The 53615-nt window shown below is 66.3% G+C and carries 60 protein-coding genes and 1 pseudogene (2 of these 61 cut by a window edge); 25 read left to right on the top strand and 36 right to left on the bottom strand.

Translation table 11 applies throughout. The features are described 5' to 3' along the window. Positions 1-201, bottom strand: the 5' end (the start) of a protein-coding gene (locus EUB48_RS21210) for a hypothetical protein (protein WP_142821022.1). 225 nt of this gene lie to the left of the window's left edge; the window shows 201 of its 426 coding nt (coding positions 1-201); it begins with the start codon at positions 199-201; the stop codon falls past the left edge of the window. A 315-nt stretch (positions 202-516) separates the two neighbouring features. Here EUB48_RS21210 and EUB48_RS21205 point away from each other — a divergent pair, with 315 nt between their 5' ends. From EUB48_RS21205 to EUB48_RS21180, 6 genes are all read left to right on the top strand, one after another. Continuing rightward, positions 517-1095, top strand: a complete 579-nt coding sequence (locus tag EUB48_RS21205; protein ID WP_142821021.1) for an NnrU family protein — start codon at positions 517-519, stop codon at positions 1093-1095. A 105-nt stretch (positions 1096-1200) separates the two neighbouring features. Further along, positions 1201-1674, top strand: coding sequence for a Spy/CpxP family protein refolding chaperone (locus tag EUB48_RS21200; RefSeq protein WP_142821020.1), 474 nt, complete (start codon positions 1201-1203; stop codon positions 1672-1674). 36 nt (positions 1675-1710) lie between these two features. After that, positions 1711-2394 (top strand): response regulator transcription factor, encoded by a 684-nt coding sequence (locus tag EUB48_RS21195; RefSeq protein WP_142821019.1) that lies wholly within the window; start codon positions 1711-1713, stop codon positions 2392-2394. 3 nt (positions 2395-2397) lie between these two features. Further along, on the top strand, positions 2398-3702 hold the full coding sequence (locus EUB48_RS21190; RefSeq protein ID WP_142821018.1) for a sensor histidine kinase: 1305 nt from the start codon (positions 2398-2400) through the stop codon (positions 3700-3702). A gap of 313 nt (positions 3703-4015) precedes the next feature. Then, positions 4016-4465, top strand: coding sequence for a hypothetical protein (locus EUB48_RS21185; RefSeq protein ID WP_142821017.1), 450 nt, complete (start codon positions 4016-4018; stop codon positions 4463-4465). A gap of 71 nt (positions 4466-4536) precedes the next feature. Continuing rightward, positions 4537-4836 (top strand): nucleotidyltransferase family protein, encoded by a 300-nt coding sequence (locus EUB48_RS21180; RefSeq protein ID WP_142821016.1) that lies wholly within the window; start codon positions 4537-4539, stop codon positions 4834-4836. 419 nt (positions 4837-5255) lie between these two features. Here the strand turns inward: EUB48_RS21180 and EUB48_RS21175 are convergent, their stop codons facing one another. Continuing rightward, complete coding sequence (locus EUB48_RS21175; RefSeq protein WP_142821015.1) at positions 5256-6287, bottom strand: IS110 family RNA-guided transposase; 1032 nt, start codon at positions 6285-6287, stop codon at positions 5256-5258. Between the two features lie 147 nt (positions 6288-6434). Here EUB48_RS21175 and EUB48_RS21465 point away from each other — a divergent pair, with 147 nt between their 5' ends. Further along, positions 6435-6761, top strand: coding sequence for a HepT-like ribonuclease domain-containing protein (locus tag EUB48_RS21465; RefSeq protein WP_168226792.1), 327 nt, complete (start codon positions 6435-6437; stop codon positions 6759-6761). Between the two features lie 89 nt (positions 6762-6850). Here EUB48_RS21465 and minE read toward each other — a convergent pair whose 3' ends face one another. The 5 genes from minE to EUB48_RS21145 form a co-directional block, all read right to left on the bottom strand. Continuing rightward, complete coding sequence (gene minE, locus EUB48_RS21165; protein WP_174571089.1) at positions 6851-7114, bottom strand: cell division topological specificity factor MinE; 264 nt, start codon at positions 7112-7114, stop codon at positions 6851-6853. A 3-nt stretch (positions 7115-7117) separates the two neighbouring features. Further along, a complete protein-coding gene (minD, locus tag EUB48_RS21160; RefSeq protein ID WP_142821013.1) occupies positions 7118-7933 on the bottom strand; it encodes a septum site-determining protein MinD in 816 nt (271 codons plus the stop codon). Positions 7934-8001: 68 nt separating this feature from the next. After that, positions 8002-8763, bottom strand: a complete 762-nt coding sequence (minC, locus tag EUB48_RS21155; RefSeq protein ID WP_142821012.1) for a septum site-determining protein MinC — start codon at positions 8761-8763, stop codon at positions 8002-8004. Between the two features lie 136 nt (positions 8764-8899). Beyond that, the gene (locus EUB48_RS21150) at positions 8900-9115 is read right to left on the bottom strand and encodes a DUF2788 domain-containing protein (RefSeq protein WP_142821011.1); all 216 of its coding nucleotides are present in this window, start codon (positions 9113-9115) and stop codon (positions 8900-8902) included. Further along, complete coding sequence (locus tag EUB48_RS21145) at positions 9112-9954, bottom strand: DUF2189 domain-containing protein (protein WP_142821010.1); 843 nt, start codon at positions 9952-9954, stop codon at positions 9112-9114. The genes EUB48_RS21150 and EUB48_RS21145 overlap by 4 nt, the downstream gene beginning before the upstream one ends. A 112-nt stretch (positions 9955-10066) precedes the next feature. Here EUB48_RS21145 and EUB48_RS21140 point away from each other — a divergent pair, with 112 nt between their 5' ends. Together EUB48_RS21140 and EUB48_RS21535 are read left to right on the top strand one after the other, a co-directional pair. Further along, on the top strand, positions 10067-10432 hold the full coding sequence (locus EUB48_RS21140; protein ID WP_142821009.1) for a glutaredoxin domain-containing protein: 366 nt from the start codon (positions 10067-10069) through the stop codon (positions 10430-10432). Between the two features lie 51 nt (positions 10433-10483). Beyond that, positions 10484-12964, top strand: a complete 2481-nt coding sequence (locus EUB48_RS21535; RefSeq protein ID WP_210411671.1) for a patatin-like phospholipase family protein — start codon at positions 10484-10486, stop codon at positions 12962-12964. Positions 12965-12971: 7 nt separating this feature from the next. Here the strand turns inward: EUB48_RS21535 and EUB48_RS21130 are convergent, their stop codons facing one another. Beyond that, positions 12972-13496, bottom strand: a complete 525-nt coding sequence (locus EUB48_RS21130; RefSeq protein WP_142821008.1) for a Spy/CpxP family protein refolding chaperone — start codon at positions 13494-13496, stop codon at positions 12972-12974. A gap of 195 nt (positions 13497-13691) precedes the next feature. Between EUB48_RS21130 and EUB48_RS21125 the strand changes: the two genes are divergently transcribed. Further along, entirely contained in the window at positions 13692-14588 is an 897-nt protein-coding gene (locus EUB48_RS21125; protein ID WP_142821427.1) for a recombination-associated protein RdgC, read from the top strand. 92 nt (positions 14589-14680) lie between these two features. On the opposite strand, the gene EUB48_RS21120 is transcribed toward EUB48_RS21125, so the two are convergent. Genes EUB48_RS21120 through EUB48_RS21110 form a run of 3 tightly spaced genes read right to left on the bottom strand, consistent with a single transcriptional unit; the run spans position 14681 to position 15584 of the window. Further along, positions 14681-14878, bottom strand: a complete 198-nt coding sequence (locus tag EUB48_RS21120) for a YgaP family membrane protein (RefSeq protein WP_142821007.1) — start codon at positions 14876-14878, stop codon at positions 14681-14683. A 57-nt stretch (positions 14879-14935) separates the two neighbouring features. Next, positions 14936-15403, bottom strand: a complete 468-nt coding sequence (gene cueR / locus EUB48_RS21115; protein WP_142821006.1) for a Cu(I)-responsive transcriptional regulator — start codon at positions 15401-15403, stop codon at positions 14936-14938. Next, positions 15387-15584, bottom strand: a complete 198-nt coding sequence (locus EUB48_RS21110; RefSeq protein ID WP_142821005.1) for a heavy-metal-associated domain-containing protein — start codon at positions 15582-15584, stop codon at positions 15387-15389. The genes cueR and EUB48_RS21110 overlap by 17 nt, the downstream gene beginning before the upstream one ends. A gap of 152 nt (positions 15585-15736) precedes the next feature. Between EUB48_RS21110 and EUB48_RS21105 the strand changes: the two genes are divergently transcribed. Further along, positions 15737-18043, top strand: a complete 2307-nt coding sequence (locus tag EUB48_RS21105) for a heavy metal translocating P-type ATPase (protein ID WP_210411670.1) — start codon at positions 15737-15739, stop codon at positions 18041-18043. A gap of 67 nt (positions 18044-18110) precedes the next feature. Then, positions 18111-18701 (top strand): hemerythrin domain-containing protein, encoded by a 591-nt coding sequence (locus tag EUB48_RS21100; protein ID WP_142821004.1) that lies wholly within the window; start codon positions 18111-18113, stop codon positions 18699-18701. On the opposite strand, the gene EUB48_RS21095 is transcribed toward EUB48_RS21100, so the two are convergent. From EUB48_RS21095 to EUB48_RS21080, 4 genes are all read right to left on the bottom strand, one after another. After that, positions 18690-19805, bottom strand: coding sequence for an alkene reductase (locus EUB48_RS21095; RefSeq protein ID WP_142821003.1), 1116 nt, complete (start codon positions 19803-19805; stop codon positions 18690-18692). The genes EUB48_RS21100 and EUB48_RS21095 overlap by 12 nt on opposite strands. 113 nt (positions 19806-19918) lie before the next feature. Beyond that, on the bottom strand, positions 19919-20527 hold the full coding sequence (gstA, locus tag EUB48_RS21090) for a glutathione transferase GstA (protein WP_142821002.1): 609 nt from the start codon (positions 20525-20527) through the stop codon (positions 19919-19921). An 87-nt stretch (positions 20528-20614) separates the two neighbouring features. After that, positions 20615-21385, bottom strand: a complete 771-nt coding sequence (locus EUB48_RS21085) for a class II aldolase/adducin family protein (RefSeq protein WP_077562085.1) — start codon at positions 21383-21385, stop codon at positions 20615-20617. A gap of 163 nt (positions 21386-21548) precedes the next feature. Further along, positions 21549-22130, bottom strand: coding sequence for an NADPH-dependent FMN reductase (locus EUB48_RS21080; protein WP_142821001.1), 582 nt, complete (start codon positions 22128-22130; stop codon positions 21549-21551). A 101-nt stretch (positions 22131-22231) separates the two neighbouring features. Between EUB48_RS21080 and mnmG the strand changes: the two genes are divergently transcribed. From mnmG to EUB48_RS21050, 6 genes and pseudogenes are all read left to right on the top strand, one after another. Next, positions 22232-24223, top strand: a complete 1992-nt coding sequence (gene mnmG / locus EUB48_RS21075; RefSeq protein WP_142821000.1) for a tRNA uridine-5-carboxymethylaminomethyl(34) synthesis enzyme MnmG — start codon at positions 22232-22234, stop codon at positions 24221-24223. Positions 24224-24255: 32 nt separating this feature from the next. Further along, complete coding sequence (gene rsmG / locus EUB48_RS21070; protein WP_142820999.1) at positions 24256-24942, top strand: 16S rRNA (guanine(527)-N(7))-methyltransferase RsmG; 687 nt, start codon at positions 24256-24258, stop codon at positions 24940-24942. 69 nt (positions 24943-25011) lie between these two features. Next, positions 25012-25128 (top strand): annotated as a pseudogene (locus EUB48_RS21065) (lysine transporter LysE); the annotation flags it as partial. Between the two features lie 65 nt (positions 25129-25193). Continuing rightward, on the top strand, positions 25194-25964 hold the full coding sequence (locus EUB48_RS21060; RefSeq protein ID WP_142820998.1) for a ParA family protein: 771 nt from the start codon (positions 25194-25196) through the stop codon (positions 25962-25964). Positions 25965-26027: 63 nt separating this feature from the next. After that, a complete protein-coding gene (locus EUB48_RS21055; protein WP_142820997.1) occupies positions 26028-26567 on the top strand; it encodes an RBBP9/YdeN family alpha/beta hydrolase in 540 nt (179 codons plus the stop codon). A gap of 2 nt (positions 26568-26569) precedes the next feature. Next, on the top strand, positions 26570-27514 hold the full coding sequence (locus tag EUB48_RS21050) for a ParB/RepB/Spo0J family partition protein (protein ID WP_142820996.1): 945 nt from the start codon (positions 26570-26572) through the stop codon (positions 27512-27514). A 44-nt stretch (positions 27515-27558) separates the two neighbouring features. Here EUB48_RS21050 and EUB48_RS21045 read toward each other — a convergent pair whose 3' ends face one another. The 4 genes from EUB48_RS21045 to EUB48_RS21030 all read right to left on the bottom strand — a co-directional run bounded on the left by EUB48_RS21045 (position 27559) and on the right by EUB48_RS21030 (position 30613). Beyond that, on the bottom strand, positions 27559-28056 hold the full coding sequence (locus EUB48_RS21045) for a glycine zipper family protein (RefSeq protein WP_142820995.1): 498 nt from the start codon (positions 28054-28056) through the stop codon (positions 27559-27561). Positions 28057-28136: 80 nt separating this feature from the next. Further along, on the bottom strand, positions 28137-28673 hold the full coding sequence (locus EUB48_RS21790; protein WP_244618281.1) for a hypothetical protein: 537 nt from the start codon (positions 28671-28673) through the stop codon (positions 28137-28139). Positions 28674-28825: 152 nt separating this feature from the next. Beyond that, entirely contained in the window at positions 28826-30250 is a 1425-nt protein-coding gene (locus EUB48_RS21035) for an FAD-binding oxidoreductase (RefSeq protein ID WP_142820994.1), read from the bottom strand. Between the two features lie 144 nt (positions 30251-30394). Then, positions 30395-30613, bottom strand: a complete 219-nt coding sequence (locus EUB48_RS21030; RefSeq protein WP_142820993.1) for a hypothetical protein — start codon at positions 30611-30613, stop codon at positions 30395-30397. 200 nt (positions 30614-30813) lie between these two features. Between EUB48_RS21030 and EUB48_RS21025 the strand changes: the two genes are divergently transcribed. Continuing rightward, entirely contained in the window at positions 30814-31392 is a 579-nt protein-coding gene (locus EUB48_RS21025; protein ID WP_142820992.1) for a cob(I)yrinic acid a,c-diamide adenosyltransferase, read from the top strand. Positions 31393-31641: 249 nt separating this feature from the next. On the opposite strand, the gene EUB48_RS21020 is transcribed toward EUB48_RS21025, so the two are convergent. The 3 genes from EUB48_RS21020 to EUB48_RS21010 form a co-directional block, all read right to left on the bottom strand. After that, on the bottom strand, positions 31642-32064 hold the full coding sequence (locus EUB48_RS21020) for a hotdog fold thioesterase (RefSeq protein ID WP_142820991.1): 423 nt from the start codon (positions 32062-32064) through the stop codon (positions 31642-31644). A 10-nt stretch (positions 32065-32074) separates the two neighbouring features. After that, positions 32075-33361, bottom strand: coding sequence for a solute carrier family 23 protein (locus EUB48_RS21015; RefSeq protein ID WP_142820990.1), 1287 nt, complete (start codon positions 33359-33361; stop codon positions 32075-32077). Between the two features lie 102 nt (positions 33362-33463). After that, positions 33464-33955 (bottom strand): DUF3237 domain-containing protein, encoded by a 492-nt coding sequence (locus tag EUB48_RS21010; RefSeq protein WP_338052409.1) that lies wholly within the window; start codon positions 33953-33955, stop codon positions 33464-33466. Between the two features lie 42 nt (positions 33956-33997). Here EUB48_RS21010 and EUB48_RS21005 point away from each other — a divergent pair, with 42 nt between their 5' ends. Continuing rightward, positions 33998-36016, top strand: a complete 2019-nt coding sequence (locus EUB48_RS21005) for an acetoacetate--CoA ligase (protein WP_142820988.1) — start codon at positions 33998-34000, stop codon at positions 36014-36016. A gap of 21 nt (positions 36017-36037) precedes the next feature. Here EUB48_RS21005 and EUB48_RS21000 read toward each other — a convergent pair whose 3' ends face one another. The 10 genes from EUB48_RS21000 to EUB48_RS20955 all read right to left on the bottom strand — a co-directional run bounded on the left by EUB48_RS21000 (position 36038) and on the right by EUB48_RS20955 (position 43410). Further along, positions 36038-36829, bottom strand: a complete 792-nt coding sequence (locus tag EUB48_RS21000) for an ABC transporter permease (RefSeq protein WP_244618280.1) — start codon at positions 36827-36829, stop codon at positions 36038-36040. Between the two features lie 43 nt (positions 36830-36872). Continuing rightward, positions 36873-38090, bottom strand: coding sequence for an ABC transporter substrate-binding protein (locus tag EUB48_RS20995; RefSeq protein WP_142820987.1), 1218 nt, complete (start codon positions 38088-38090; stop codon positions 36873-36875). A gap of 11 nt (positions 38091-38101) precedes the next feature. Then, positions 38102-38926, bottom strand: coding sequence for an ABC transporter ATP-binding protein (locus tag EUB48_RS20990; protein ID WP_142820986.1), 825 nt, complete (start codon positions 38924-38926; stop codon positions 38102-38104). A 2-nt stretch (positions 38927-38928) separates the two neighbouring features. Then, complete coding sequence (locus EUB48_RS20985; RefSeq protein ID WP_142821423.1) at positions 38929-39102, bottom strand: rubredoxin; 174 nt, start codon at positions 39100-39102, stop codon at positions 38929-38931. Beyond that, positions 39102-40220: an acyl-CoA dehydrogenase family protein gene (locus tag EUB48_RS20980; protein ID WP_142820985.1), complete on the bottom strand. Its 1119-nt coding sequence runs from the start codon at positions 40218-40220 to the stop codon at positions 39102-39104. Before EUB48_RS20980 ends, EUB48_RS20985 begins: the two co-directional genes overlap by 1 nt. A gap of 107 nt (positions 40221-40327) precedes the next feature. After that, complete coding sequence (locus EUB48_RS20975; protein ID WP_142820984.1) at positions 40328-40870, bottom strand: carboxymuconolactone decarboxylase family protein; 543 nt, start codon at positions 40868-40870, stop codon at positions 40328-40330. Between the two features lie 81 nt (positions 40871-40951). Next, the gene (locus tag EUB48_RS20970; RefSeq protein ID WP_142820983.1) at positions 40952-41851 is read right to left on the bottom strand and encodes a DMT family transporter; all 900 of its coding nucleotides are present in this window, start codon (positions 41849-41851) and stop codon (positions 40952-40954) included. A 14-nt stretch (positions 41852-41865) separates the two neighbouring features. Further along, positions 41866-42360 (bottom strand): BON domain-containing protein, encoded by a 495-nt coding sequence (locus EUB48_RS20965; protein ID WP_142820982.1) that lies wholly within the window; start codon positions 42358-42360, stop codon positions 41866-41868. Continuing rightward, positions 42357-42794, bottom strand: a complete 438-nt coding sequence (locus EUB48_RS20960) for a MarR family winged helix-turn-helix transcriptional regulator (RefSeq protein ID WP_244618279.1) — start codon at positions 42792-42794, stop codon at positions 42357-42359. Before EUB48_RS20960 ends, EUB48_RS20965 begins: the two co-directional genes overlap by 4 nt. Positions 42795-42903: 109 nt before the next feature. Further along, positions 42904-43410: a flavin reductase family protein gene (locus EUB48_RS20955; protein ID WP_142820981.1), complete on the bottom strand. Its 507-nt coding sequence runs from the start codon at positions 43408-43410 to the stop codon at positions 42904-42906. 40 nt (positions 43411-43450) lie between these two features. On the opposite strand from EUB48_RS20955, the gene EUB48_RS20950 reads away from it, so the two are divergent. Genes EUB48_RS20950 through EUB48_RS20940 form a run of 3 tightly spaced genes read left to right on the top strand, consistent with a single transcriptional unit; the run spans position 43451 to position 46673 of the window. Continuing rightward, a complete protein-coding gene (locus EUB48_RS20950) occupies positions 43451-44524 on the top strand; it encodes a 2,5-dihydroxypyridine 5,6-dioxygenase NicX family protein (RefSeq protein ID WP_142820980.1) in 1074 nt (357 codons plus the stop codon). Further along, positions 44521-45390, top strand: coding sequence for an alpha/beta fold hydrolase (locus EUB48_RS20945; RefSeq protein ID WP_142820979.1), 870 nt, complete (start codon positions 44521-44523; stop codon positions 45388-45390). Before EUB48_RS20950 ends, EUB48_RS20945 begins: the two co-directional genes overlap by 4 nt. A 26-nt stretch (positions 45391-45416) precedes the next feature. After that, entirely contained in the window at positions 45417-46673 is a 1257-nt protein-coding gene (locus EUB48_RS20940; protein WP_142820978.1) for an acyl-CoA dehydrogenase family protein, read from the top strand. 17 nt (positions 46674-46690) lie between these two features. Here EUB48_RS20940 and EUB48_RS20935 read toward each other — a convergent pair whose 3' ends face one another. The 3 genes from EUB48_RS20935 to EUB48_RS20925 all read right to left on the bottom strand — a co-directional run bounded on the left by EUB48_RS20935 (position 46691) and on the right by EUB48_RS20925 (position 49773). Beyond that, entirely contained in the window at positions 46691-47644 is a 954-nt protein-coding gene (locus EUB48_RS20935) for a VTT domain-containing protein (protein ID WP_142820977.1), read from the bottom strand. Between the two features lie 69 nt (positions 47645-47713). Further along, positions 47714-49309 carry a DHA2 family efflux MFS transporter permease subunit gene (locus EUB48_RS20930; protein WP_142820976.1) on the bottom strand — a complete coding sequence of 532 codons (1596 nt, stop codon included), beginning with the start codon at positions 49307-49309 and terminating at the stop codon, positions 47714-47716. Beyond that, positions 49306-49773: a MarR family winged helix-turn-helix transcriptional regulator gene (locus tag EUB48_RS20925; RefSeq protein ID WP_142820975.1), complete on the bottom strand. Its 468-nt coding sequence runs from the start codon at positions 49771-49773 to the stop codon at positions 49306-49308. Before EUB48_RS20925 ends, EUB48_RS20930 begins: the two co-directional genes overlap by 4 nt. Before the next feature lie 66 nt (positions 49774-49839). Here EUB48_RS20925 and EUB48_RS20920 point away from each other — a divergent pair, with 66 nt between their 5' ends. Then, positions 49840-51300, top strand: a complete 1461-nt coding sequence (locus EUB48_RS20920; RefSeq protein WP_142820974.1) for a flavin-containing monooxygenase — start codon at positions 49840-49842, stop codon at positions 51298-51300. A gap of 12 nt (positions 51301-51312) precedes the next feature. Here the strand turns inward: EUB48_RS20920 and EUB48_RS20915 are convergent, their stop codons facing one another. Then, complete coding sequence (locus EUB48_RS20915; RefSeq protein ID WP_142820973.1) at positions 51313-51735, bottom strand: VOC family protein; 423 nt, start codon at positions 51733-51735, stop codon at positions 51313-51315. 125 nt (positions 51736-51860) lie between these two features. On the opposite strand from EUB48_RS20915, the gene EUB48_RS20910 reads away from it, so the two are divergent. Next, positions 51861-53615, top strand: the 5' portion of a protein-coding gene (locus EUB48_RS20910) for a xanthine dehydrogenase family protein molybdopterin-binding subunit (RefSeq protein WP_420821422.1). The gene runs 615 nt beyond the window's last position; only the first 1755 of its 2370 coding nucleotides appear in the window; the start codon lies at positions 51861-51863; its stop codon lies beyond the right edge, outside the window.

The raw sequence follows: 53615 nt of genomic DNA, 5'->3' as shown, positions 1-53615 counted from the left end.
GATCTTGGACGCATAGGTGGTGTGGCACCACTTCAGAGGTCCAATGGCCGGGCCATCAAAACCCCAGTCGCTCATATGTTCGCGCGGGTCATGTCGGCCGTGAAACAGCCCGAGGTACAGGCCGGGCTTTTTGGGTTTACTGCCGTATTGCGGCAGCTCTGAGTGAGGGTCTTTGGTCTGTATGTCGGTGGCGGTTCGCATCAGTAACTCCTGCTAAAAAGAAGAGTCGAGCGTAGGCGTCCGGCGACGTTTTGGAACCCAGGGCATTGCCTGGGTGACACGCGAAGCGCGCTTGGGCATGATGGGACGCTGGGCGGTCTCTTCAACGAATTTCATTATCAAATCAGCCTCCAGACCTTATGTGATATGCACTATGCGCTATTGAATTTGTAGTCTCGTATCGTCTCTGCGCGCACGCAAGCCGCACCACACGGGTGGCTCTGAGTGTGGCTTGGTACTTCAACACGGCGACTTCTGGCGCTCATAATCCCCCAACAATCATCTGGAGAGAACATCATGGGCATGCTGATCCTGGGTCTGGTGATTTTTCTGGGCGTGCATTCCACGCGCATCGTCGCCGACGGCTGGCGCACGGCCATGATCGCGCGGCTCGGCGAGAAGCCGTGGAAGGGCCTGTACGCGCTGCTGTCGATCGCCGGGTTTGTGCTGATCGTGTGGGGCTTCAACCAGGCGCGGCAGTTGCCCGGGCTGCTGTGGGAGGGGTCCATGGGCATGCGCCATGTGACGTCGCTCCTGATGCTGATTTCCTTCGTGCTGCTGGTGGCCGCCTATGTGCCGCGCAACGGCATCAAGGCGCGGCTGCACCACCCGATGGTGCTGGGGGTCGAGGTCTGGGCCTTGGCGCACCTGCTGTCCAACGGCAGCCCGGCCGATGTGCTGCTGTTCGGCGCCTTTCTGGTGTGGGCGGCGCTGAGCTTTCGGGCCGCGCGCGCGCGCGATCGTGCGGCGCAGACGGTTTACCCGGCCGGCACGACCTCGGGCACGGTCATCACCGTGGTGGTGGGGGTGCTGGCGTGGGCCGTGTTTGCGTTCTGGGCGCACGGCCTGCTGATTGGCGTGCGCCCGCTCGGCTGAGCGAGCGAAATAAAACGAAACACGCCGATACCGCCGCGAAAGGACTTTACGGGCTGCCGAAAGCACCATGGGGCTTCCTCTTTTTCACACACAAGGAAGTCTCCAATGAAACCGTGGATCAAACGTTCTCTTTTCGGTTTTGCCGGCGCCGCGATCGTGGCCGGCAGCCTGGGCGCCTGTGCCGCGCACCGCAGTGGCTGGGGTGGTGACCCGGCCGGGTTCCGCGCCCGCATGGTCGAGCGCGTGGGCGGCAAGCTGGACCTCGATGCCGCGCAAAAACAGAAGCTCAACGTGCTGGCCGAAAAGCTGCAGGCGCAACGCACCGCCATACGCGATGCAGGCGACGCAGGCGGTGCCGGCGGCACGCGCGCACAGTTCCAGTCGCTGTTCGCCGGCGCCAGGCTCGACCAGGCCGGCGCCAGCAAGATGATCGAAGAGAAGATGGCCGCCGTGCGCAGCGGCAGCCCTGAAGTCATCGCCGCGGCCGCCGACTTCTTCGACAACCTGAATCCGGCGCAGCAGCAGAAGGTGCGTGATTTCATGAACAAGGGCGGTCGTCGTTGGGGTCGTCATGGGTGATGCTGCGGCGGCGATGGCGTCCCACATAATCCGCCCATGCCCCGCATCCTCCTGATCGACGACGACGAGCATCTGGCGGCGCCGCTGGCCAGCTACTTCGCGCGTTTCGATTGCACGCTCGACAGCGCGACCCGGCCGAGCGAGGGCCTTGCCAGGTTGCGCGCCGCGCACTACGACGCCGCGATCCTCGACGTGATGCTGCCCGAGATGGATGGCTTTGCGCTGTGCCGCGAGATCCGCAAGGAGAGCGACATCCCGATCGTGATGCTGACCGCGCGCGGCGACGTGATGGACCGCGTGGTCGGGCTCGAGCTCGGCGCCGACGACTACCTGCCCAAACCGTTCGAGCCGCGCGAGCTGGTGGCGCGCGTGCAGACCATCCTGCGCCGCCAGCGCGTGGCGCCGCCGGTGGCCGCGAGCCCGCAGCGCCGCGTGTTCGACGGGCTCGCGATCGACCTCGACAGGCGCGAGGTGCTGCGGCAGGGCGAGCCGGTCGAGCTCACCGGCACCGAGTTCGAACTGCTGGCGCTGCTCGCGTCCGAACCCGGCAAGGTGTTCAGCCGCGACGACATCCTGAACCGCCTGCGCGGCCACGAGGCCGAGCTCTACACGCGCGCCGTCGACATCGTGGTGAGCCGGCTGCGCAAGAAGCTGGAGCCGCTCGACTGCATCAAGACGCTGCGCAATGCCGGCTATGCGCTCGCCGTCGGCAATGCCTGAGCCGTGAGTCACGAGGCACGTCACCGGGAGCGTCGCCGCTGGCGGCATCGCTGGCGCCATTCGCTGCGCGCGCGGCTCATCACGGTGTTCCTGCTGCTCGCGCTGGCGATGGGCCTGGTGGTCATCGGCGGCATGCGCGCAACCTTTGCGAGCGGCTGGCGCGAGGCCGGCCTGCCGCTCATCACCGACTACGTCGACCGCCTCGCCGCCGAGATCGGCACGCCGCCCGACATCGCGCGCGCGCGGGCGCTGACGCAGCGGCTGCCGATCGCGATCCGCATCCAGGGGCCGCGTGTCAACTGGGACTCGGACCCGGAGCGCACCGCGCGCCGCAGGGGCGACATGCGTGAAGGGCGCGCGCCGGAGGTGCTGAGCCGCCTGCTTGCCGACGGCCACCGCGTGAGCTTTTCGCTCGACACGCCCAGCTGGCAGAACGCGCCGCATGGCATCGGCTGGATCACGCTCGCGCTGCTGCTGGCGTTGATCGTCGGCGCCTACAGCTACGTGCGCCGGCTGTTGCGCCCGCTCGACGACATCCGCGCGGGGGCCGAGCGTTTTGGTGGCGGCCAGTTCGACCGGCCGATCCCGCTGCGCCGCAAGGACGAGCTGGGCGACCTGGCGCAGCGCATCAACACCATGGCGCACGACATCGAAGGCATGCTCGATGCCAAGCGCGCGCTGCTGCTGGCGCTGAGCCACGAGTTGCGCTCGCCGCTCACGCGCGCGCGCCTGAACGCCGAGCTGCTGCCCGACACGCCCGACAGCGCCCCGGAACGCAGCGCGCTGCTGCGCGACCTGAACGAGATGCGCGACCTCATCAGCGACCTGTTGGAGAGCGAGCGCCTTGCCAGTGCGCACGCTTCGCTGCAGCGCGAGCCGGTCGATCTGGCGGCCCTGGTTCGCGAGGTGGTGTCCGAGCAGGCCGCGGGCGCTGCGGTGCAGCTCGACCTGCCTGACGCGCTGCCGCCGCGGTCGCTCGACCGCACCCGCGTGCGCCTGCTGGTGCGCAACCTGCTCGACAACGCGCTGCGCTACAGCCTTGGTGCGCCACAGCCGCCGCGCATTTCGCTGCGCACGGAAGGCCGGGGCGTGCTGATCGAAGTGCGCGATTTCGGCCCCGGCGTCGACGCCGCGCAGCTCGAACACCTCACCGAACCGTTCTACCGCACCGACAGCGCCCGCCAGCGCGCCACCGGCGGTGTGGGTCTCGGCATGTACCTGTGCCGGCTGGTCGCCGAAGCGCACGGCGGCACGCTCGAGGTGCGCAACGCGCAGCCCGGGCTGGTCGTCACAGCGCTATTGCTTTGATAGCTGATTGCATAAGTGGGACGGGCGCTACAGCCCGATTTGCCTTAAAAATCGGTTCACCCATGCGCGTGCTGCAACGAATGCTTCCTTGTTCCTGCCCCACTCATGACCATGAAGCCTTTGCGTGCCCTGAAAAGAAGGCCGCCCCGCATGGGCGGCTTCGCCTTTGTAGCCCGACGCGCCACCGCCCCGTAGGACAATCGCGCCGATTGGCCTCTCACTCATATGCCGTTACAAAACCGGCCTCGCTGTACCCCATGTAACAGCATTCGCGGGCAGGATGAAGCTTCTGTTTGATCACAAGGAGTTTCTGATGTCCAAATATTCATTGCGTTCTGTTCCCGCCTTGATCGTTGTCACCACCGCCATGGCGTGGGGGATGCCGGCGCAAGCCCTCGGGCTGCTGGGCGGCGTCAACACGAATGCGGGGGTTGGCACCAGTTTGGGGACGGGCGCCGGCGTGGGCATCGGTGTCAACGCCGACATTGATGCCACGGCCCGTGAGCGCGCGCAAACGCAGACGAGTGGCCGCGCCGCCATGGGCGGGGCTGCCGGCACCGAAGGCGCCGCGGGCGCCTCAATGGGCGCCGGTGCAAGCACCTCGGCGAACGGCGGAGTCCCGATGGACGGCATGCAGAGCACCGGCAAGAAGGCCGCTCGAGCCGGCAAGAAGAACCTCAAGCACACCGGCAACGGCGTGGGCAGTGCCGGTGCGAATGGCCGGGCGGGCGTGCAGGGCGAGGCAGGTGGAAGTGTTCAGTAAAACCGGTCGCTATCGAGCGACTTGCAGCGGCAGAGTAGCAGGGCCCTTGCGTTCCCCGCATAATTGCCCTCATGAAGATCGCAGCCATCCAGCAGTCGCGCATTGCAGACATCTGCAGGCGCTATCACGTGCAGCGCATGCGCTTGTTTGGCTCGGCGGCAGTCGGCGCAGAGCGGCCCGACAGCGACGTGGATTTGCTGGTGGAGTTCATCCCCGGCGAGGCGCCCAGCGGCTTTGCGCTGGTCGACATGCAGGACGAGTTGTCTGCCGCGTTTGACGGGCGCAAGGTGGATCTGGCTTTCCCGTCGGTGCTGAAAAATCCGTACCGCCGCCGGGCGATTGAGCCGCAGCTGCGGCCGCTATTTCAGTGATGACGGACCGCACGCCCGCGCATTTGACGGACATGCTGCAGTTTGTGCAGGAACTGCGATCACTGGTGGCAGGCCTCACAGTCACCGAGTTCTTATATGGATGCCTTATATGGATGCCTCCCGGAGAGCAAGAAGAATTCGTGTCATGTTGCGGAGAAGTCGGCTGCGTCCTTATATTCGGCCTTGATTGCATGGTTCGTCTGGTTTCCCAGGCTCGCCCGCTGGCCCCGATGCATATCCGCTGACAAGCGCCTCATCTCAGGGACGGACTTTTTATGTCCGGCAATCGGTTCAGGTTTAGCTCGTCCCGGTCTGACCTGTTTCACATCACTTCACTTGTTGCTGCCTCACTGCCCTTGCGAAGACTGGACCATATCCTTTCGGTTAGGGTTGGTTGTTCACTGACTTTCTCGGGCCCCTCACGCCGCGTGCGGCCTGACGCTTTGAAAGCCTCTTTGGTAATCCTGCTGCCTGGCCGTCACTGCCCATATCGTTCGGGCCGTCTTGGCCGCTTGGGCCACGACCACAACATTGGCAGGCCTTCGGCTTTTGAGCCCTTCGAGCCAAGGCCCGGGCTCCTTGGTATGCGCCAGCACGCTTCTGGCGCCGTGAATGAGCAATGTCCGCAGGTACGTGTCGCCACGTTTGGTGATGGATCCCAGACGCACCTTGCCGCCGGAACCGGTCTGCGAGGGAACCATTCCAAGCCAAGCGCAGAATTCGCGCCCTGACTTGAATGCGCTCGCCTCGCCCATGGTGGCGATAGCCGCGGTTGCCGTGAGCAATCCGACGCCTGGGATCTGGGCAATGCGCTGCATTTTTGGATCCGCCTTGAGCTGAAGCGCCAGGCGCTTTTCGATGGCCTGCATGTCTTGGCTCAATGCCTTGATGCGGGCGACTTGCTCGCGCAGGCTGTCAGCCACCATTTGGGGCAAATCGTCACTCAGGTCAACCAGTGCCTGCTCGACCTCGCTGAACAAGGCCCTGTTTCCCCTGGCGAAGGTGGCACCGAATTCATACAGCAACCCGCGCAGGGCGTTGGTTTGCATGACGCGCATCTTCATCATGAGTTCTCGCTGGCGATGCAGCGCGAGCGTGGCTTGCTGGGCCGCCGTCTTGATGCCCACTAATTTCACACCAGGCTGCTGCACGGCCAGCCAGATAGCTCGTGCATCCGTCGCATCGGTTTTGTTGCCACTCACGAAGGGGCGTACCGCCTTGGCGTGCAGCAAGCGCACGCTGTGACCCAGCCCGGTCAATTCGCGCGCCCAGTGATGCGCACCGCCGCAGGCTTCAATGGCGATCAGACAGGGCTGACGATTGGCAAAGTGCTCCATGACCTTGGCTCGCTTGATCTGCACGTTGACGATCTCGCCCGTGTCCATGTCCACCGTGTGCAGCTGAAAGACCTGCTTGGCGATATCCAGACCGACGACCAACTGGCCGTTCATGGTACCGATGATTTGTCCCGCATTCATGCCTGTATTACGATTCACAGCGGATCCTCTGTGGTGTTTGTGAAGACCTTGGTCTATCACGCTTTGGGCACTTTGATGCCGTATCCATCAGAGGATCCACCCCGTTTCCTGGGGCGACTCTTGCTGATCGACCGCTGCTCCATCTCCGGGCTTCGATTTTTTCCCCTTCGGGAGGGAGGCATCCATAGCATCTCGGGGAACAGGATCCTGTGCCTTGCCGTGGAGAAACTGTTCATCAACCTTGGCGAGGCGGCATATCGCGTGGGCGATGAACGCGCGAAGTCAATGCCAGAGATCCCCTGGCGCCGTATGACGGGTTTGAGGAACATCCTGGCTCACGGTTACGAGCAAGTGGCTCCTGAGGTCCTGTTCAAGACCGTTACCGCCGATTTGCCGGCGCTGGAAACAGCGCTCAGTCAACGGGTAGACGCCATCGGCCCCGCCTGAATGGCCGCCGCGCAGCGGCTGAAGGTTTGAACAAAACCAACCGCGAGCCCTTTCCTCGTCTACACAAGCAGCTACTGCTTCTGTAGCGCCTACTTCGCGTCCGGCAGCTCGATCTTGACCTCTAACACTTCCAGGTTGTCCTGGCGTTCCAGGTTGACCTTGATGTCGTCGGGATTGATCTTGATGTATTTGCTGATCACCGCCACCAGATCGCGCTGCAGTGCCGGCAGGTAGTCGGGCTCGGGGTGGCGGCCGCTGCGCTCGTGCGCCAGGATGATCTGCAGCCGCTCCTTGGCAACGCTGGCGGTCTTTTTCTTCTCGCCGAGCAGAAAGGACAAAAACGAGATGGCCATGCCTTATTTCCCTCCGAACAGGCGCTTGAGGAAGCCGCCCTTTTGGGGATCGACAAAGCGCATGGGCTTGTCGGCGCCCAGAAAGCGGTCGATCACGTCCTTGTAGGCTTCCGACACATCGCTGCCCTGCAGGTGCACGGCCGGCAGGCCCTGGTTGGAGGCCTGCAGCACCGCCTCGGATTCGGGGATCACGCCGATCAGCTTGATGCGCAGGATGTCCTGGATGTCCTGCAGCGACAGCATCTGGCCCTGGTCCACGCGGCTCGGGTTGTAGCGCGTGATGAGCAGGTGTTCCTTGATCGGATCCTTGCCGTCGATCGCGCGCTTGGTCTTGCTCGACAGCATGCCCAGGATGCGGTCGGAGTCGCGCACCGAGGAGACCTCGGGATTCGTCACCACCAGCGCCTCGTCGGCGAAGTGCATGGCCATCAGCGCACCGGTCTCGATGCCGGCGGGCGAGTCGCACACGATGTACTCGAAGCCCATGCCGGCCAGGTCGTGCAGCACTTTTTCCACGCCGTCCTTGGTCAGCGCTTCCTTGTCGCGCGTTTGCGAGGCGGCCAGCACGAACAGGTTGTCGCACTGCTTGTCCTTGATCAGCGCCTGGTGCAGGTTGGCCTCGCCGTGGATCACGTTGACGAGGTCGTACACCACACGGCGCTCGCAGCCCATGATGAGGTCCAGGTTGCGCAGGCCGACGTCGAAGTCGATCACGGCGGTCTTGTGCCCGCGCAGGGCCAGTCCGCTGGCGAAGCTGGCGCTGGTGGTGGTCTTGCCGACCCCGCCCTTGCCGGAAGTCACGACGATGATTTTTGCCATGGGTGAAATTCCTTTGAATACCTTGAATGAATGATGGGGTTGATTTGCTGCGGGTGGATGACAGCGGTTCAGGCCTTGATAGGCTCCATCACCAGCTTGCCGTCGCCCGGCTCGCCCATCAGCCGCACCTGCGTGGGCTTGGACCACACGTCGGGCGGCAGCGCGACCTCACTGGTGCGGTAGATGCCGGCGATGGAGATCAGCTCGGGCTCCATGCACAGCGCGAAGATGCGCGCGTCGGCATTGCCGCGCGCGCCCGCGATGGCCTTGCCGCGCAGGGGCGCATACACGTGGATGTGGCCGTCGGCAATGACTTCGGCGCCGGCGTTGACCATGCACAGCAGCACCAGGTCGCGCCCGCGCGCATAGACCTGCTGGCCCGAGCGCAGCGGCTTGTCGATGACCAGGGCCGAAGCGGGGGCAGCCACCTCGACGGGCGCCGGCGGCGCAGCGGCCTCATGGCGTACCGGACTGGGCGTTGCCATCGTGGCATCCGGCGCGGCGGCCAGCCCGGCCAGCTGCGCGGCCTGCATTTGCGCGGCGCTGCCGCCTTTGGCGGCAATCGGCATCACGCGGTATTGGCGCAAGAGTGCCAGCAGCGCGGGGAAGTCCACGGTCGCGTCGTCGGCATCGGCGGTGGACTGCAGCGGCGACAGGTCGACGACCAGCGGGTCGTGGTCGAAAAAATTCGGGAGTTCGCCGTAGTGCCGCGCCATTTCATCGGACAGGGCGGCGAGGTTGGTGGACTTGAGCAGCAGCGCGACCAGGGGCAGGTTGGCGCTTTTGATCTCGAACGTGGCAGGGGCGCGTCCTGCGAGGGCAACGGTCATGGACAGGAGGGAGCTTTTCGGTGCGGGATGAGGCGAGGAGTCGCATCTTAACAGCCGCAGGTGGCGCCTTTGTGTGCTTGTGAAACACGGCGCTTACATCCTTACAAACGGATGCAGCGCCGGCGCGCCAGCCAGACTATTTGATGTCCAGCACCCACTGGATCAGGTATTTCGCCGCGAAACCGACCATGCCAAAGGCCAGGCCCAGAAAGATCACGAAGGTGCCGAACTTGCCGGCCTTGGACTCCCATGCCAGATGCCCGATGATAAACAGCATGTAGAGAATGAAGGCGCCCACGCCGAAGGTGAGGCCGAAGCCGGCGATCTGCGCTTCCGTGAGGCCAAAGATCATGGGCCGTCCTTCGCGGTGGGCGCCGGCGCTGCGCCGCTGCTGCGCTCGGGCAGGGCCGAGGCGTCGACCAGATCGCGGTACGCGTGCCAGCTCGCGTGGCCGAGCACCGGCAGCAGTGGTACCAGCGCCAGCAGCGCCGTGCCAAAGCCGAGCAGGCAGCACAGCATGATCAGGGCGGCCCACAGCGCCATCGGCAGCGGGTTGGCCAGCACCGCCTGCCAGCTCGTGAGCACGGCCTGCAGCAGGGACGCGCGGCGGTCCAGCAGCAGCGGCAGGGCCACGGCGCTCGAGGCGAACACCGGCGCAGCCAGTGCGCCGCCCAGCGCCAGCCAGAGTTCGAACAGGCGGCTGTCCTGCGCCAGCACCACATGGCGCACGAAGTCCAGCGGCGTGCGGATGGGCAGCGGGGCCAGCAGCGTGATGAGCGCTGCCGAGGTCAGTACCCAGCCGGTGCCGGCCAGCGCCAGCAGCAGGCCGAAGCGCACCAGCCGCCAGTCCTTGCCGCCCGCCTGCGCATCGCTGCGGCGCCAGCTCAGCCAGGTCTGCAGCACCAGCCGCGCATCGGCCGGCTCGCCGCGCTCGAGCGCGCGACTGAGCGCGTACAGGCTGGTGGCCAGCACGGGCGCCACCACCAGAAAGCCCGAAAATGCGCCGGCCAGCAGCCAGAACCGGTCGCGCGCCAGGGCCAGCAGCACGCCGCCGAACAGCGCCAGCGCCAGCCCGTGGGCCGCGCTGACCCAGCCGCAGCGCCACAGGTCGCGCCCGCCCCGCACCAGCCACTGCAGCGGCTGGCCGATCGGGATACTGCGCAGCGGGGGAAGGGAAGTGCCGGATGCCATGGCCTGCGAGCATACGGGCGCGGGTCGCGGGCCGCCTTGATGCCGGTCAAGAGCGCAGGCCGCGACCGTGGCGCGCCCATAATCGGTGGCTTGTTGTCCTCCGGAGTTCCCGATGCCGCGTCCGATTCTTGACGAAGCCCAGATCCACCCCGCGATTCGCGAAAAAATCGCCACGCACCAGCAGGCCATCGTGCGCGAGGTGCAGGCGGCCGTGGCCCAGCATGCGGTTGTGGTGGTGGGCATGGGCATGAACCCGTTCCCGAAAAAAGCGCGCCGCGCACTGGACGCCGCCGGCGTGCCCTACCACTACCTGGAATACGGCAACTACTTCAGCCACTGGCGCCAGCGCAATGCGCTCAAGCTGTGGACCGGCTGGCCGACCTTGCCAATGGTGTTCGTGCGCGGCACACTGATCGGCGGGGCGGGCGATCTGGAGCGGCTGATGGTCAGCGGCGAGCTGAAACTCATGCTGGCTTGACGCCAGCGGCCGGCGGGCCGCGCCCCTTTACAACAAAGGGAGGAGCGCCCCATGAGCCGTCACCCGACACCGTTCGCCACCAACGCCGACTGGCGCCAGCTGGAGGCCACGCGCCTGCAATGGCGGCGCAGCGTGCTCGGGCAGGAGCCGGCGGCGATCAGCACCGGGCTGGCGCTGTCGGGCGGCGGCATCCGCAGTGCCACGCTGTCGCTGGGGATGCTGCAGGCGCTGGCCCGCGCCGGCATGCTGGAGCGTTTTGACTACCTGTCCACGGTTTCGGGCGGCGGCTATGCGGGCAGTTTTTTGGGCAGCCTGTTCACCCCGGCCAGCGTGCGCGATGCGGCGGGCCATCCGCCCACGCCCGACGAGCAGGCGCAGGCGCGCGAGCAGGCGCTGACCCAACTGTGTGCGACCGAGCAGCGGGCCGATGATGCGGGCGACCCTGCCCAGGCCGGCAACGCCCGTCCGCTCGAGTGGCTGCGCTACAGCGGCCGCTACCTCGCGCCGAACGGTGGCGGCGACTATTTTTATGCGCTGGTGCTGTGGCTGCGCAACCTGCTCGCGGTGCATTACGTGGTGGGCATTTCGCTGCTGTTGCCGCTGGCGCTGCTGGGCGTGCTGAATCATGCGGCGCAGCCCTGGGCGCACGCGTATGCGCCGTGGGCCGACCCGCTCTGGACGCTGGCCGCGCCGTGGCGCGCCGGTGGGCTGTACCTGGGCCTGTCGCTGGCGCTGCTGCTGCTGGCGGTGCTGCCGCTGGGCGTGGCGTACTGGTGTACCGACCTGCCCTCGAGCCGCAGCTCGCCGGCGCTTGCGCGCTGGCTTGCGGGCGTGCTGACCGTGCCTTCCGTGCTCGGGTTCATGGTCGGCCCCTTGATTGCCGTGACGGGCTGGGGCCAGTCGTGGCTTGGCTGGACGATGACGGCCGGCGCCATTGCGTGGCTGGCCTGGGTCTGGTTTGCCGTCGCCTGGAGCCGCGGCTTTTTCCCGCCCAACAAAAGCCGCGCCGCGGCGCTGATGCTGGTGACCCGCACGCGCCTGACGCAGTGGCTGGCGCGGGCCACCCAAATCGCGCTGGGCCTGCTGGGGGTGGCGGCGGTGCTGATGGCGAGCGCTTGGCTGGCGCAGTGGATGCGGCAGGGCCATGCCGCGCCCGGTATCACCGTGGCCGGTTTTGTCGCCGCCGTGCTGAGTCTGGGCAAGCTGATTCCCGCTGCCGGGCTGCACCCCAACCCCGCGGAGAAGCGGCTGCTGATGCGGGCGCTGCCCATGCTGCTGGCGCTGCTGCTGGGCAGCGCGGTGGTGCTGTTCTGGGGCGTCTGGGCCGCATGGCTGGTGGGTGTGGACTTGCCGGCCCTGCCCTGGCTCGCGCTGGCCGGTCTCGTGCTGCTGGCGCTGATCACGGGTGTGTCGTTCCAGTTCCTGAACCTGTCCACGCTGCAAAACCTGTACACCGCGCGCATCGTGCGCGCCTACCTGGGCGCGAGCAATCCGGCGCGGGCCAAAGACAGCCGTTGGGACGCGATTACCGAGCCGCATCCGCGCGACGACATGTCGCTGGAGCAGTACTACGGCGCCGAGGCACGGCGGCCCGCGTCGCTGGCGCCGCTGCACCTGATCAATGTCACCATCAACGAGACCGTGGAGGCGCACAGTGCGCTGGTGTACCAGGACCGCAAGGGGCGCCCGCTGGCGATCACGCCCGACGGCTACCTGGTGGATGGCCAGTTCCAGCGGCGCCAGCCGGATAACGACGACCCTTTTGAGCGCCTGTCGCTGGGGCGCTGGGTCGGGATTTCCGGCGCGGCGTTTGCGCCCGGGCTGGGCCGCGGCACCACGCCCGAGCGCGCCCTGCTCACGGGCCTGGCGAATGTGCGGCTCGGCTACTGGTGGCAGACCACCCAGGCCCGCGTGCGCGATCTGGGCGACTGGTTGTTTTCGACCCAGATCCATTTGTACCGCGAGCTGCGCGGCCAGTTCTTCGGCACCGGGGAGCGCTACTGGTACCTGACCGACGGCGGCCATTTCGAAAACACGGCGGTGTATGAATTGCTGCGCCGGCGCACCGGCTTTATCCTCGCGCTGGACAATGGGGCCGACCCCGATTACCAGTTTGCCGACGTGGCGAATCTGATGCGGCTGGCGCGCGTCGATTTTGGTGCGGTGTTCGAGCCGCTGGTGCCGCCCCATGCGCTGGCGGACCTGTTCGGCAACCCGGGTGGTTTTGCGCGCGGTTCGCGCGAGGGAACGCATTTTCTGCTGGGCTACCGGGTCCTGCTGCCCGCGGCCGAGGGTGTGGCGGCGTCGATCAGCACCCTGGTCTTCGTGAAGCCGCGGCTGACCCAGGGCGCCAGCCTGGACCTGGTGCAATACCAGGCGGCCCATACCGACTTTCCGCAGGAACCTACGGCGGACCAGTTCTTTGGCGACGAGCAGTGGGAGAGCTACCGCAAGCTGGGCATGAACCTGGGCGAGACGCTGCTGGCCCGGATCACGCCCGGCCCCGACGCGTGGCAGGGCCTGGGCGCGTAGCTACGGCCTATTCGTGTTCGTGATGGCCGTGCCAGCCCCTGTGGCCTTCGCGCGCCATGCGCAGGGTGGCGCTATCAAACACCTTTTGCTGCTCGGGCGAGAGCGCGGCGTAGAAGGTCTTGGTGGCCTCGGCGCGCTTGTCCATCCGGGCTGCGCGCTCGGCCTGCATGGCGCGCATTTTGTCGATGCGCTCGGGCGTGGTCATCCTGGCAAACTCGGCGCGCATTTTGGTGCGGTCTGCGCCCATGTGACCCATGCCGGCTGGCGGCTGCATGGCGGCGGTGAAGCTGGTCCAGGCGCCTTCCTGTGCCGGCGTCAGTTTCAGCTTGGCCTTGAGTTCGGCCTCGTGCCTGGCCCGACGCTGCGCCATCCTGGCCTGCCATTTGGCCGGGTCGTGGTGGTCCATGTGGGTGGGTGCGGCCTGGCCGGACTGGGGCGCCGGTGCGGGCGGTGGTGGCGTCTGGGCCATGGTGGCGAAGCCGGCGCCGGCGAGCACGCCGGCGAGCAACATGCGTTTGGAGAGTAGTTTCATAAAGCCTTCCTTGTTGAAGAAGCCCGATACCACGACATGTGCATCAGGTTGAAGCGAAGTTTGCGCGGACCGTGTAACTGCACCGTGGCGCGCAGATAAGGCTTTGTAAAGTTGGCGGGTGATGGCCCGTGTGCCCGGCGCAGGCCCGCTTGCCCCGACAATCGGACTTCAATTCAACCGTTGAAAAGGCAAGCAGTGTTCAAGAACGTGATCGTGTATCGGATCGGGCCCGGGTGGTCCGCGCAAGTGGCGCAAATGGAAGCGGCGCTGGAGCCCGCGCGCTTTGTCGCGTGCGGAGCCAGCCAGGAGCAGTCGGCAGGCTGGGTGGAGCCGCGCGGCGAGGCGCACGGCCCGCTGGTGGAGGCGGTCGGTGGCCAGTTGCTGCTGAAGTTCATGACCGAGGCCAAGGTGCTGCCCGGCTCGGTGGTGAACCGCAAGGCGCAGGAGCAGGTGGCGCACATCGAGGCCATCACGGGCCGCAAGCCCGGCAAAAAGGAAACCCGCGAGATCAAGGAAGACGTGCGCCAGGCGCTGCTGCCGATGGCCTTTACCAAGCAGGCGCGCATCAATGTGTGGATCGACCCGGTGGCCTCGCTGCTGCTGGTCGATGCCGCCAGCCAGGGCAAGGCCGACGAGGTGGTGACAGCGCTGGTGAAGTCGTTGGAGGGCCTCTCCCTGACGCTGCTCAACACCAAAACCTCGCCCACGGCGGCGATGTCCGAATGGTTGACCAGCCAGGAGCCGCCGGCCGGCTTCAGCGTGGACCGCGAGTGCGAACTGAAGGCCGCGGACGAGAGCAAGTCGGTGGTGCGCTACGCGCATCACGCGCTCGACATCGACGAGGTGCGCCAGCACATCGAGGCCGGCAAGCTGCCGACCAAGCTGGCGCTGACCTGGGAGGGCCGCGTGTCGCTGCTGCTGACCGAGAGCCTGCAGATCAAGAAGATCGCGTTTCTGGAGGGCGTGTTCGACGGCACCTCGCAGGAGAAGGAAGACGGCTTCGACGCCGACGCGGCGATTGCCACGGGCGAGTTGCGCAAGCTGATGCCGGACTTGCTGCTGGCGCTGGGCGGCGAGGTCGTGCCGGGGTGACGGCGTGGCCGCGCCATCAGAGGGGAAATTGAACGGAAGCCCTTGCCAAATAAAGGCAATACGCTATTAATTAGATAGCAATTGACGGCCGCTCAGGCCTTGCTTTTCGTGGCGCAGGTACTGAAGCCGAAGAGGGCATAAGGCGGACACCAGCCGATGGCGCCCGTGACCAGCGGGACGATGCCCAGCCAGCCCCACCAGCCGATCGTGCCAATGGTGGCCAGCCCGATCAGGACCAGCCCGACGAGGATGCGTAGAGTGCGGTCGATGCCGCCAATGTTGACCTGCATGTGCTGCTCCTGGGGTGAATCGGATGACTGTGATTGAACGCCATGTCGCGGCCTTCGTCATTGACCTGCATCAAGGGCGCTACGGGACGCGAGATCGTCCAGGATTGGACAGTCGGGCCGCTCGTCGCCATGGCAGTGCTGCAGCAGGTTCTGCAGCGTGCGCTGCATGGATTGCATCGCCTCGATGCGCGCGGTCAGCTCGTGCACATGCTGCTGTGCGATGCGCTTGACGCTGGCGCTGGCGCGGCGCCGGTTGCGCCACAGGCTCACCAGTTCTCCGATTTCCGCCATCGAAAAGCCGAGGTCGCGCGAGCGCTTGATGAAGCGCAGCGTGTGCACGTCGGCCGCGCTGTACTGGCGGTAGCCGCTATCGGTGCGCGCGACGCGGCCGAGCAGGCCGAGCGATTCGTAGTGGCGCAGCATCTTGGCCGACACGCCCGAAAAACGTGCGGCTTCGCCAATGTTCAAAGGGTAACTGGCCCCCACGCTTGTCGCGGCGCTGGCGGGTTCAGGCCGCGACGCCATAGCCTTCTTCGGCAATCGCCCGGGTCAGCGCGTCGCGCGGCTGCTGCGACTGCACCTCGACCTTGCCGCTGGGCAGGTCGATCTTGACCTCGGCCTGCGGGTCGAGTTGCCGGATGGCGCGGGTCACGGCCTTTTCGCAGTGGCCGCAGGTCATGCCGGTGACGGTGAAGGTCTGGTTCATGGGGTGTCCTTGGTGTGGAAGGTGAGTCGAGAGCATAGTCTGAACCCTGCCATGGTGGGAAGGTCAAGCGAATCCGTTGACCTTGAGTCGGGCAGGGTTGATCTGCCGCAAGGCTTGATCTTGCCATCGGGGCAAGGATTACGCTATCCACCATGAACACCAACACGACTCTTTCCGCGCCCACGCTGGACATCGGCATCGGCGGCATGACCTGCGCCTCGTGCGTGGCGCGCGTCGAGAAGGCCCTGAAGAAGGTGCCCGGCGTGCAGGATGCGAGCGTGAACCTGGCGACCGAATCGGCACGCATCGTGTACCTGCCGGACGCGCAGATGGAGGCGCGGTTGCGCCGTGCCGTGCGCGACGCGGGCTACGAGCCGCGCACGCCCGCCCAGGGCGAGGCGGCGCTTGCCGCCTCGCCCTGGGCGGGCTTCGGGCCCGTGGCTCTGGGCCTGTTGCTGTGCGCGCCGCTGGTGCTGCCCATGGCAGGGGATCTGTTCGGCCGGCACTGGATGCTGCCCGCGTGGCTGCAGTTTGCGCTGGCCACGCCGGTGCAGTTCATCCTGGGCGCGCGCTTTTACAAGGCCGGCTGGCATGCCGCACGGGCCCTGACCGGCAACATGGATTTGCTGGTCGCGATCGGCACCACGGCGGGCTGGGCGCTGTCGGTCTGGCTCTGGCTCAGCGCCGCGCCCGGCACCATGCCGCACCTGTACTTCGAAGCCTCGGCCGTGGTGGTGACGCTGGTGCTGCTCGGCAAGTGGCTGGAGGCGCGTGCCAAGCGCCAGGCCACGGCGGCGATCCGCGCGCTGCAGGCGCTGCGGCCCGAGGTGGCGCACCTGATTGCGCCGGATGGAGGCGCCGCCGCGACGGGCCGCCCCGAGCAGGGCACGACCACGGATGTGCCGGTGGCCGAGGTGCTGGTCGGTGACCGTATCGTGGTCCTGCCGGGCGAGCGCTTCCCGGTGGACGGCACGCTCTTGCAGGGCCGCACGCAAGTGGACGAATCCATGCTGACGGGCGAGCCGCTGCCGGTGGCGAAGGACGCGGACAGCCGGCTCACCGGCGGCTCGATCAACGGCGAGGGCCGCGTGGTGATGCGGGTGGACGCGGTGGGCGGCGAGACCGTGCTGGCGCACATCATTCGCCTGGTGGAAGACGCGCAGGCCGCCAAGGCACCGATCCAGCGCCTGGTGGACCAGGTCTCCAGCGTGTTTGTGCCGGTAGTGCTGGCGCTGGCGCTGGTCACGCTGCTGGGCTGGCTGTGGGCCGGGGCGCCGTTCGAGGCCGCCGTGATCAACGCCGTGGCGGTGCTGGTGATTGCCTGCCCGTGCGCGCTGGGGCTGGCGACGCCGGCCGCCATCATGGCCGGTACCGGCGTGGCGGCGAAGCACGGCATCCTGATCAAGGATGCGCAGGCGCTGGAGCTCGCGCACAAGGTGAACATCGTGGCCTTCGACAAGACCGGCACCTTGACCGTGGGGCGGCCGCGGCTGACGGAGCTGGCGGTGGCCGGGGGCACCATGGAGGCGGCGCTGCTGGCGGCGGCCGCGAGCCTGCAAAGCGGCAGCGAGCATCCGCTGGCGCGCGCTGTGGTCGCGGCCGCGCAGGCGCGCGGCATGGCGGTCGAGGCGCCCGACGACGTGCGCGCCGTGCCGGGACGCGGCAGCGAAGGCGAGGTGCGCGGGCGCAGTTACCGGATCGGCAGCCTGCGCTGGCTGCAGGAGCTCGGGGTCGATTTCGGCGCGCTGGCCGCGCGCGCGGCGGCGCTGCAGGCGCAGGGCGCGACCGTGTCCGCCATGGCGGAAAAGATTTCTGTTCAGGCCCCGGGCGATCGGTACGTGCTGCGCGCCTTGATGGCCTTCGGCGACGAGCCCAAGCCGGGCGCGCGGCAGGCGCTGGCGCTGCTACGCGCGCGCGGTATCCGCACGGTGATGATCTCGGGGGACAACCGCGGCGCGGCGCACGCCATGGGCGCGCGCCTGGGCCTGGCGCCCGGGGACGTGATGGCCGAGGTGCTGCCGGGCGACAAGGCCGCACGGGTGCTGGAACTCAAGCAAGGAGGTCATACCGTGGCCATGGTCGGCGACGGCGTGAACGACGCGCCCGCACTGGCCGCGGCCGACGTCGGCCTGGCGATGGGCAACGGCACCGACGTGGCCATGCACGCGGCCGGCATCACGCTGATGCGCGGCGACGTGGCGCTGGTGGCGGCGGCGTTCGACATCTCGGATCGCACGGTGGCCAAGATCCGGCAGAACCTGTTCTGGGCCTTTGCCTACAACGCGGCCGGCATTCCGCTGGCCGCGTTCGGCTACCTGAACCCGATGCTGGCGGGCGCGGCGATGGCGCTGAGTTCGGTCAGCGTGATCAGCAATGCGCTGCTGCTCAAGCGCTGGACGCCCCGCGCGGTCGATGGAGCAGCCTCACCGCCCGTGACGCCGGCAGCACGGCCGGTTTGACCTGCATCAACACGCGGCATGGCAAGCTGGGGCATGCTTAAATGCAATATTCAGCAGGAGAGTTTCCATGATCCATGAGAGCATTCGCGTGATTCGGGACGAACATGCCGCGCTGGCGGCGATGCTGCGCTCGCTGCAGATGATGGTGGAGCGCGGCCCGGTGGACGAGCCCGCGGCATTTTTCGATGTGCTGCGCGCCATGCTGTTCTACATCGACGAATTTCCCGAGCGACTGCATCACCCCAAGGAAACCCTGCTGCTGTTTCCGAAGGTCGCGCGCGCCGCGCCGGCGATGGCCGAGGCGATCGAGCGACTCGATGCGGAGCACCACCGCGGCGAAGCGGCAGTGCGCGAGTTGCAGCATTTGCTGCTGGCCTGGGAGTTGCTGGGCGAGTCGCGCAGGGCGGCGTTTGAAGAAGCGGCCCGCAAGTATGTGACGTTTTACCTGGAGCACATGCGGCTGGAGGAGTCGTTGATCCTGCCGCAAGCGGAGCACGCGCTGACGGACGCCGAGTGGCAGGAGCTCGATGCCGCCTTTGCCACCAACCGCGACCCGCTCACCGGCAAATACCCGCCCGACCCGGGTTATGACCGCCTGTTCACGCGCATCGTGATGAAGGCGCCGTCGCCGATCGGGCTCGGACCGTCATCCGTTTGAGGCCAGCGCCGGATAGTCGGTGTAGCCCTTGACGCCGCCGCCGTAGAAGGTGCTGCGGTCCGGCTCGTTCAAGGGTGCGCCCTGGCGCAGGCGCTGCACCAGATCGGGGTTGGCGATAAAGGTTTTGCCAAAGGCGACCAGGTCGGCCCCCTCCTTGAGGGAGCGCTCGGCCAGCGTCTTGTCATAGCCGTTGTTCACCATCCAGGCGGCCGTGCCGCCAGCGGCCCGGTAAGCGGCGCGCAGGGCCGCGTAGTCGAAGGGCTGGTCGCCCTGCACGTAGTCGCGCGCGCCGCCGGTCTGGCCCTCGATGAAGTGCAGGTAGGCCAGTTGCAGCGGCGCCAGTTGCCGCACCACGTACTCGAACAGCGGTTGCGGATGCGGGTCGCTCACGTCGTTGGCCGGTGTTACGGGCGACAGGCGCAGGCCCGTGCGCGCGCCGCCGATCTCCTGGGTGATGGCCTGCATGACTTCGAGCAGCAGGCGCGCGCGGTTTTCAATCGGGCCGCCATAGGCGTCCGTGCGCTGGTTCGAGCCCGAACGCAGGAACTGGTCGAGCAGGTAGCCGTTCGCGCCGTGCACCTCGACGCCGTCGAAGCCGGCCTCGATCGCGTTGCGCGCGGCGCGGCGGTAATCCTGCACGATGCCGGGCAACTCCCCGATGTCCAGCGCGCGCGGGGCCGAGGTGTCGACGAACGCGCCGACACCGTCCCGGATCAGGTAGGTCTTGGTTTTGGCGGTGATGGCCGAGGGCGCCACCGGCGCCTGGCCGCCGGGCTGCAGGTCGTTGTGCGAGACCCGGCCCACATGCCAGAGCTGCACCACGATCTTGCCGCCCCTGGCGTGCACCGCGTCGGTGACTTTTTTCCAGCCCGCCACCTGCTCGGCGCTCCAGATACCGGGCACGTCGGCATAGCCCTGGCCCTGGTGGCTGATGGCGGTGGCCTCGGTCACGATCAGGCCGGCCGTGGCGCGCTGGCTGTAGTAGGTGGCCATCAATGGCGTGGGCAGCGCGCCGGGTGCGCGGTTGCGCGTGAGCGGCGCCATCACGATGCGGTTGGCCAGATGCAGGGCGCCGGCCTGCACCGGATCAAATAGGGAAGACATAAATCAGAACTCCGGGAAAAGGTCGACAGGAAGGCACATGGGGGCAAGCCTTGCGTTTGCAACGCTGCCCCACAAGCCCTCCGCGCGGGCGTGCAGTGACCTGGACGTGTGGCTTACTTGAGCAGGCCTTCGGCCTTCATGGCTTGCTGCACACCGGGGCGCGCCGCGACGCGCGCGCGGTAGGCCGTGAGGTTGGCCAGCGGCGACAGGTCGATGTTCATGGGCGCGGCCCAGTTGGTGATGGTGAACAGGTAGCCGTCGGCCACGCTGAACTGGTCGCCCATCAGGTATTGCTTGCCGGCCAGCTCGCCATCCACCCACTTCAGGCGCGACTGCAGGCGCTCGATGACCACGGTCTTGTACTCGGTGGGCGTGGCGGGATTGAACAGCGGCGAGAAGCCCTTGTGCAGCTCGGTGCCGACGAAATTGAGCCACGACTGCAGCTGGTAGCGTGCCAGCGTGCCGTTCGCGGGCGCGAGCTTTTTGGCGGGCGCCTGATCGGCGATGTACTGCACGATGACCGGGCCTTCGCGCAGCAGGGTGCCATCGTCGAGTTGCAGCAGCGGTACGTAGCCGAGCGGGTTGATGGTGTAGTAGTCGGTGCCGTCGGGCAGCTTGTGGGTCTTGGTCGGCGCGGCGATCGCCTCATAGGCCAGGCCCGCCTCTTCCAGCGCGATATGGGGGGACAGCGAGCAGGCGCCGGGGGAGTAGTAAAGCTTCATGCAATTCCTTTGAATAAAAAATGGGTTGATCCGCCGGACCAACCCACGATGCTAGCCGCTGGGGCTTTATCTTGCAGCGGCGAGGTCTCAGGTCTTGTAGCTGGGGTCCAGCCGCTCGGCCTTGCGCAGCAGCGCGGGCCAGACGAAGGCGCCGCCCAGGCCGCCGGTCTGCACACGCATGGCCTCGGCCACACCCTTGATGATCAGCGGGTTGACCTCGGTGAGCGCGCCGCCGGCCTGCGCGGCAATCTGGATCTGGCAGGCGCTCTCGAAGGTGTACATCGACAAAAACGCGTCGGCGATGGTCTTGCCCACGGTCAAGAGGCCATGGTTGCGCAGCATCAGGAAATTGGCCTGCCCGAGGTCGGCCTGCAGGCGCGGGGTTTCCTCGTCACGGAAGGCCACGCCCTCGTAGCCGTGGTAGGCCAGCGAGCCGAGCACAAAGGTGGACTGCTGGCTGATCGGCAGCACGCCGCCCTGCTGCGCACTGACGCCCACGCCCGCGCGGGTATGCGTGTGCAGCACGCAGCCGGCCTCGGGCCGGGCCGCGTGCACGGCGCTGTGGATCACGAAGCCGGCGGGATTCACCGGGAAGGGTGACTCGATGACTTTATTGCACTGCATGTCGACCTTGACCAGGCTGGACGCCGTGATCTCGTCGAACATCAGCCCGTAGGGGTTGATCAGGAAGTGGTGCGCGCCGGCGGGCGTGATGGACTCGGGCAGCTTGGCGCTGATGTGGGTGAACACCAGATCGCTCCAGCCGTACGCCGCCACGAGTCGGTAGCAGGCGGCCAGGTCAACGCGCAGCGCCCATTCTTCGGCGCTGACGACTTCTTTGAGAGAGGGGATGTGCATGAGGGGCCTCCAGGGTGATAGCGCTCAAGCTTACCGCGCGGCGCCTCCGCCGGCCAGTCGCGCAAGGCACAGCGGTGCCTGCGGGAACGTCGAGCACTATTAAAATAATAGCTTAAAGTCATTGCCCAATATGGGCTACAGCCCGATTTGACTTGATAAAGCGTCAGGCGCCCGCAAGCCGCGCGCCGGCCCACAGCACCTGGTCGATCACGGCCTGCACATGCTTGCGATGCGCTTCGTCGATCAGTGCGCCCTCGGCATCGAAGGCCTCGGCGGCATGACTCAGTGCGAAGTTGACGGGCGCAACCCAGCACTGCACGTTGAGCAGCAGCGGCGCCAGGTGGCTTTGCGAACGCAGTCCGCCCAGCGCACCCGGCGAGGCGCTCAGCACGCCGACCACCTTGCCGCGCGAGAACTTGAAGCCGTCCGTCCAGGCCGGGTCGGACTTGACCGGACTGGAAGCCCAGTCGATCGTGTTCTTGAGCAGGGCGGGGTAGCTCGCGTTGTACTCGGGCGAGCAGATGATCCAGGCCGGATGCTCGTACATGATCTGCTTGAGCCGCATCACGTCGGGCGGCGTGCCGCGCGCTTCGAGGTCGGCGTTGTACATCGGGATGTCGAAGTCGGCCAGTTCGAGGTGCGTGACCTCGGCGCCGCTGGCGCGTGCCATGGCTGCGGCCTCGCGGGCGAGTTTGCGGTTGTGCGAGTGCTGGCGGGTGCTGCCTGCGAAGATCAGAAGTTTCATGGCCCGTATTGTGACGCGGCCGGGCGGGCGGCATTGGGCAAATTCCGCCGCGCCGGATAAAATCAAAGGCTGCGCGCTGCGCGCGCACCTCCGGAACCTCCATGCTCTACCCTCAAGAATTCGACGTCATCGTGGTCGGCGGCGGCCACGCCGGGACCGAGGCCGCACTGGCCGCGGCGCGCATGGGCTGCAAGACGCTGCTGCTCACGCACAACATCGAGACGCTGGGGCAGATGAGCTGCAACCCGTCGATCGGCGGCATTGGCAAGGGGCATCTGGTCAAGGAAGTCGACGCCATGGGCGGCGCCATGGCGGCAGCGACCGACGAGGCCGGCATCCAGTTTCGCATCCTCAACAATTCCAAAGGCCCGGCGGTGCGCGCCACGCGGGCCCAGGCCGACCGGATCCTGTACAAGGCGGCGATCCGGCGCCGGCTGGAAAACCAGCCCAACCTGTGGCTGTTCCAGCAAGCCGTGGACGATTTGATGGTGGAGGGCGACCGCGTGGTGGGTGCCGTCACGCAAGTAGGCATTCGCTTCCCGGCCCGGACCGTGGTGCTGACGGCGGGCACGTTCCTGGACGGCAAGATCCATGTCGGACTGAACAACTACGCGGCCGGCCGGGCCGGCGACCCGCCGGCGGTGTCGCTCAGCAGCCGTCTGAAGGAGCTGCAGCTGCCGCAGGGGCGGCTCAAGACCGGCACGCCGCCGCGTCTCGATGGCCGCACCATCGATTTCTCCAAATGCCTTGAGCAGCCCGGCGACGGCATGCCGGGCGCGGCGCGGGTCGGCGGCAGCGCGGCCATGCCGGTGTTCAGCTTCATGGGGCAGGCCTCGCAGCACCCGCGGCAGGTTCCGTGCTGGATCACCAACACCAACGCGCGCACGCACGACATCATCCGCTCGGGGTTCGACCGCAGCCCCATGTTCACCGGGAAGATCGACGGCGTGGGCCCGCGCTACTGCCCGAGCGTGGAAGACAAGATCAACCGCTTTGCCGACAAGCAAAGCCATCAGATCTTCCTGGAGCCCGAGGGCCTCACGACGAATGAGTTTTACCCGAACGGCATCTCGACCAGCCTGCCGTTCGATATCCAGTACGCGCTGGTGCGCTCGATGGCCGGACTGGAAAATGCCCATATCCTGCGACCCGGTTACGCGATCGAATACGACTATTTCGACCCGCGTGCCCTGAAGACCAGCTTCGAGACGCGCGCCATCCAGGGCCTGTTCTTTGCCGGGCAGATCAACGGCACGACCGGCTACGAAGAAGCGGCGGCGCAAGGCCTGTTTGCCGGCATCAATGCTGCGCTGCAGTGCCGCGGCGAAGAGGCGTGGTTGCCGCGCCGCGACCAGGCCTATCTGGGCGTGCTGGTGGACGACCTGATCACGCAAGGCGTGACCGAGCCGTACCGCATGTTCACCAGCCGGGCCGAGTTCCGGTTGCAGCTGCGCGAGGACAATGCCGACGCGCGCCTGACCGAGCCGGCGCGCCACATGGGTCTGGTCGACGATGCGCGCTGGGACGTTTTCAACCGCAAGCGCGATGCTGTTTCACGTGAAACAGAGCGGTTGCGGTCGATTTGGGTGAACCCCAAGAATTTGGCGGCCACCGAGTCCGAGCGCGTGCTGGGCAGGGCCATCGAGCATGAATACAACCTGGCCGATCTGCTGCGCCGCCCGGACGTACATTACGCGGGCCTGATGTCGCTGGACGGCGGTAAATACGCGAGCCCCGAGCTTGCGGACGATGTTTCACGTGAAACCGATTTTGGCAAGACCGTGATCGAGCAGGTCGAAATTGCCGCCAAGTATTCCGGTTACATCGACCGGCAGAAGGACGAGGTGGAGCGCGCCGCGCACTTCGAGAGCCTCAGGTTGCCCGCCGATCTGGATTACATGCAGGTCACGGCCTTGAGCATTGAGGCGCGGCAGAAACTCAACAAGCACCGGCCCGAGACGCTGGGCCTGGCCTCGCGGATTTCGGGCGTGACGCCGGCGACCATCTCGCTGTTGATGGTGCATCTGAAAAAAGGGGGCTGGAAGGGTCTGGCTGACGATGCCGCGAACAATGGCAAAGTCCTCGCGGCGTGAGCGTGTCGAAAAACACCCAAACCACCTCATTCATGCCATCCGTGTCTAACGGATCTTCAACCCGGCAGCGCCCTCCTGCCGACCCGCAAGTGTCTTTGCCCCGCAGTGCGCTGGCGCTCGGCGTCGAACTCGACGCCGCCCAGACCGACCTGCTGCTGCGCTATCTGGATCTGATCCGGAAGTGGAACAAGGTCTACAACCTGACCGCGTTGCGCGATCCCGCCGAGATGCTCACGCACCATCTGCTGGACAGCCTGGCGGTGGCGGCGCCGCTGCGCCGGCAGACCCAGGGGCAGGGCGGGCGGCTGCTCGATGTGGGCGCCGGTGCCGGCCTGCCGGGCGTGGTGATCGCGATCTGCTGCCCCGAGCTGGCGGTGACCTGTGTCGACACCGTGGCCAAAAAGGCGGCGTTCGTCCAGCAGGTCGCGGCCGGACTCAAGCTGCCCAACCTGCGCGGACTGCACGCGCGGGTCGAGTCTTTGACCGAGCCGTATGACGTGATCAGTTCGCGCGCCTTTGCCTCGCTGGCCGACTTCACGACCTGGTCGGCCGGTGCGCTGGCACCGCAAGGCGTCTGGCTCGCCATGAAGGGCAAGCGCCCGGACGATGAAATCGCGGCGCTGCCGGCCGCGGTGGAGGTGTTTCACGTGGAACAACTCAGCGTGCCGGGGCTGGATGCCGAGCGCTGCATCGTCTGGCTGCGCAAAAAGACGGCTTAAAAATAGCGGGAGGGCTGGCGGCGCGTCAAGGCGTCGTAAACTCACCGCCTTGTCTTCGGGAAATTTTTCATGTTCGGCATTGCGGATTACGGCGCGTTTGTCGCCGCCAGTATCTTTTTGACGGCTTCCGGGCCGGGCAACATGGCCTTGATCACTTCCATCCGCAAGGGTGTGTTCCCGGCCGGCTTTGGTGTCAAGCGGGCCCTTTCCAGATAAGCCGCCATCACAATAACAAGAACAGGAAACTTCGAATGGCCAAAATCTTCTGCGTCGCGAATCAAAAAGGCGGCGTTGGCAAGACCACCACCACGGTCAATCTGGCGGCCGGTCTGGCCAAGGTCGGCCAGCGCGTCTTGATGGTCGACCTCGACCCGCAAGGCAATGCCACCATGGGCTCGGGTGTGGACAAGCGCCAGCTCGAACTGACCATTTATGACGTTCTGCTGGAGTCCGCCTCGATCAACGAAGCGCGAGTCAGCAGCGAGAAGTGCGGCTACGACGTGCTCGGCGCGAACCGCGAGCTGGCCGGCGCCGAGGTCGAGATGGTCGACATCGAGCGGCGCGAAAAGCGCCTGAAGACTGCGCTGGCCGAAGTACGGTCGCAGTACGACTTCATTCTGATCGACTGCCCGCCGTCACTGTCCATGCTGACGCTCAACGGCCTGTGCGCGGCCCACGGCGTGGTGGTGCCGATGCAGTGCGAGTACTTTGCGCTCGAAGGCCTGACCGACCTGGTCAACACCATCAAGCAGGTGCATGCCAACCTGAATCCGGATCTGGCTATCATCGGCCTGCTGCGCGTGATGTTCGACCCGCGCATCACGCTGCAGCAGCAGGTCAGCGACCAGCTGAAAAGCCATTTCGGCGACAAGGTGTTCAATACCGTGATCCCGCGCAATGTACGGCTCGCCGAGGCGCCCAGCTACGGCCTGCCCGGCGTGGTGTTCGACCCGGCGGCCAAGGGCAGCCAAGCCTATGTGGAGTTTGCGCGCGAAATGGTGGAGCGCATCAAGACGTTGTGATGATGAACGAAATCGGCCTCCAGCCCTTATCCCTTCTGCATAGATAGCTATTGAGTTCATAGCATGAAACCCTCCAACGTCTTGATCCTGCCGGGCTGGCAGGGCAGCGGCCCCGAGCACTGGCAGAGCCGCTGGGAGCGCGCGCACGGGTACCAAAGGGTGGAGCAGCACGACTGGATGCGCCCGCTGCGCGGCGACTGGATCGCGCGGCTCGAAGACGTCGTGCTCTCGTGCGATGAGCCCGCCGTGCTGGTGGCGCACAGCCTGGGCTGCATCCAGGTCGCGGCTTGGGCGGCGCACTCGAAGAACACGCACCACGTCAAGGGCGCGTTGCTGGTCGCGCCCGGCGACGTCGAACGCGACGACATCGACCCCTTGCTCTGGAGCTGGCCGCCGATCCCGCTGCAAAAACTGCCGTTTCGCAGCGTGCTGCTGGGCAGCCGCAACGACCCCTGGTGCGATTTCGACCGGGCCCGGCGTTTCGCCACGGCCTGGGGCGCGCAGTTCATCGACTATGGCGACGCCGGCCACATCAATGCCGAAGCCGGGCTGGGCAGCTGGCCCGAGGGCTACGTACTGCTCGACGATTTAATGAAAGACTAGAAATGGTGACCAAAAAACCCAAGGGCCTCGGCCGCGGACTCGAAGCCCTGCTGGGCCCCAAGGTGGCCGAGGGCGGAGCCGATGCGCCAGCGCCCAGTCCCGGACTGCCCACGACATTGTTGCTGACCGAGCTGGTGCCCGGCCAGTACCAGCCGCGCACCCGCATGGACGAGGGCGCGCTGTACGAGCTGGCCGAGTCGATCAAGGCGCAGGGCATCATGCAGCCGATCCTGGTGCGCCAGCTGCTCAACGGGGATGCGGCGGGCATCAATGCCGGCAAGTACGAGATCATCGCGGGCGAGCGGCGCTTCCGCGCGGCGCGGCTCGCGGGGCTGGACAGCGTGCCGGTGCTGGTGCGCGACGTGCCCGACGAGTCGGCCGCAGCCATGTCGCTGATCGAGAATATCCAGCGCGAAGACCTCAACCCGCTGGAAGAGGCCCAGGGCTTGCAACGCTTGATCAAGGAGTTTGGGCTCACTCACGAAACTGCGGCGCAAGCTGTGGGGCGTTCGCGCAGCGCCGCCAGCAACCTGCTGCGCCTGCTGAATCTGACCGGGCCGGTGCAGACCATGCTGATGGCCGGCGACATCGACATGGGTCATGCGCGGGCCCTCCTGGCGCTGGAGCAGGCCACCCAGATCACGGCGGCGAACCAGATCGCAGCCAAGAAACTCTCGGTGCGCGAGGCCGAACGGCTGGTCAAGAAGCTCAGCGTCGAGTTCAGCCTGGTCTCGTCGAAGGCGTCGAACGCCGCCAAAAAAGAGAAATCGCGCGATCTGCAGCGGCTGGAAGAGGAGCTGTCGGACCTGCTCACGGCCACCGTCGAGGTGCGCGTGAAAAAGCGCGTCAAGCGCGCGGGCCGCACCGAGGAGATGGGCGAGGTGGCGATCCAGTTCGGCTCGCTCGACGAGCTGAATGGCCTGATCGAGAAACTGCGCAAGGCGTAGGCACGAGCCCCCGGCGGGGGCTGGGCACGTTGCGCCTGTCGGTACTACTGCTGCGGGTACGGCTGCTGGTATTGCGGGCGCTGCTGTTGTGGGTAGTACTGCGGGCGCTGGTATTGCGGCCCGGCCCCAGGCACCTGGTTGCCCCTGGAATACATGCACTGCACGTAGGCGTTGTTGTACTGCGCCTGGATCGAGCCCTGCCCATAAGCGGCAGAGTTCGCGCCGGCGCTGGTCCCGGCGATGGCCCCCACGCCGGCGCCGATGCCCGCGCCCTGGTGATTGCCGATGGCGGCACCCAGCAGCCCGCCGAGCACCACGCCCGTTGCGGCAGCGCCCGCCGTGCCGCGGTTCACCGCCTCGGCCTGGCCGGCCACCTGCGACTGCGCGTACTGCTTGCAGTCGAACTGGTCCTGCTGGAACACCTGGAACGGCTTGTTCGGGCTGGGCAGTACCTGCACGGTCGGACCCATGGGCGGCGAGGCGCAGGCCGCCAGCCATAACAGCGGCGACAGGGCGGTGAGTGAGAGCTTGCCAGTTTGCACGGTAGTCCTTTGATTGACGATAAAAACTAAGATCGATACGGGGCGCTTCAGGTTCCTTCGGGCGCGCCGGTGCCACCTGCTCAATGCGGCGGCGGCTCTACCTGCCGGAACTGCGTGTTGCAGGTCTGGACGTCGGGGAAGTAGCCCTGGGGGTTGTCGCAGTAATACCAGAACTGCGGCGCCGGGGCGATGGGCGCGGGCTGCGGCACGGGCGGCGCGGTGATCACCGCGGGCCCGGGTCCCGCCATCGCCGGATCGACATACTGGATGCCCGAGACCACCAGCGGGTAGGGGTAGACCGGCTGGTCGTAAAAATACCATAGCCCGCCTGTGAACCACCACCAGCCGCAGCGACCGCCGAAGCAGCTGTTGCGCCAGTGTCCGCCGCTCCAGCGGAGCTGCTCGCCGTGGTCGAAACGATGCACGTCACGGCCATGAAACGCATAGCGTTCATGGGCGCCATCACGATGGGCGCCGCCGGTCCCGCGATTGTCATGTGCCGGCTGGGCCCAGGCAGCGCCCACCAGCAGGGCCGTCAGCAACGGCGCAAGCTTTCTACAGGTTCGTCGCGATAAGGCCAGGGACACGGTATTTTCCTTGCGTTGGGTGGCGTTCAAGGGGCCGCGCGGCCGTTGCCGGCCAGCTTCTTGAACTCATCCTAGCAGGCCCGTCTTTACTTTTTGTAAAGCTGGATGGCGCGATCCGCGGCAGTTGTAATGATTGGCATCCGGCTCGTGCCGGCGCGCAGGAAACGGCAAAAACCAAACGCTCAGAGCGTAAAAATCTTGCCCGGGTTCATGATGTTTTTCGGGTCGAGTGCGCGCTTGATGGTGCGCATCATGTCCACCGCGCCGGCGCCGGCCTCGGTCACCAGGAAGCCCATCTTGTGCAGGCCCACGCCGTGCTCGCCGGTGCAGGTGCCCTCCAGGCTCAGCGCGCGCATCACCAGCTTGTGGTTCAGGTCTTCGGCTACCTCGCGCTCTTGCGGGTCGTTCGGGTCCAGCAGGTAGCCGAAGTGGAAGTTGCCATCGCCCACATGGCCGACCAGAAAGTAGGGAATGCCGCTGGCCTCGGCCTCGACCACCGAGTCGAGCAGGCAGTCGGCCAGCCGCGAGATCGGCACGCAGGTGTCGGTGGAGATCGCGCGGCAGCCGGGCCGGGACTGGATCGCGGCAAAGTAGGCGTTGTGCCGCGCCGCCCACAAGCGCGTGCGCTCCTCGGGCGTGGTGGCCCATTCAAACGCGTTGCCGCCGTGTTCACTGGCAATCTCCTGCACGGTTTCGGCCTGTTCCTTGACGCCGGCGGGCGAGCCGTGGAACTCCATCAGCAGCATCGGTTCCTCGCGCAGGCCGAGCTTGCTGTGCGCGTTGACCATGCGCACGGTGTGGTGGTCGATCAGTTCCACCCGCGCGATCGGCACGCCGAGCTGGATTACCTCGATGGTGGTGCGCACCGCCGCCTCGATGCTCGGGAACGAGCAGATCGCGGCCGAGATCGCCTCCGGCAGCGGATACAGCTTGACGGTCACTTCGGTGATCACGCCCAGCGTGCCCTCGGAGCCCACCAGCAGGCGCGTCAGGTCGTAGCCGGCGCTGCTCTTTTTGGCGCGCGTGCCGGTGCGGATCACTTCGCCGCTGGCGGTGACGACTTCCAGCGCCAGCACGTTCTCGCGCATGGTGCCGTAGCGCACGGCGTTGGTGCCGGACGCGCGCGTGGCCGCCATGCCGCCGATCGAGGCGTCGGCGCCCGGGTCGATCGGGAAGAACAGGCCGGTGCTCTTGACCTCCTCGTTGAGCTGCTTGCGCGTCACGCCCGGCTGCATCGTCACGGTCAGGTCGTCGGCGTTGACGGATAGCACGCGGTTCATGCGGTTCACGTCGATGCTGATGCCACCCTGCACCGCGAGCAGATGGCCCTCCAGCGAGGAGCCGACGGCAAACGGAATCACCGGCACCTCGTACTGGCTCGCGAGCTGCACCGCATCGGCCACGTCCTGCGTACTCTCGGCAAAAATCACGGCGGCGGGCGGCGGCGCCTCGAACGACGATTCATCGCGCCCGTGCTGCTCGCGCACCACCAGCGCCGTGGAGCACTGCGCGCCAAAGCGCGCCTGGAGCGCCTCGATCAGCGCAGGCGGCACGGGGCGCAGGTTGATTTCAGGAACCAGGTGGGCGATGGCGGTGGGGGCGTTCATGCAATGTCTCCAAACTGACTTGCCAGTTTAATCCTTGCCGCATATTGCGACGACCCCGGCGCACGAACCCCAAAAGCACAGCGTCCCCGAAGGCGGCCGGGATTGACCACCTCCGGGGACGTGCCAGGCATTAACGGCCCGCGGCTACTTCATGGTCTGGTCATACTCCGACTCCGCGCGCGAGATGAAGCCGTCGTGGCTGGCGCCGGCCTGGATGGGTCCATGCTGCCGGATGGCGTCGTCATCGGTGCGCCCCGACGTGGCGACGGCGAGTAAGGGGTCTGTGCATGCACGGCGGCGGCGCTGCCCAGGGCCCAGGCGGCAATGATCATCACGCTGCGGGCTTCGAAGTTGGGGATGCATCGTCGTTTGGCTTTCATGGAGGGACTCCAGTGAAGTTGAGCAAGACTTCATTGCAACGCAGCGACAGCCATCCGGCCAGCATTCTTGCCCGGTGTTTCGTCCCTCACAAAACAGTTGCCTCAGATACATTTCCCTGCTTCGCGAAACACTTCTAAAGACGGCGCACAATCAACTCGGTACAGCAACGACAAGAGAGCTTCATGGGCAAACGACTGACTCAAATCGCCACGCGCACCGGCGACAACGGCACCACTGGCCTGGGTGACAACACGCGCGTGTCCAAAAACAGCTTGCGCGTACACGCCATGGGCGACGTGGACGAGCTCAACTCCCACATCGGCCTGTTGCTGTGCGAGGACATGCCCGCCGCGGTGCGCACCCTGCTGGTGGAGATCCAGCAGCAGCTGTTCAACCTGGGCGGCGAGCTCAGCATTCCCGGCTACGAACTGCTCAAGCCCGAGGCGCTCCTGGCGCTGGACCAGGCGCTGGCCGGGCACAACAAAGCGCTGCCGCGGCTGCAGGAGTTCATCCTGCCGGCCGGCACGCGCGCCGCCGCGCAGGCCCATGTGTGCCGCACCGTGGCGCGCCGCGCCGAACGCGCGGTGGTCGCGCTGGGCAGTGAAGAAACGTTGAAGGACACGCCGCGCCAGTACCTGAACCGGCTGTCTGATTTGATGTTTGTGCTCGCGCGCGTGCTGAACCGCTATCGCACGGACGGCACGGTGGGCGACGACGTGTACTGGAAGAGCGAGAAGCTGGCCAGGTCGCAAGCAGAGTAGTTATGGCGTCGCTATTGAAACTATAGCCGCTTGTGAAGACTGTGTAAGGGCTACAACCCGGTTTGATTCATAACGACCGCAGCGATGGGCCGCCCCGAGCAGGGTCAGCCCCCTCGGGGCCGGGCCGACGCGTGATGCCTCGGCACGTGCATAGCGAAGGCCCGGCATGGGCTCGTTCCACTGTACAGCTAGCGCGCACGCACGCTGCGCGAGCCCAGCGCCGCCACGCAGTGGCAAGCGTGGGGGCTATTAACGCGGCGCCAGCACCGCCATCGTGATGCGCGACACGCAGGTCAGCTCGCCGGCGGCGTTGGACAGGTCGATCTGCCAGACCTGCGTGGTGCGCCCGATGTGCACCGGACGCGTGACGCCGGTGACCCAGCCGCTGATGGCGCCCTTGAGGTGATTCGCGTTGATGTCCAGCCCGACGGCGCGGTAGCCCTCGGGGCAACAATACGCCGCGCCGCACGAGCCCAGCGTTTCGGCCAGCACCACGCTCACGCCGCCGTGCAACAGCCCGTACGGCTGGCGCGTGTGGGTGTTGACCGGCACGCGCGCGCGGATGAAGTCGTCGCCGACTTCGAGAAATTCGATGCCCAGGTGCTGCACCGCCGTATCGACATGGATGGCGGTGAGTTCTTCGGTCGAGATCGGTTTTTTCCAGATGCGCATGCAACAGCTTTCAGGTTTTGCGATTCAGCAAAGCGTACAGCAGAATCGCACCAAACGTTGCAGTGCCGATGCCGCCCAGCGCGAAGTCGCCGAACTTGAGCGTGAAGTCGCCGGTGCCGATGATCAGCGTGATGGCGGCCACGATCAGGTTCTTGTTCTGCGAAAAATCGACCTGGTTGCTGACCCAGATGCGGGCCCCCGCGATCGTGATCAGGCCGAACACCACGATGCTGACGCCGCCCATCACCGGCAGCGGGATGGCCTGGATGACAGCACCGAACTTCGGTGAAAAACCGAGCACGATGGCGATCAGCGCGGCCGTGACGAACACCGCGGTCGAGTAGATCTTGGTCGCCGCCATCACGCCGATGTTCTCGGCATAAGTGGTCACGCCGGTGCCGCCCACACCGGCGCTGAGCACGGTGGCGATGCCGTCGCCCATGAAGGCGCGGCCCAGGTAGGGGTCCAGGTCCTTGCCGGTCATCGCGGTCACGGCCTTGAGGTGGCCCAGGTTCTCGGCCACCAGGATGATGACCACGGGCACGATCAGCAGCATGGCGTTGGCGCTGAACACCGGCGCGGTGAAGTGGGGCAGGCCGACCCACGCGGCGCTGCCGACACCCGAGAGATCCAGCGGCTTGCCCAGGCCCATGCCGTTGGCAAACACCGCGTAGATCAGGCTCGCCATCACCAGGCCGATCAGGATCAAGAGGCGCTGCACCATGCCGCGCGTGAACACGGCGACCAGCCCCACACTGACGAAGGTGACCGCCTGCATCCACGAGTCGAAGTTGCTGGACGCCATGTTCTTGATTGGCACGCTCGCCAGGTTCAGCCCGATCACGGCCACGACGGCGCCGGTGACGACGGGCGGCATGACGCGCTCGATCCAGCCCGTGCCGATGGCGTGCACGATGGCGCCGATGAGGATGTACACCACGCCGCAGGCGACGATGCCGCCCAGCGCGACCGAGATGTTGGCGTTCGGCCCCTTGCCGGCAAAGCCCGTGGCCGCGATCACCACGCCGATGAAGGCAAAGCTGGACCCCAGGTAGCTCGGCACCTTGCCGTTGGTGATGGCGAAGAAAATCAGCGTGCCGATGCCGCTCATCAGGATCGCGATGTTGGTGTCAAAACCCATCAGGATCGGCGCCAGCACGGTGGCACCGAACATCGCGATCACGTGCTGCACGCCCATCGCGGCGGTCTGCGGCCAGGGCAGCCGCTCGTCGGGGCCGATCACGCCGCCCTGCTGCAGAACCGCCGCATTTTTCTCTGTCCAGTCGAACATTCCCATTCCTCACTCCTCGTTAAAGTGCCGCGATGCTAAGGGCAATGGCCGCGTCGTACAAGCTGCGTCGCAGCAGCCACGCGTCCCGGCAGCGGCACTGATCGCGGTTCAGGCGACGCGGAAGAAACTCATCTCGACACGGTCCGGATAGCGTGCACCGGTGCCCAGGAACAGACTCTCTGTCAGCCATGCCAGCGCCGGCGACGACACCTCGAACGCCGGCACGCAGCGGAAATAAATGGCGGCGGGGTCGACCGGTTCGCCGCGCACCAGTTTTGCGATGTCGTCGGCCGTGCCGCGGCGCAGCGCGTGGTTCTGCACAAAGATGTGCTCGCCGCCAAACTCGGATCCCTCCAGTGCAATCAGGTAGCGTGCATCGAGGTCGGTCGTCGTGCCGGAGACCACCAGCTGGAAATCGGCGCCGCCCGGCAGCACCCGGCCGTGCAGCCGCGGGCCTTTGATGCTGCCGCCCGTGATCGGAATGATGCGGCGCCGGCCGCGGCTGTTCAGTCCGGCCACCTGGCCGGCTTCGATCGGCGCGGCAACCTGCACCGTGAGGTCGGCGATATGTTCGAGTCGGGGTGCTGGCAGTGGTGTCATGGTCATTTTGTCCGATGGGTGCTTCGTGCCATTATGGAGGCCATGAACGAGACAAAAACACCTCCCCACATTCCCCAGATCCGCCTGTACCAGAACTGGCTGCGCGAGCAGCGCGGCCTCATCTTCGAGTCCTACGACGCGCTGTGGCGCTGGTCGGTGAGCGACCTCGAAGCGTTCTGGCAAAGCCTGTGGGATTACTTCGAGCTGCGCTCGCCGACACCGCACAGCGCCGTGCTGGGCAGCAGCAAGATGCCGGGCGCCCAGTGGTTTCCCGGCGCCCAGTCCAACTACGCGCAGCAGGTGTTCCGTCATGCCGATGCGGCGCACGCCGCGGGCATGCCGGCCATCATCAGCCGCAACGAAAAGGGCATGCCGCGCGAGCTGAGCTGGCCCGAGTTGCGCCGCCAGGTCGCCTCGCTGGCGCTGCACCTGAAGGCGATGGGCGTGCAGCCGGGCGACCGCGTGGCGGCGTATCTGCCGAATATTCCCGAGGCCATAATTGCGTTTCTGGCCGTGGTCAGCATCGGCGGTGTGTGGAGCATCTGCGCGCCCGACATGGGCAGCAACGCCGTGCTGGACCGCTTCCGGCAGATCGAACCCAAGGTGCTGATTGCCTGCGACGGTGTGAGCTACGGCGGGCGCGATTTCGACCGCACGGCGGTGGTGGCCGAGCTGCGCGCGGCGCTGCCCACGCTCACGCACGTGGTTGCCTACAACAACCTGTCTGCTACCAATGTAATAGCTGATAGCGAAATGTTCACGCGGGTTACGGCCCGAAATGATGCCGAAGTGGAGGCGTTCGAACCGATGTGGCTGGCGTTCGACCATCCGCTGTGGATCGTCTATTCGAGCGGCACCACAGGCCTGCCCAAGCCCATCGTGCACGGCCACGGCGGCCTGGTGCTGGTGGGGCTGCTGCTGAACGTACTGCACAACGACGTGGGCTGCAGCTATGCGGCCAATTCGTGGGGCGAACGCTTTCACTGGTACAGCACGACGGGCTGGGTCATGTGGAACGCGCAGATGGCCGGCCTGCTGAACGGCACCACGCTGTGCCTGTACGACGGCAGCCCGGGCGGTACCCAGCCGGCGAGTGCCGGCGGCCCGGACTGGACCACGCTGTGGCGCTTCGCGGCCGAAACCGGCGTGACCTTCTTTGGCGCCGGTGCCGCGTTTTACGGCAACTGCATGAAGGCCGGCATCGACCTGCAAGCCTGCGGCGACCTGAGCCGCGTGCGTGCGCTCGGCACCACCGGGTCGCCACTGAGCGAAGACGTGCAGCGCTGGGGCACCGCGCAGTTCCGCAAGCTTGGCGTCCAGAATATCTGGTGGTGCAACATCTCTGGGGGCACCGATTTTGCGGGCGCGTTTATCGGCGGGAATCGCGAACTGCCGCAGGTGCCCGGCGAGATGCAGTGCCGCCAGCTCGGTTGCGCGGTCGAGGCCTGGAACGAGCAGGGCCAGCCGGTCATCGGCGAGGTCGGCGAGCTGGTCTGCACCCAGCCGATTCCGTCCATGCCGTTGTACTTCTGGGGCGACGAGGGCAACCGGCGTTATCTGTCGAGCTACTTCGACACCTACCCGAACGTCTGGCGCCACGGCGACTGGCTCAAGATCGGTGCCAACGGCGGCTGCATCATCTATGGCCGCAGTGACGCCACCATTAACCGCCACGGCCTGCGCATGGGCACCAGCGAGCTGTACAGTGCGGTCGAAGCCTTGAGCGAGGTGCTCGACTCCATGGTGGTGGATCTCGAATACCTGGGCCGCGAGAGCTACATGCCGCTGTTCGTGGTGCTGCGCGCTGGCGTGACGCTGGACGACGCGCTGCGCGCCAAAATCAACAACGCGATCAAGACCGCGCTGAGCCCGCGCTTCGTACCGAACGACATTTTTCAGGTGGCCGAGATCCCGCGCACGCTGTCGGGCAAGAAGCAGGAGCTGCCGATCAAGAAGCTGCTGCTGGGCCAGCCGATCGAGAAGGTGCTGAACCGGGACGCGATGGCGAATCCGGGCTGTCTGGACTGGTATGTGGCATTTGCCGCGCAGCGGCTGGCATAGTGGGGCGCCGGCCGCGCCGCGCTAGGCCTTGCGCGTATGCGACCAGCGCTGGCACAGCTTTTGCGCCAGCCCGTCGAGCGCGAAACCGAGCGCGCCGATCAGCACGATGACCGCCATCAGCTCGGAATAGGCGAGCCGGTCGCGCGTGTCCAGAATGAAGTAGCCCAGGCCCGAGCTCACGCCCAGCATTTCGCACGGAACCAGCACGATCCAGACGATGCCGATGGCCAGCCGCAAGCCGGTCAGGATATGCCCCAGAATGCCGGGCAGCACGATCTTGAACAGCATTTCGCGGCGCGTGGCGGACAGGCTCTTGGCGAGCATCAGCCATTTCGGATCGAGCTGGCGCACACCGGCGGCGGTATTCAGGATGATCGGCCAGACCGCGGCGAAGGTCAGCAGGAAGTAGATCGGGCCGTCACCGATGCCGAACATCATCACCGCGATGGGCATCCATGACAGCGGCGAGATCATGCGCAGGAACTGGAACGCGCTGCTGGTGCTGTTCTCCAGCGCGCGTGAAGTGCCGATCGCCAGGCCGATCGGGATGCCCAGCACGAGCGCCAGCGCCAGGCTGACCAGCACCCGTTTCATGCTGGTGAGGGTGTGCAGCGTCAACTGGTTCTGCACTACGAGTTGGTACAGGCTCTCGAAAGTCTCGCGCGGGCTGAGCAGGCTGGCGAGCGCGCTGCTTTGCTGCAGCCAGTGCGCGCCCAGCCCCCATGCCAGGATCAGCGCCGCCAGGCCACCCAGACTCAGCAGCAGCTGCATGCTGCGAGGGGAGGCGCGGGACAGTTTGAGAATTTTTTCCATGACGGAGGTCCTGATGCGGCGGGGAGGCGAATTCAGCGCCGTTTCAATTCTTCGAAATCGTTTCGCGCCGCGTGAACGAGTTCGGCAGTCCGAAGGCGGACATGCCGCCCAGGTCCGCGATCGCCTTTTTGACAAAACGGTCGTCCACCAGGTCACGCGCGACGAAGGCCGGGTCCAGCGCCTGCAAGAACTCGTTGCGACCGGAGACGATGGTCTGCTTGAGCATCTTCACCAGCTCCTCGGTGTAGCTGGGGAAAGGGTAGGGCTGAAAGTCGATGCGCCTTTCCTTCCAGTCGGCGTGCTCCACCGCCCCCGAAGCCTTGTACCTGGCGGCCAGCTCCTCGTGCGGCGCCATCACCTGGGCCAGCGTCTCGTAAGTGTGCGGCGTGTAGTGGGCGGGATTGTCCTTGGCCAGCATGTGCGCCGCTTCGTCGCGATGGTCCCGAATCCAGGCTTGCGCCTGCACGATGCTGCTTACCACCTTTTGCGACCATTGCGGACGCTGCTCCAGATCACGCTCATGCATGAAGACGACGCAGCAAGCGTGGTCCTTCCAGACGTCGCCGGTAAAGCGCCAGATTTTCCCGACCTTGAGCGTTTCCGCCAGCGCATTGAACGGTTCGGCTACGGTATAGCCGGCGATCTGCTTGGTGCCCAGCGCCGGCAGCATGTCGCCCGGGGACATGACCACCAGCTTGACCTGCTTCGGTCCGGGATTGCCCTCGCTGATGGCTTGCAGGCCCTGGCCTCTGAGCAGGTACTGCAGCACCACGTTATGCACCGAGTACCAGAACGGAATCGCCACCGTTTTGCCGCCCAGGTCGCTCAGCCGGTTGATTTCGGGCAGCACCGTCAGGCTCGATCCTTCCATGTGGTTCCAGGCGACGACCTTGGCGGGCGCCTTGCTGCCATAGCGCGCCCAGATGGTCATCGGCATCAACAGGTGGACCACATTCACCTGCCCGCTTAAAAACGCTTCGGCAATCTGCGCCCAGCTGCGAAACAGGCGCGGCTTCTCGACCTCGAGCCCCTGCGCCTCATACGTCTTGTTGCCGTGCGCAATCAGCAGCGGTGCGGCGTCCGTGACCGGCAGATAGCCGATCCGCACCGGCGCACCCTGCTCGGCGGCCAGCGCGCGGCCGGCGGTTTGCAACAAGGGCAGCGCACCGATGGCGCCAACCGCCGTTGACAGTTTGAGGAATTGGCGGCGACCCTCTGGTGCGGGGGTGCGCGAGGTCGGCGCGGACGGGGTGACTTTCATGGTGCTCTGCTTTAGGAATGAAGGTGATTCGGGGTCGGTATGCCGCGCCGCGCCTGGCGCAGCGCCTGCACGATTTCGACGCGCACGCCGGTCAGTTCGGCCGCGACCTCGTCGCGCGGGTGCGGCAGGTCGATGCGCCACTCGTCAATCAGGCGCCCCGGCGTCAGCCCGATCAGCAGGATTCGGTCGGCCAGAAGCAGGGCCTCGTCGATGTCGTGGGTCACGAGGATCGCCGAAGTCTGGTGCCGCGACGTGATCTGCAGCAGCAGCGCCTGCATCTCGCTGCGCGTGATTTCGTCGAGCGCGCTGAACGGCTCGTCCAGCAACAGGATCTCCGGCTGCCGCGCCAGGCTGCGTGCCAGCGCGGTGCGTTGCGCCATGCCACCGGACAGCTCGGACGGGTAGCGCGTGCGTGCGCGTTGCAGATCGACTTCCGCGATCGCCGCCGCGACCCGCTCCTGCTTTTCGGCGTTGCTGATGCGTGCCTGGTGCGTGAAGTCAAGGCCAAAGCCGACGTTTTCTTCCAGCGTCAGCCAGGGCAGCAGGCTTGGGTCCTGGAACACGAAGCCCAGGCGCGGATGCGGCCCGTGCAGCGGCTCGCCCTTGACATGCACCGTGCCTTTGTCGGGCACCTGCAGTCCGGCCAGCACGCGCAGCAGCGACGACTTGCCGACACCGCTCGGCCCCAGCACGGCGACCACCTCACCTGCCGCCAGCTGCAGCGAAAAGTCGCGCAGCACGGGAGTCACGGACTTGTGCCCGTAGCTCAGCTCGATCTGCTGTGCATCCAGAACGATCGTCTGCTGTAGTGCCGCCGTTGCAGTCGCCGGGGCCATGGTCAATCCGGAACCCGAAAGAAGTCGGCTTTGCCGACGCCGCAATCCGGGCATTCCCAATCGTCCGGAATCGATTCGAAAGGTGTGCCGGCCGGGATGCCGTCCTCCGGCATGCCGACCGTCTCGTCGTAAATGAAGCCGCAGGGGCTGCACATCCATTGCGCCGCTTGTGTCATCACGCCGCCTGTGCCTGCAGTTGCTCCAGATCGTGGATTTCCTTGCGCAAATGCTTCAACGCCGGCGTCACGATGGCGACGAACACCGCTTCGCGCAGCCGGCGCTGCGCCGGATGCCGCATCAGGTAACCCTTGGCGCCCGCGTGCAGGACCGCCGAATTCGCCGCCCGCAGGGTCAATTCGGAGGCGCGCGCGCGCAGCTTCAGCGCCTCGATGATCGGCGCGTGGCCGGTTTGCGCCTGATGCGCCAGCAGCGCCGCGCGGGCTTTCAGCTGGGCCAATTCGGCCGCCAGCTCGCTGCCCTGATCATCCAGGAACGCATTCACGCCGGCGTTGCTGGCGTTGCTTTCACGAATCGTTTTGAGCGAGCCCTCGATCACGCCAAAGCCCATGCCGGCCTGCCCGAGCACAAAGCCGGCCTTGATGCGCGCCATATACGCTTCAAACTGATGCGGATGCGCCAGCACATCGTCGCTGCCAATCTGGACTTCCTTGAAGCGCAGGTTCAGGGTTTGGGTGCCTTCCAGGCCGGAAAATTCCGGGCATGGATGCAGATGCAAGCCCGCTGCGTCGCCGCGCACCGCAAACATCACATAGCCTGCGTTCTCGACGGCGGCTGTGACGATGATCAGGTGATCGGCGCCGACATTCGAGACCCAGGGCAGGTTGCCGCTGACGACATAGCCACCGTCCCTACGCGCCGCATGCAATTGAATTTTTTCGAGTCCGGCCAGGTGCTTGACCGCATTCGACATGCCGGTGCCTGCAAACAGCGTTCCCTGCGCCACGGATTTCAGATAGCGCTCGCGCACCGCCGGATTCGGCGCGTGTTGCAGGTACCACGCGCAGGTCGATTGGCACCAGACCAGAAAGGCAGTGGCACCGCACTCGCTGCCGACCCGCGTCGTCACGTCGATTTGTGTGGCCAGGCCCAGCCCCGAGCCGCCGTGCTCGACCGGTACGCTGGCCCCAAACCCACCCAAAGCGCCCAGGTGCTGCAGGTACTCTGCGGGATACAGGCCTTCCTGGTCGATGGCGCCCACGAGTGGCGCCAGTTCCGTCCTGACTTGCGCGCTCACGGCATCCAGCATCGCAACGGGGACATCCAGCTGACTCATGACAGTCATTCCTTCCAGGGTAAATCAATGAAAATCGAGCTGATGCCGCCGCTCGATCGCGGCCCCGGGACGGGCGTAACGCCGTTGCTCAGGAGAGAAATGCGGGCCTAGGCAAACGCCTGCAGCTCCGGATTGAGGGGGGTTTGTGCCAGGTTGTTGGCGTAGTTGCACAAGGTCGCCAGGCTCACGCCGAGCACCACTTCCAGCACGCTGGCCTGGCTGTAGCCGGCCTTCAAAAACGCGCCCAGTTCGGCGTCCGAGACGCGCCCCTTTTGTTCCAGCACCGCCAGCGTGAACAGCGCCAGCGCGTTCAGCTTGGGGTCGCGCAAGGCTTGCGTGTTGCGCAGCGCCGCAATCACCTCTTCGGGCAGCGCCAGTTTTTTGCGCGCAATGGCCGTGTGACCGGCGACGCAAAAGCCGCAGCCGTTGCGGGCCGCCGCCGTGATCTGGATCACTTCACGCTCGGTAGCCGACAGCCCGTTGCGCGCGTTGATCGCGCTAACCACCTGATAGGTCTCGAGCGCCGTTGGCGCATTCGCCAGTACGCCGAGAAGGTTGGGCAGGAACCCGTTGTTCTTTTCAGCATTGACCAGGCGTTCCCTGGTTTCTGCGGGGGCTGATTCCGCCGTCTGGATGGCGAGGCGACTCATGGAGGGCTCTTCTAAGGAGTTAATGATGTATCTAATATATTGGTTTTGCTTTTAATTCAAAAATAATATAAAGAAATATGCTTATGCCTTTTCAGGCCTGCGGCTCACCAGCACGATTCCCCCCGCCACCAATACCAGGGCCGCTATCAAATTGAGAGTCACCGGCTCCTTCAGCCAGAGCGCGCCAAACAGCAGCGCAAACAGGGGCGTGAGAAACACGAACACCGAGATCTTGGTGGCCGGGTAACGCCCGAGCATCCACATCCAGGCCAGGTAGCTGACGAACGCACCAATCACGGTTTGCACGGCCAGCGAGGTGATGGCGAATGCGCTGAAGTGCCAGACCCAGGGTTCGCCCAGCGCCAGCGACAAAAAGGGCAGCGCCAGCGCGCTGACGGCGACCTGGTAGAACAGCATTTTTTCGGCCGACACCCTGATCAGCGAGGTGGTGCGGATCACCACGGTGGTGAGTCCCCACATCATGCCGGCCGCAAGCCCGAGCAGGTCGCCCAGCCACGTGTCGGGCGTGCCGGCGCCCAGCCCTTCCTCGAAGGCAAAGACCACCGCGGCGAAGGCGCACGCCATGCCGAGCCATTGCGAGGGCCGCATTCTTTCGGCGCGAGCCCAGATCGGCACCAGCGCGGCGACCCAGAACGGCGAGGTGTAAAGGAACACCGTGAGCCGCGATGCGGTGGTGAACTGCAGCCCGATGTAGATGCAGGCGAACTCCGCGGCAAACAGCACCCCTGCCACCAGCCCCGCCTGCAGGGTGCCGTCGCTGCCGAACAGCTTGATGCCGCGCGCCACGCACCACAGCCACAACAGGGCAGTGGCGCCGACGAAACGGATACCGGCCTGAAACACCGGGGGCACCTCGGGCAGCGTGGCCTTGAGCAGCACCTGCTGGAAGCCCCAGAACACGCAGCAGCCGAGCAGCAGGGTAATGGCGAGGGTATCGAGATGTGTTTTGCGTGAGGTCATGAGGGATGAGGGTGTCAGGGTTGGCGCACGTCGTAGCGCGGTTTGCCGCTGGTGCCGACGAGCAGCATGGGCACGACGATTTCGACGTCGGGCACGGCCTGGGCGGCCTGCTGCAGCGCCGTGATCTGCGCCGGCGTCGCCACGCAGCCTTGCAGGAACACCCAGCGCCGCTGGATGGTGACCCAGACACTGCCGGTTTGCACGCCGGGCACGGCAGCCAGCGCGGCCGCGACCGGCGCCGCCAGGCCCTTGTCGTAGAGGTAGGAATTGGGCAGCCGGCACCTGCCGGCCTGATAGCAGCTGGTGCCGCGTTCGGCGCGCCAGTGTTCCACGGCGCGCGCCTCGTCCTGCGTGAGCAGCGGCCCTTCGGGCACCGGACAGGCGCGCAGGCCCGACGAGACCTGAAAAAACGGATCGTCGAACCAGTTCTTCTTCTCGGGCGCGGACTGCGCGTGCGCCAGGCCGACCCAGAAGCCGGTCAGGCAGAGCAGCGCCGGTGCGGCTTTCACACCAGTTTCCCCAGCAGCTTCTTGAGTGCTACGGTCTCGGTAGCGTTCAGTACCCGCAGCGTCTGGGCCTCATGCTGTTTTGCCTTCTCAATCAAAGGCTTGACGACCGCCTGGCCGGCGGCGGTAATGGCCACCAGCGTACGGCGCTGGTCGCCCGGGTCGGCCGCCAGCCGGACCCAGCCCTGCTCGCTCATGCGCTGCACCAGCTTGGTCACGGTGGGCTGCTTGCTCAGCACCTCGAGCGCCAACTGGCTCACCGCCAGCGGCGCGCTGTCGTGCAGCGTGGCCAGCACGCGCCACTCGATCGAGCTCAGGCCCGCCGCGCGCACCTCGCGGTCGAAATCCTTGTACACGGCGTGGTTGGCCTGGCCCAGCAGGTAGCCCAGGTAGCCGTCGACAAAGCGCCGCGCCGTCATGGCTTGAGCGCCGTACACGAAGTGACAAGCGTGGGGGCCATCGGCCGCCGCGAAGGGCCGCCCCGAGCAAGGCCAGCCCCCTCGGGGGGCAGCGCCGTACACGAAGTGACAAGCGTGGGGGCCATGTTTATAAGGGGTGTTCGGTGTAGTACCGGGCACCGTGAAACAGCAGCGGCGAGGCGCCCGCACGGTGCGTGCAATGCTCCACCTCGCCGACGAAAATGACGTGGTCGCCTTCTTCGTAGCGGCTGCGGTTGAAGCACTCGAAGGTGGCCGCCGCGCCCGTCAGCACCGGCGCGCCGCCGACGCCCTCGGTGAAGGTGACGCCGGCCCAGCGGTCGGCGCCCCGGCTCGAAAAACGTTCGGCCAGGATTTTCTGATCGGCGGCGAGGATGTTGATGGCGTAGTGCGAGGCATGGGTCAGTACGGCCATGGCGCCCGCGGTGCGGGCCAGGCTCCACAGCACCAGCGGCGGTTGCAGCGACACCGAATTGAACGAGTTGGCCGTCAGCCCCAACAGCTCGCCCGTGGTGGTGCGCGCGGTAACGATGGTCACGCCGGTGGCGAACATGCTCAGCGAGGCGCGGAATTCACGCTGGGAAAAATTGGGCGGAGAGGCTTTGCGCGGTGCCATGGTTGGAATTTACATGAAAATTCATGAATAATGGATTGCTATGCTGCAACAGCGAACCGAGCCCGCCTGGATCGATGCCTTCGAGGCAGTGCTGCGCCGCTGTGCCTTGCAGAGCGGCGATACCGTGGCCATTCTCTGCGAAAGCCAGAGCCGGCCCGTGCTGCCCGAGCTGGCGCGTCTGGCGGCGGCGCGACTGGGCGCGCGCAGCTTCACCCTCGTGTTGCCCAGCGTCTTTGAGACAAAACAGCCTGTAGCCCGGTCCACGGGTGCGTCTATCGCTATTCAAAACATAGCGCCCGTGATCGCGGCGCTGGCGGGCAGCACGCTGGTGGTGGACTGCACGGTCGAGGGCCTGATGCACGCGCCCGAGCTGCCGGCCATCCTGCAGGGCGTGAGCGGCCGGCAGCCGCGCATCGTCTACGTCAGCAACGAACACCCCGAGGCGCTGGTGCGGCTGCTGCCCGATGAGGCGACCGAGGCGCGGGTCAAAGACCACGTCAAACGCCTGCGCGCCGCGAGCACCATGCGCGTGACCTCTGCCGCGGGCACTGACCTGAGCATCGCGCTGCAGGGCGCGCACGGCAAGGCGGTGGTGGGCGGCAACTGGGGCAGCACCACGCGGCCCGGCACCCTGACGCACTGGCCCGGCGGGCTGGCGCTGGCGTTTCCGGCGGCCGGGAGCGTGAACGGGTGTCTGGTACTGGCCGAGGGTGACGTGAATCTGACCTTCAAGCGCTACATCGAGCGCCCCATCACGCTGACGATCGAGCACGACTACATCGCGAAAATTGAAGGTGCGGGCGTGGATGCCGAGCTGATGCGCAGCTACATCGCGGCCTGGTCTTCCAGGGAGGGCGACCGGGACACGTACGCCGTGAGCCACGTCGGCTACGGCCTGAACCCGGCCGCGCGCTGGGACAGCATGGCGCTGTACGACAAGCGCGACTTCAACGGCACCGAGTTGCGCGCCTTTGCCGGCAATTTCCTCTACAGCACCGGCGCCAACGAAGTGGCGGGGCGCTACACGCAGGGGCATTTCGACCTGCCCATGCGCCACTGCACCGTTGCGCTGGACGGCGCCATCGTGATCGATCAGGGACAGGTGGTGGCATGACTCCAATACCGACCTTCGCCACGCTGGGCGCCGGCCCCACCATCCTCATGCTGCACGGCATCGGCGGCGGCAACCTGGCCTTTGCGCCGCAGGTGGAAACCTTCGCCGCCTCGGGCTACCGGGCCGTGGCCTGGGACATGCCCGGCTATGGCCACAGTGCGCCGATCGAGCCCTACACCTTCAAGGGGCTGGCGCAAAGCTGCATCGCGCTGATCGAAGGCCTGCTTGCCAGCGACGATGAGCGCCGCCGGGCCGCCCCAAGGCGCGAAGGCCCCCTCGGGGGGCAGCAAAGGACACGCAGTGACCAGCGTGGGGGCATTATTCTTTTGGGTCACAGCATGGGCGGCATGGTGGCGCAGGAAGTGGTGGCGCGCCGCCCCGAACTCGTCAACCGGCTGATCCTGTGCGGCACCTCGCCCGCGTTCGGCAAGCCCGATGGCGACTGGCAGCGCGATTTCGTCGCGCAACGCACCGCCCCGCTGGACGCCGGCCAGAGCATGGCCGAGATGGCCGATTCTCTGGTGCCGCAGATGATCGGCCCGGGCTCGCTGCCCGAAGGCGTGAAGCTGGCCACGCATTGCATGGCGCAGGTCAGCCCCGCCACCTACCGGCGCGCGCTGCAGGCGCTGGTCACGTTCGACCGCAAGGCGAACCTGCCGAACATCCATGTGCCCACGCTCTTGGTGGCCGGCGAGTTTGACAAGAACGCGCCGCCCGCCGTGATGAAAAAAATGGCCGGCCAGATTGCCGGCAGCCGCTACGCCGAGCTGGCGGGCGTCGGTCACTTGCAGAACCTCGAAGCCCCCGACGAATTCGATGCGCTGGTGCTCGACTTTCTCGCCAGTTCACATAAAAACCTTCACTAACCCTTATGGGGCGGGAACTGTCAGCTATGAACGTTGTAGCAAGCCTGTCTTTCACACCGGCCGTGGGCGACCTGCCCTTCACCTCGCAACAGTGTGCGCTGCTGACGCTGGCGCACGAACTGGGCCGCGACAAGTTCGCGCCGCGTGCGCCGCAGTGGGACGAATCCGCGACTTTCCCGTTTGCCAATTACGACGACTTGCGCGAGACCGGCCTGCTGGGCCTGTGCATTCCCGAAGCGCATGGCGGCCTGGGCGCGGACTACGCTACCTACATGATGGTGGCGGCCGAGATCGGGCGTTTTTGCGGCGCCACGGCGCTGACCTGGAACATGCACATCTGCTCGACCCTGTGGACCGGCGTGCTGGCCGACGGCATAGCCATGACCGGGGCGCAGCGCGCGGAGCATGTGCGCCGGCGCGACCTGCACTTCGCGCGCGTCGTGAACGAAGGGGCAATCTATGCGCAGCCGTTTTCTGAAGGCTCGGCGGCGGCCGCCGGGCGCGCACCGTTCGGCACCACGGCGCGCAAGGTCGAGGGCGGCTGGCTGATCAACGGCAAAAAAATCTTCGCGAGCCTGTCGGGCGCGGCCGACTACTACGGCGTGCTGTGCACCGAAGACAAAGGGGACCAGCACCCCGACGCGCACGACACGCTGTACATCTCGGTGCCCGCCACGGCCGGGGGTTTTTCCATTAGCGGCGACTGGAACCCGCTGGGCATGCGCGGCACGGTCAGCCGCAACCTCACGTTCAAGGACGTGTTCGTGGGCGACGACGAGCAGCTCATGCCGCGCGGCATTTATTTCAAGGGCGCGCAGACCTGGCCGGCCATGTTCTTCACGCTGTCGCCCACCTACCTGGGCATCGCCAACGCGGCCTACGACTTCACGGTGCGCTACCTGCGCGGCGAGGTGCCCGGCGAGCCGCCCGTGAAGCGCCGCCAGTACCCGACCAAGCAGATCGCCGTGGCGCAGATGCGCATCCAGCTGGAGTCCATGCGCAGCCTGTTCACGCGCGCCATTGCCGAGGCCAAACCGAACCCGAGCAAGGACGAGAAGCTGCGCCTGTACGCCGCGCACTACAGCGTGATGGAAGGCGCCAACGATATCGCGCGTCTCGCGCTGCGCACCTGCGGCGGCCAGAGCATGATGAAGCACCTGCCGCTCGAGCGCCTGTACCGTGACAGCCGCTGCGGCGCGCTGATGCTGCCCTGGACCGCCGAGCTGATCCTCGACCGCATGGGCCGCGAAACCCTGTACGAGGCGGGTGAGCGCGACGAGTGACGGCGCTATGGTGAGTGTCAGGGCGTTGCGGCGGGTGCCAGGGCGCCTGTCTGTTGCCCCAGGTGTCGGACCCAGGAGTCATAGCCGCCCTTGAGCGGGCGCACCGAGGTGTAGCCGAGCTTGCGCAGACCATGCGCCGCGCGCACCGCCGTGGCGTCTTCGGGGCAGGCGCACAAGGTCACGATGTCACGGCCCTTGGCCCAATGGCTGACAGCGCGGGGCAAATCATCCAGGCTGGCCTGGGCGGCGCCGGCCAGGGGTCCCGTCTGGGCAATCAGGGCGGCGCCACGGAAGTCGAGCAGCAACGGCGGCGCGTCCGAGGCCAGCGCCGCCACCAGCTCCGATGGGGTGATGTGCGGGATGGTCTGCATTTGCCCAAAACGGTACTTCTGCCACAGCTTCCAGAGCAGCCAGGCCGCCAGGGCGAGCGCGATCACGACGACGAGGCTCGCGCCGTGGCTGCTCATGGCGTTGATGGCGATTTCCACCTGCGCACGCCACCACCACCCGACAAGAATTGCGAGCCCGGCCCACAGTGCCGCGCCAAGGCCCGCCGCCGCGAGAAAGCTCGGCAGCGGCATGCGCAGCGAGCCGGCGATGGGCGGCGCCACCGTGGAGAACCCGGGGACGAACTTGGCGATCACCAGCGACCACACCCCCCAGCGCATGAAACGCGCCTCCGTCTCCGACACGCAGGAGCCCGGATTGATGGACAGCCGGCACAAACCCGACAGGATGCGATAGCCGAAGGCGCGCCCGGCCAGATACCAGATGCCGTCTGCAAGCACCGACGCCAGCACGGCCGCCGCGAGCATTTGCGTGGCCTGGCTGGAGGAGGCGGCGAGGCTGCCGGCCACCAGCAGTGTCGGCACCGCCGGGACCGGCAGGCCCACCTGCTGCATCAGCACGCTGACGAACACGACCCACTCCGCGTGCTGCTGGATGGCTTGAATGATCGCAGTGATGTCCATGAATACCGTTTGCCCTTCAATTAGCCCCGGGATTATGCGGGGGTTGCCGGCTCGGCGCAGAGGTGGCGCTCAGTGCGGCACTTCGACCGCGGCCGCGGCCTCGTCCGCATCGATGGCGCCCACGACCGCCGCCGGCGTGTGGCGCGGGCTGCTCATGACCAGCAGCAGCGGAATGGCGGCCAGTGTCAGGACCGTCATGATGCTGAAGTCGTTGATGTAGCCGATCAGCGCGCCCTGGCGTGTGACTTCGGCGTTCAGGATCGCCAACCCCGTGGTCGTGCCGGGGTCCAGCATCGAGGGCAGATTTACGAGGCCCTGGTTGCCGGGCACGACGGTTGCCGCCAGTTGCGCGTGCGCCGTATCCGCGCCGCGCGTCAGCAGCGCCTGCACGATCGAGATGCCGACGCTTGAGCCGATGTTGCGCAGCAGGCTGTAGATGGGCGTGCCCTGATGGCGCAGCACCGGCGCCAGCGTGGCGAAGGTCGCGGTGGACAGCGGCACGAAGGTGAAGCCGATGCCCAGCCCCTGGATGAAGCCCGAGACGATGATTAGGTTGGCGTCCATCTGCAGCGTCAGGTGCGTCATCTGCCAGAGCGCGAACGCCGTGAGTCCGAAACCGAGCGCCATGATGGCGCGCACGTCGATGCGGTGCACCAGCCGCCCCACCACGATCATCGCCAGCATGGTGCCGACGCCGCGCGGCGCCGTCACCTCACCGGTGTAGATCACCGGGTAGTCCATCAGGCTTTGCAGCAGGTTGGGCAGCAGCGCCATGGTGCCGTACAGGATCATGCCGACGATGAACGCGAACAGCAGTCCGGTGACAAAATTGCGGTCCTTCAGCAGGCTGCGGTCGAAGAACGACACGCCCTGCGCGGTCCAGGTGTGCACCACGAAAAAGGCAAAGGCGACGAGCGCGGCGGCCGCCTCCAGCTTGATCTCCCAGGAGTCGAACCAGTCGAGCTGCTGGCCCCGGTCGAGGAACAGCTGCAGCATGCCGATGGCCAGCGACAGCGTGGCGAAGCCGAAGATGTCCAGCCGCTCGCGCCCCGGCCGGCTCTCGGGCAGGTAGCGGGCAATGCCCCATAGCGCAAACAGGCCGACCGGCAGGTTGATGAAGAACACCCAGCGCCAGTTGTAGTTCTCGGTCAGCCAGCCACCGAGCAGCGGGCCCAGGATCGGGCCCACCATAATGCCCGCGCCCCAGATCGCCATGGCCTGGCCGACCTTTTCGCGCGGGTTGATGTCGAGCAGCACGGCCTGCGACAGCGGCACCAGTGCCGCGCCGAACACGCCCTGCAGCAGGCGCGCGAGCACGATGCCCACGAGCGAGGTCGACAGGCCGCACAGCGCTGACGCGATCGTGAACCCGATCACCGAGACGATGAACACCCGGCGCCGGCCCCATTGGCCGCACAGCCAGCCGGTCAGCGGCAGCGTGATGGCGGAGGCCACGATGTAGGAGGTGAGCACCCACATGATCTGGTCCTGCGAGGCCTGCAGGCTGCCCTGCATGTGCGGCAGCGCGACGTTGGCGATCGTGGTGTCGAGCGCCTGCATGATCGTCGCCAGCATGATCGACAGGGTGATCATGCGCCGGTGCGGCACGCCGGCAGCGGGTGCAGCAGCGATGTTGCCGGCGCCGGTGATGGAGGCGGCACTCATCCCGGCACCTGCGCATCCGCCGGCAGGTCCAGCAGGCCGCGGCGGGCCTTGCCGAGCAGGGTCAGCAACTGCGTGCGCTCTGCCGGCGTGAGCCCGGCCAGCACCCGGGCGTGCAGGGTGTCGCCGATGCTCAGTGCGGTGTCGAGCGCGGCCTCGGCCCGCGGCTCCAGATGCACCTCGTTGATGCGCCTGTCGGTCGCGCTGGGCCGGCGCCGGATCCAGCCGGCCGCCGCCATGCGGTCGCACAGCGTTGCCACGCCCATCGCGCTCAGGCCGAGCCGGTGCGCGAGCTCGATTTGCGACAGCGGCCGCTCGTTGCCGTGCATCGCCAGCGCGCCGAGCAGGCGGACCTGCGCGCGCGACAGGCCGATGCGTTCGCGCGCCAGCCGGTCGAAATGTTCCCCGTAAAGCTTGGCCACGTCGTTGACCAGGAAGCCGAAGCGCTGGCTGAAATCTCTTTTCATAAGTACATTGATTATAAATAGGCTTATGAATTTGTGCTGACGGCCGCGGCATGCTAGCCTTGTGCCATGAGCACGATTGAAGTGGCCATCATCGGCGCCGGCATCGGCGGCCTGTGCGCCGCAATCCGGCTGCGCGCGGCGGGCGTCACCTCGCTGGTGGTGCTCGAGCGCGCAAGCGAGGTAGGCGGCACCTGGCGCGACAACACGTATCCGGGCTGCGCCTGCGACGTGCCCTCGCATCTTTACTCGCTCTCGTTCGAGCCCAACCGCGGCTGGACGCGGCCCTATTCGCAGCAAGCCGAAATTCAGGCCTATATCCGGCGCGTGGTGCGGCAATACGGGCTGGACGCCGTGATCCGCTTCGGCCAGGAGGTCGGCGCGCTGCGCTGGGACGCTAGCGCGCAGCACTGGCAGATCGAACGCGCGGGCCAACCCATGCTGCAGGCGCGCCATGTCATCGTGGCCACCGGCCCGCTCAACAAGCCGCTGCTGCCCAAGGTGCCGGGGCTGGACACATTCGACGGTCCGGCATTCCACACGAGCCAGTGGCGCCACGACGTGGACCTGCGGGGCAAGCGCATCGCCGTGGTCGGCACCGGCGCCAGCGCGGTGCAGGTCGTGCCCGAGATCGCGTCCGCTGCCGCACACCTCACGGTGTTCCAGCGCACGCCCGGCTGGGTGCTGCCGCGCCGGGACCGGCCCTACGGCCCGTTGCGGCGCTGGCTGTACGCCCATGTGCCGGGGCTGCAAACGCTGGTGCGCTGGCGCATCTACTGGTTCAACGAATGGATCGGCATGGGCTTCCTGGGCTCGGCCCGGATGCAGGCCCTGCTGCGCCGACTTGCCCTGCAGCACCTGCGCCGCCAGGTCAAGGACGCCGCGCTGCGCGCCGCCCTCACGCCCCATTTCAACCCTGGCTGCAAGCGCCTGCTGTTCTCAAACACCTGGTTCCGTGCGCTGCAGCAGCCCAACGTGAGCCTGGTAACCCAGGCGGTGGCGCGCGTGACGCCGCAGGGGGTGGTCGGCAGCGACGGCAGGCTGCATCCCTGCGACGTGATCATCTGGGGCACCGGCTTTCGGGCCACCGAATTCATCACGCCCCTGTGCATCTACGGCGAGCGGGGCGAAGAACTTTCTGAGCGCTGGCGCGCGCAGCCGGCGGCGACCCGACTCGGCATCACGGTGGCCGGTTTTCCCAACCTCTTCATGCTAGTCGGCCCGAACACCGGACTGGGCCACAACTCCATCATCTTCATGATCGAGGCGCAGGTGAACTACATCGTGGACGCACTGCGCAGTCTGTGCCGGCGCGGCCAGGCCACGCTGCGCCTGCGCCCCGAAATTCAGACCGAAAACTACGCCGTAATGCAGCAGAAAATGAAATCGACGGTCTGGTCGTCGGGCTGTCATAGCTGGTACCAAAACGCCGACGGACGCATCGACACGCTGTGGCCCGGCTTCACCTGGGACTATTGGCGCCAGACGCGACGGTTCGATCCGGCGCACTACGAAGGTGCACCGCGCTGATGCTCGGTCAGCCTATTTGGCAAACAGCCGGGACGGATCGGCGAAGGCCTTGAATTCAATGGCATTGCCGCACGGGTCCAGGAAGAACATGGTGGCTTGCTCGCCCACCTGGCCCTTGAAGCGCACGTGCGGCTCGATCACAAAGCGGGTGCCGGCCGCGCGCAGCTTGTCGGCCAACGCATGCCATTCGGTCATCGGCAGTACCAGGCCGAAGTGGCGTACCGGCACGTTGTCGCCGTCCACCGCGCTGGTGTTGTGATGGCCGGCCTCGGAAGGCGACAGATGCGCCACGATCTGGTGGCCATGGAAATCGAAATCAACCCAGTCGTCCGAGGAGCGCCCTTCAGGGCAGCCCAGCAGGTCGCCATAAAAGGCACGGGCCGCAGCCAGCGAAGTAACCGGGAAGGCCAGGTGAAACGGATACAGCGGGGACATTTTTTTCTCCAGACGGCAGGGACAGACATGAGCGATCGGGCCAGTTTAGCGCGTCGGCGGATTTTGCAGACAGCGTCTATAGTGGCTTCTTGCAGTTTCCGGGGTTGTGTACACCCGCGAGGTCCATGCCGCTCCACTACGAACCACAACACACAAGGACGTCTACCGTGAATAACGACACCAATCCCACGCGCTTTGGCAGCGGGCAAGCCGTGCGCCGGCTCGAAGACGAAGGCCTGCTGACCGGCAAGGGCAGCTATGCCGACGATCTGATGCCAGCCAACCAGGCGTATCTTTGCTTTGTGCGCTCGCCGTATCCGCACGCGCGCATTGCCTCTACCGATGTGGCGGCGGCGCAGGGCATGCCGGGCGTGTTGTTGGTGCTCACTGGCGCGGATCTGGTGGCCGCGGGCGTCAAGCCGATTCCGGGGGTCGCCGGTTTTGTACGCGCCGACGGCTCGGCCGGCGCCACGCCGCCGCGGCGCGCGCTGGCACACGAGCGCGTGCGCTTTGTCGGCGAGGCGGTTGCTGCGGTGGTAGCACAAACCCTCCAGCAGGCGCGCGATGCGGCCGAAGCCATCGTCGTCGACTTTGAGGAGCTGCCCATGGTGGTGAACCTGGCGGATGCCACCGCGCCCGGCGCGCCGGTGCTGTGCGATGCGGCGCCCGACAACATCTCCGCCGAAATGCGCCATGGCGACGCGAATGCCACGGCGGCCGCTTTTGCGCGGGCGGCGCACGTGGTGGCGCTGGACGTGACGAACCAGCGCGTGGCCGCCCTCACGCTGGAGCCGCGCACCGTACTGGCAAGCTTTGACAAGGCCAGCGGGCGCCTGACAATCCACCTGAGCACCCAGATGCCCTCGGGGGCGCGCGACACGGTCAGTGACGCGCTCGGTCTGCCGCACGAGCAGGTGCGCGTGGTGGTGGGCGACGTGGGCGGTGGTTTTGGCATGAAGACCGGCGCTTACCCCGAAGACGTGGTGGCAGCCTACAGCGCCCGTACCCTGAAATGTGCCGTGAAATGGGCGGCCGAGCGCAGCGAGGAGTTCCTCTCCAGCGCCCATGGCCGCGACGTGCAAAGCCACACCGAGCTGGCGCTGGACGAGCACGGCAAAATCCTGGCCTTGCGCATTGCCTCGTTCGCCAACGTGGGCGCTTATGCCACGGGCGTGGGTGTCGCCATCCAGCTGCTGATCGGGCCCTGGGTGCAGACCAGTGTGTACGACATCCAGACCATCGATTTCCATTTCAAGGCGGTGCTGACCAACACCGCGCCGACCGGCGCCTACCGCGGCGCGGGCCGGCCCGAGGCCATTTTCAACATGGAACGCCTGATGGACGAGGCCGCGCGCCAGACCGGCATCGACCGCGTGGAACTGCGCCGGCGCAACTTCATCCGGCCCGAGCAGATGCCCTACAAAAACCCCATGGGCCAGACCTACGACACCGGCAAGTTCGAACACGTCATGGACCAGGGTTTGGCGCTCGCCGACTGGAACGGCTTCGCGGCGCGCGCGGCCGCTTCGAAGGCGCGCGGCAAGCTGCGCGGCCTGGGGATCTCGACCTTTCTGGAGTGGACCGGCGGCAATGTGTTCGAGGAGCGCGTGACCGTGTCGGTGCAGGCGGACGGCATTATCGAGGTGTACTCGGCCGTGAATGCCATGGGCCAGGGCATCGCCACCTCGCTGGCGCAGCTGGTGGTCGATGCGTTCGGCGTGCCGATCGACAAGGTGCGGGTGGTGCTGGGCGACACCGACCGTGGTAACGGTTTTGGCAGTGCCGGCTCGCGCTCGCTGTTCACCGGCGGCTCGGCCATGCGCGTGGGCGCGGACCGCACCATCGAGAAAGCCAAACAGCTGGCGGCCAAGGAGCTGGAA

This window comes from Rhodoferax sediminis, assembly GCF_006970865.1.
Taxonomy (GTDB): Bacteria; Pseudomonadota; Gammaproteobacteria; order Burkholderiales; family Burkholderiaceae_C; genus Rhodoferax_A; species Rhodoferax_A sediminis.
Note: the sequence above shows the minus strand (reverse complement) of the source record. Positions and strands in the feature narration are given on the sequence as shown.

Bases quoted from the DNA above. Each gene is read 5' to 3' on its own strand.
- EUB48_RS21085 (WP_077562085.1), bottom strand. From the start codon at position 21,385: ATGCACATCCCCTCTCTCAAAGAAGTCGTCAGCGCCGAAGAATGGGCG.
- EUB48_RS21025 (WP_142820992.1), top strand. From the start codon at position 30,814: ATGGGCAAACGACTGACTCAAATCGCCACGCGCACCGGCGACAACGGC.
- EUB48_RS21080 (WP_142821001.1), bottom strand. From the start codon at position 22,130: ATGAAACTTCTGATCTTCGCAGGCAGCACCCGCCAGCACTCGCACAAC.
- EUB48_RS20995 (WP_142820987.1), bottom strand. From the start codon at position 38,090: ATGAAAGTCACCCCGTCCGCGCCGACCTCGCGCACCCCCGCACCAGAG.
- EUB48_RS20990 (WP_142820986.1), bottom strand. From the start codon at position 38,926: ATGGCCCCGGCGACTGCAACGGCGGCACTACAGCAGACGATCGTTCTG.
- EUB48_RS21035 (WP_142820994.1), bottom strand. From the start codon at position 30,250: ATGAACGCCCCCACCGCCATCGCCCACCTGGTTCCTGAAATCAACCTG.
- EUB48_RS20955 (WP_142820981.1), bottom strand. From the start codon at position 43,410: ATGGCACCGCGCAAAGCCTCTCCGCCCAATTTTTCCCAGCGTGAATTC.
- EUB48_RS20950 (WP_142820980.1), top strand. From the start codon at position 43,451: ATGCTGCAACAGCGAACCGAGCCCGCCTGGATCGATGCCTTCGAGGCA.
- EUB48_RS21175 (WP_142821015.1), bottom strand. From the start codon at position 6,287: ATGAACGGCCAGTTGGTCGTCGGTCTGGATATCGCCAAGCAGGTCTTT.
- EUB48_RS21110 (WP_142821005.1), bottom strand. From the start codon at position 15,584: ATGAACCAGACCTTCACCGTCACCGGCATGACCTGCGGCCACTGCGAA.
- EUB48_RS20935 (WP_142820977.1), bottom strand. From the start codon at position 47,644: ATGGACATCACTGCGATCATTCAAGCCATCCAGCAGCACGCGGAGTGG.
- mnmG (WP_142821000.1), top strand. From the start codon at position 22,232: ATGCTCTACCCTCAAGAATTCGACGTCATCGTGGTCGGCGGCGGCCAC.
- EUB48_RS21055 (WP_142820997.1), top strand. From the start codon at position 26,028: ATGAAACCCTCCAACGTCTTGATCCTGCCGGGCTGGCAGGGCAGCGGC.
- EUB48_RS21180 (WP_142821016.1), top strand. From the start codon at position 4,537: ATGAAGATCGCAGCCATCCAGCAGTCGCGCATTGCAGACATCTGCAGG.
- EUB48_RS21185 (WP_142821017.1), top strand. From the start codon at position 4,016: ATGTCCAAATATTCATTGCGTTCTGTTCCCGCCTTGATCGTTGTCACC.
- rsmG (WP_142820999.1), top strand. From the start codon at position 24,256: ATGCCATCCGTGTCTAACGGATCTTCAACCCGGCAGCGCCCTCCTGCC.
- cueR (WP_142821006.1), bottom strand. From the start codon at position 15,403: ATGGCGTCGCGGCCTGAACCCGCCAGCGCCGCGACAAGCGTGGGGGCC.
- EUB48_RS21140 (WP_142821009.1), top strand. From the start codon at position 10,067: ATGCCGCGTCCGATTCTTGACGAAGCCCAGATCCACCCCGCGATTCGC.
- EUB48_RS21050 (WP_142820996.1), top strand. From the start codon at position 26,570: ATGGTGACCAAAAAACCCAAGGGCCTCGGCCGCGGACTCGAAGCCCTG.
- EUB48_RS21000 (WP_244618280.1), bottom strand. From the start codon at position 36,829: ATGGAAAAAATTCTCAAACTGTCCCGCGCCTCCCCTCGCAGCATGCAG.
- EUB48_RS20915 (WP_142820973.1), bottom strand. From the start codon at position 51,735: ATGTCCCCGCTGTATCCGTTTCACCTGGCCTTCCCGGTTACTTCGCTG.
- EUB48_RS21205 (WP_142821021.1), top strand. From the start codon at position 517: ATGGGCATGCTGATCCTGGGTCTGGTGATTTTTCTGGGCGTGCATTCC.
- EUB48_RS20930 (WP_142820976.1), bottom strand. From the start codon at position 49,309: ATGAGTGCCGCCTCCATCACCGGCGCCGGCAACATCGCTGCTGCACCC.
- EUB48_RS21005 (WP_142820988.1), top strand. From the start codon at position 33,998: ATGAACGAGACAAAAACACCTCCCCACATTCCCCAGATCCGCCTGTAC.
- EUB48_RS20970 (WP_142820983.1), bottom strand. From the start codon at position 41,851: ATGACCTCACGCAAAACACATCTCGATACCCTCGCCATTACCCTGCTG.
- EUB48_RS21100 (WP_142821004.1), top strand. From the start codon at position 18,111: ATGATCCATGAGAGCATTCGCGTGATTCGGGACGAACATGCCGCGCTG.
- EUB48_RS21020 (WP_142820991.1), bottom strand. From the start codon at position 32,064: ATGCGCATCTGGAAAAAACCGATCTCGACCGAAGAACTCACCGCCATC.
- EUB48_RS21195 (WP_142821019.1), top strand. From the start codon at position 1,711: ATGCCCCGCATCCTCCTGATCGACGACGACGAGCATCTGGCGGCGCCG.
- gstA (WP_142821002.1), bottom strand. From the start codon at position 20,527: ATGAAGCTTTACTACTCCCCCGGCGCCTGCTCGCTGTCCCCCCATATC.
- EUB48_RS21030 (WP_142820993.1), bottom strand. From the start codon at position 30,613: ATGCATCCCCAACTTCGAAGCCCGCAGCGTGATGATCATTGCCGCCTG.
- EUB48_RS21015 (WP_142820990.1), bottom strand. From the start codon at position 33,361: ATGGGAATGTTCGACTGGACAGAGAAAAATGCGGCGGTTCTGCAGCAG.
- EUB48_RS20980 (WP_142820985.1), bottom strand. From the start codon at position 40,220: ATGAGTCAGCTGGATGTCCCCGTTGCGATGCTGGATGCCGTGAGCGCG.
- minC (WP_142821012.1), bottom strand. From the start codon at position 8,763: ATGACCGTTGCCCTCGCAGGACGCGCCCCTGCCACGTTCGAGATCAAA.
- EUB48_RS21535 (WP_210411671.1), top strand. From the start codon at position 10,484: ATGAGCCGTCACCCGACACCGTTCGCCACCAACGCCGACTGGCGCCAG.
- minE (WP_174571089.1), bottom strand. From the start codon at position 7,114: ATGGCCATCTCGTTTTTGTCCTTTCTGCTCGGCGAGAAGAAAAAGACC.
- EUB48_RS21010 (WP_338052409.1), bottom strand. From the start codon at position 33,955: ATGACACCACTGCCAGCACCCCGACTCGAACATATCGCCGACCTCACG.
- EUB48_RS20920 (WP_142820974.1), top strand. From the start codon at position 49,840: ATGAGCACGATTGAAGTGGCCATCATCGGCGCCGGCATCGGCGGCCTG.
- EUB48_RS20945 (WP_142820979.1), top strand. From the start codon at position 44,521: ATGACTCCAATACCGACCTTCGCCACGCTGGGCGCCGGCCCCACCATC.
- EUB48_RS21145 (WP_142821010.1), bottom strand. From the start codon at position 9,954: ATGGCATCCGGCACTTCCCTTCCCCCGCTGCGCAGTATCCCGATCGGC.
- EUB48_RS21150 (WP_142821011.1), bottom strand. From the start codon at position 9,115: ATGATCTTTGGCCTCACGGAAGCGCAGATCGCCGGCTTCGGCCTCACC.
- EUB48_RS21200 (WP_142821020.1), top strand. From the start codon at position 1,201: ATGAAACCGTGGATCAAACGTTCTCTTTTCGGTTTTGCCGGCGCCGCG.
- EUB48_RS21095 (WP_142821003.1), bottom strand. From the start codon at position 19,805: ATGTCTTCCCTATTTGATCCGGTGCAGGCCGGCGCCCTGCATCTGGCC.
- EUB48_RS20975 (WP_142820984.1), bottom strand. From the start codon at position 40,870: ATGAGTCGCCTCGCCATCCAGACGGCGGAATCAGCCCCCGCAGAAACC.
- minD (WP_142821013.1), bottom strand. From the start codon at position 7,933: ATGGCAAAAATCATCGTCGTGACTTCCGGCAAGGGCGGGGTCGGCAAG.
- EUB48_RS21120 (WP_142821007.1), bottom strand. From the start codon at position 14,878: ATGCAGGTCAACATTGGCGGCATCGACCGCACTCTACGCATCCTCGTC.
- EUB48_RS20925 (WP_142820975.1), bottom strand. From the start codon at position 49,773: ATGAAAAGAGATTTCAGCCAGCGCTTCGGCTTCCTGGTCAACGACGTG.
- EUB48_RS21060 (WP_142820998.1), top strand. From the start codon at position 25,194: ATGGCCAAAATCTTCTGCGTCGCGAATCAAAAAGGCGGCGTTGGCAAG.
- EUB48_RS20985 (WP_142821423.1), bottom strand. From the start codon at position 39,102: ATGACACAAGCGGCGCAATGGATGTGCAGCCCCTGCGGCTTCATTTAC.
- EUB48_RS21105 (WP_210411670.1), top strand. From the start codon at position 15,737: ATGAACACCAACACGACTCTTTCCGCGCCCACGCTGGACATCGGCATC.
- EUB48_RS20940 (WP_142820978.1), top strand. From the start codon at position 45,417: ATGAACGTTGTAGCAAGCCTGTCTTTCACACCGGCCGTGGGCGACCTG.
- EUB48_RS21130 (WP_142821008.1), bottom strand. From the start codon at position 13,496: ATGAAACTACTCTCCAAACGCATGTTGCTCGCCGGCGTGCTCGCCGGC.